45 protein-coding genes and 1 pseudogene (2 of these 46 cut by a window edge) are annotated in these 57671 nt (G+C 67.1%); 22 read left to right on the forward strand and 24 right to left on the reverse strand.

All coding sequences use genetic code 11. The features are described from left to right. Window positions 1-313, reverse strand: the start of a protein-coding gene (locus tag EV641_RS20200; protein WP_054715210.1) for a YbhN family protein. It extends 830 nt beyond the left edge of the window; 313 of the gene's 1143 nt are visible here — the first part of the coding sequence; the start codon lies at window positions 311-313; the stop codon falls past the left edge of the window. A gap of 39 nt (window positions 314-352) precedes the next feature. Next, window positions 353-1828: an adenylate/guanylate cyclase domain-containing protein gene (locus tag EV641_RS20205; RefSeq protein WP_054715212.1), complete on the reverse strand. Its 1476-nt coding sequence runs from the start codon at window positions 1826-1828 to the stop codon at window positions 353-355. Between the two features lie 185 nt (window positions 1829-2013). Between EV641_RS20205 and EV641_RS20210 the strand changes: the two genes are divergently transcribed. From EV641_RS20210 to EV641_RS20220, 3 genes are all read left to right on the forward strand, one after another. Continuing rightward, window positions 2014-3183, forward strand: a complete 1170-nt coding sequence (locus EV641_RS20210) for a DUF5931 domain-containing protein (RefSeq protein WP_054715214.1) — start codon at window positions 2014-2016, stop codon at window positions 3181-3183. Then, the gene (locus tag EV641_RS20215; protein ID WP_054715221.1) at window positions 3176-3817 is read left to right on the forward strand and encodes a response regulator transcription factor; all 642 of its coding nucleotides are present in this window, start codon (window positions 3176-3178) and stop codon (window positions 3815-3817) included. Before EV641_RS20210 ends, EV641_RS20215 begins: the two co-directional genes overlap by 8 nt. Before the next feature lie 63 nt (window positions 3818-3880). Further along, the gene (locus tag EV641_RS20220) at window positions 3881-4534 is read left to right on the forward strand and encodes a DUF1707 domain-containing protein (RefSeq protein WP_054715229.1); all 654 of its coding nucleotides are present in this window, start codon (window positions 3881-3883) and stop codon (window positions 4532-4534) included. Between the two features lie 21 nt (window positions 4535-4555). Here EV641_RS20220 and EV641_RS20225 read toward each other — a convergent pair whose 3' ends face one another. The 3 genes from EV641_RS20225 to trmB are packed head-to-tail and all read right to left on the reverse strand — an operon-like array spanning window position 4556 to window position 9222. Then, window positions 4556-7741, reverse strand: coding sequence for an MMPL family transporter (locus EV641_RS20225; RefSeq protein ID WP_132474096.1), 3186 nt, complete (start codon window positions 7739-7741; stop codon window positions 4556-4558). A 9-nt stretch (window positions 7742-7750) separates the two neighbouring features. Beyond that, entirely contained in the window at window positions 7751-8443 is a 693-nt protein-coding gene (locus EV641_RS20230; protein ID WP_054718760.1) for an NYN domain-containing protein, read from the reverse strand. Further along, on the reverse strand, window positions 8440-9222 hold the full coding sequence (gene trmB / locus EV641_RS20235) for a tRNA (guanosine(46)-N7)-methyltransferase TrmB (protein ID WP_199233336.1): 783 nt from the start codon (window positions 9220-9222) through the stop codon (window positions 8440-8442). Before trmB ends, EV641_RS20230 begins: the two co-directional genes overlap by 4 nt. 114 nt (window positions 9223-9336) lie before the next feature. Here trmB and EV641_RS20240 point away from each other — a divergent pair, with 114 nt between their 5' ends. The 4 genes from EV641_RS20240 (at window position 9337) to EV641_RS20255 (ending at window position 13911) form a co-directional block, all read left to right on the forward strand. Next, the gene (locus EV641_RS20240) at window positions 9337-10023 is read left to right on the forward strand and encodes a hypothetical protein (RefSeq protein WP_199233330.1); all 687 of its coding nucleotides are present in this window, start codon (window positions 9337-9339) and stop codon (window positions 10021-10023) included. Further along, the gene (locus EV641_RS20245; protein WP_132474100.1) at window positions 10020-11369 is read left to right on the forward strand and encodes a hypothetical protein; all 1350 of its coding nucleotides are present in this window, start codon (window positions 10020-10022) and stop codon (window positions 11367-11369) included. Before EV641_RS20240 ends, EV641_RS20245 begins: the two co-directional genes overlap by 4 nt. A gap of 82 nt (window positions 11370-11451) precedes the next feature. Next, window positions 11452-11802, forward strand: coding sequence for a DUF6802 family protein (locus tag EV641_RS20250; protein ID WP_054715945.1), 351 nt, complete (start codon window positions 11452-11454; stop codon window positions 11800-11802). A 276-nt stretch (window positions 11803-12078) separates the two neighbouring features. Continuing rightward, window positions 12079-13911 carry a phosphoenolpyruvate carboxykinase (GTP) gene (locus tag EV641_RS20255; RefSeq protein WP_054715947.1) on the forward strand — a complete coding sequence of 611 codons (1833 nt, stop codon included), beginning with the start codon at window positions 12079-12081 and terminating at the stop codon, window positions 13909-13911. A gap of 94 nt (window positions 13912-14005) precedes the next feature. On the opposite strand, the gene EV641_RS20260 is transcribed toward EV641_RS20255, so the two are convergent. Next, a complete protein-coding gene (locus EV641_RS20260; RefSeq protein ID WP_054715950.1) occupies window positions 14006-14482 on the reverse strand; it encodes a VOC family protein in 477 nt (158 codons plus the stop codon). A gap of 130 nt (window positions 14483-14612) precedes the next feature. On the opposite strand from EV641_RS20260, the gene cysK reads away from it, so the two are divergent. Both cysK and epsC read left to right on the forward strand, forming a co-directional pair. Further along, window positions 14613-15548, forward strand: coding sequence for a cysteine synthase A (gene cysK / locus EV641_RS20265; protein ID WP_054715953.1), 936 nt, complete (start codon window positions 14613-14615; stop codon window positions 15546-15548). An 8-nt stretch (window positions 15549-15556) separates the two neighbouring features. Continuing rightward, entirely contained in the window at window positions 15557-16135 is a 579-nt protein-coding gene (epsC, locus tag EV641_RS20270) for a serine O-acetyltransferase EpsC (RefSeq protein WP_054715957.1), read from the forward strand. 111 nt (window positions 16136-16246) lie between these two features. Here the strand turns inward: epsC and EV641_RS20275 are convergent, their stop codons facing one another. From EV641_RS20275 to EV641_RS20285, 3 genes are read right to left on the reverse strand one after another with little or no spacing between them, the layout of a single operon-like run. Next, complete coding sequence (locus EV641_RS20275) at window positions 16247-17695, reverse strand: aldehyde dehydrogenase (RefSeq protein WP_054715960.1); 1449 nt, start codon at window positions 17693-17695, stop codon at window positions 16247-16249. Window positions 17696-17732: 37 nt separating this feature from the next. Beyond that, window positions 17733-18893 (reverse strand): hypothetical protein, encoded by a 1161-nt coding sequence (locus EV641_RS20280; protein WP_132474102.1) that lies wholly within the window; start codon window positions 18891-18893, stop codon window positions 17733-17735. After that, window positions 18890-20032: a phosphotransferase family protein gene (locus EV641_RS20285; RefSeq protein WP_241997373.1), complete on the reverse strand. Its 1143-nt coding sequence runs from the start codon at window positions 20030-20032 to the stop codon at window positions 18890-18892. The genes EV641_RS20280 and EV641_RS20285 overlap by 4 nt, the downstream gene beginning before the upstream one ends. Before the next feature lie 156 nt (window positions 20033-20188). On the opposite strand from EV641_RS20285, the gene EV641_RS20290 reads away from it, so the two are divergent. Further along, a complete protein-coding gene (locus tag EV641_RS20290; RefSeq protein WP_054720711.1) occupies window positions 20189-20554 on the forward strand; it encodes a hypothetical protein in 366 nt (121 codons plus the stop codon). A 56-nt stretch (window positions 20555-20610) separates the two neighbouring features. Here EV641_RS20290 and EV641_RS20295 read toward each other — a convergent pair whose 3' ends face one another. From EV641_RS20295 to EV641_RS20305, 3 genes are all read right to left on the reverse strand, one after another. Beyond that, the gene (locus EV641_RS20295) at window positions 20611-21039 is read right to left on the reverse strand and encodes a CBS domain-containing protein (RefSeq protein WP_054720713.1); all 429 of its coding nucleotides are present in this window, start codon (window positions 21037-21039) and stop codon (window positions 20611-20613) included. A gap of 102 nt (window positions 21040-21141) precedes the next feature. After that, window positions 21142-22029, reverse strand: coding sequence for an ROK family protein (locus EV641_RS20300; RefSeq protein ID WP_132474106.1), 888 nt, complete (start codon window positions 22027-22029; stop codon window positions 21142-21144). 18 nt (window positions 22030-22047) lie between these two features. After that, window positions 22048-22803, reverse strand: coding sequence for a class I SAM-dependent methyltransferase (locus EV641_RS20305; protein ID WP_132474184.1), 756 nt, complete (start codon window positions 22801-22803; stop codon window positions 22048-22050). Window positions 22804-22988: 185 nt separating this feature from the next. Here EV641_RS20305 and EV641_RS20310 point away from each other — a divergent pair, with 185 nt between their 5' ends. Then, window positions 22989-24203 (forward strand): glycosyltransferase family 4 protein, encoded by a 1215-nt coding sequence (locus EV641_RS20310; RefSeq protein ID WP_132474108.1) that lies wholly within the window; start codon window positions 22989-22991, stop codon window positions 24201-24203. Here the strand turns inward: EV641_RS20310 and EV641_RS20315 are convergent. Beyond that, window positions 24129-25832, reverse strand: a complete 1704-nt coding sequence (locus EV641_RS20315) for a hypothetical protein (protein ID WP_241997381.1) — start codon at window positions 25830-25832, stop codon at window positions 24129-24131. The two genes, EV641_RS20310 and EV641_RS20315, sit on opposite strands and share 75 nt — an antisense overlap. Window positions 25833-25986: 154 nt before the next feature. On the opposite strand from EV641_RS20315, the gene EV641_RS20320 reads away from it, so the two are divergent. Next, the gene (locus EV641_RS20320; protein WP_132474110.1) at window positions 25987-27273 is read left to right on the forward strand and encodes a polysaccharide biosynthesis protein; all 1287 of its coding nucleotides are present in this window, start codon (window positions 25987-25989) and stop codon (window positions 27271-27273) included. 22 nt (window positions 27274-27295) lie between these two features. Here the strand turns inward: EV641_RS20320 and EV641_RS20325 are convergent, their stop codons facing one another. Next, window positions 27296-28543 (reverse strand): DUF3068 domain-containing protein, encoded by a 1248-nt coding sequence (locus EV641_RS20325; protein WP_158289198.1) that lies wholly within the window; start codon window positions 28541-28543, stop codon window positions 27296-27298. A 251-nt stretch (window positions 28544-28794) separates the two neighbouring features. Here EV641_RS20325 and EV641_RS20330 point away from each other — a divergent pair. Next, window positions 28795-29775 (forward strand): annotated as a pseudogene (locus EV641_RS20330) (acyltransferase); the annotation flags it as partial. Between the two features lie 20 nt (window positions 29776-29795). Here EV641_RS20330 and EV641_RS20335 read toward each other — a convergent pair. From EV641_RS20335 to EV641_RS20350, 4 genes are all read right to left on the reverse strand, one after another. After that, window positions 29796-34121, reverse strand: coding sequence for an alpha-(1->3)-arabinofuranosyltransferase (locus EV641_RS20335; protein ID WP_132474112.1), 4326 nt, complete (start codon window positions 34119-34121; stop codon window positions 29796-29798). After that, entirely contained in the window at window positions 34102-34275 is a 174-nt protein-coding gene (locus EV641_RS20340) for a DUF2613 domain-containing protein (protein ID WP_132474114.1), read from the reverse strand. The genes EV641_RS20335 and EV641_RS20340 overlap by 20 nt, the downstream gene beginning before the upstream one ends. A 98-nt stretch (window positions 34276-34373) precedes the next feature. Beyond that, a complete protein-coding gene (locus tag EV641_RS20345; RefSeq protein WP_132474116.1) occupies window positions 34374-35456 on the reverse strand; it encodes an isochorismate synthase in 1083 nt (360 codons plus the stop codon). A gap of 67 nt (window positions 35457-35523) precedes the next feature. Next, complete coding sequence (locus tag EV641_RS20350) at window positions 35524-35991, reverse strand: universal stress protein (RefSeq protein ID WP_054718659.1); 468 nt, start codon at window positions 35989-35991, stop codon at window positions 35524-35526. 120 nt (window positions 35992-36111) lie between these two features. Here EV641_RS20350 and EV641_RS20355 point away from each other — a divergent pair, with 120 nt between their 5' ends. Further along, a complete protein-coding gene (locus EV641_RS20355) occupies window positions 36112-37305 on the forward strand; it encodes a glycoside hydrolase family 3 N-terminal domain-containing protein (RefSeq protein ID WP_054718656.1) in 1194 nt (397 codons plus the stop codon). 80 nt (window positions 37306-37385) lie between these two features. Continuing rightward, window positions 37386-37994: a TetR/AcrR family transcriptional regulator gene (locus EV641_RS20360; RefSeq protein WP_054718653.1), complete on the forward strand. Its 609-nt coding sequence runs from the start codon at window positions 37386-37388 to the stop codon at window positions 37992-37994. Window positions 37995-38055: 61 nt separating this feature from the next. Here the strand turns inward: EV641_RS20360 and EV641_RS20365 are convergent, their stop codons facing one another. Both EV641_RS20365 and EV641_RS20370 read right to left on the reverse strand, forming a co-directional pair. Next, on the reverse strand, window positions 38056-38931 hold the full coding sequence (locus EV641_RS20365; protein ID WP_132474118.1) for a MaoC/PaaZ C-terminal domain-containing protein: 876 nt from the start codon (window positions 38929-38931) through the stop codon (window positions 38056-38058). Further along, a complete protein-coding gene (locus EV641_RS20370; protein ID WP_132474120.1) occupies window positions 38931-40277 on the reverse strand; it encodes a 3-oxoacyl-ACP reductase in 1347 nt (448 codons plus the stop codon). Before EV641_RS20370 ends, EV641_RS20365 begins: the two co-directional genes overlap by 1 nt. A 103-nt stretch (window positions 40278-40380) precedes the next feature. Between EV641_RS20370 and EV641_RS20375 the strand changes: the two genes are divergently transcribed. The 4 genes from EV641_RS20375 to EV641_RS20390 all read left to right on the forward strand — a co-directional run bounded on the left by EV641_RS20375 (window position 40381) and on the right by EV641_RS20390 (window position 47120). Next, window positions 40381-41700 (forward strand): acetyl-CoA C-acetyltransferase, encoded by a 1320-nt coding sequence (locus EV641_RS20375; RefSeq protein ID WP_132474190.1) that lies wholly within the window; start codon window positions 40381-40383, stop codon window positions 41698-41700. Between the two features lie 517 nt (window positions 41701-42217). Then, window positions 42218-44500: a VanW family protein gene (locus tag EV641_RS20380; RefSeq protein ID WP_347238244.1), complete on the forward strand. Its 2283-nt coding sequence runs from the start codon at window positions 42218-42220 to the stop codon at window positions 44498-44500. Between the two features lie 74 nt (window positions 44501-44574). Then, window positions 44575-46005 carry an aldehyde dehydrogenase family protein gene (locus EV641_RS20385; RefSeq protein WP_132474122.1) on the forward strand — a complete coding sequence of 477 codons (1431 nt, stop codon included), beginning with the start codon at window positions 44575-44577 and terminating at the stop codon, window positions 46003-46005. Beyond that, window positions 46005-47120 (forward strand): NDMA-dependent alcohol dehydrogenase, encoded by a 1116-nt coding sequence (locus tag EV641_RS20390; protein WP_132474194.1) that lies wholly within the window; start codon window positions 46005-46007, stop codon window positions 47118-47120. The genes EV641_RS20385 and EV641_RS20390 overlap by 1 nt, the downstream gene beginning before the upstream one ends. A 103-nt stretch (window positions 47121-47223) precedes the next feature. Here EV641_RS20390 and EV641_RS20395 read toward each other — a convergent pair whose 3' ends face one another. Together EV641_RS20395 and EV641_RS20400 are read right to left on the reverse strand one after the other, a co-directional pair. Beyond that, a complete protein-coding gene (locus EV641_RS20395; RefSeq protein WP_132474124.1) occupies window positions 47224-49059 on the reverse strand; it encodes an acyl-CoA dehydrogenase in 1836 nt (611 codons plus the stop codon). A 96-nt stretch (window positions 49060-49155) separates the two neighbouring features. Next, window positions 49156-49764 carry a class I SAM-dependent methyltransferase gene (locus EV641_RS20400; protein WP_132474126.1) on the reverse strand — a complete coding sequence of 203 codons (609 nt, stop codon included), beginning with the start codon at window positions 49762-49764 and terminating at the stop codon, window positions 49156-49158. Between the two features lie 152 nt (window positions 49765-49916). Here EV641_RS20400 and EV641_RS20405 point away from each other — a divergent pair, with 152 nt between their 5' ends. From EV641_RS20405 to EV641_RS20415, 3 genes are all read left to right on the forward strand, one after another. Next, the gene (locus tag EV641_RS20405) at window positions 49917-50939 is read left to right on the forward strand and encodes a beta-ketoacyl-ACP synthase III (RefSeq protein ID WP_054712736.1); all 1023 of its coding nucleotides are present in this window, start codon (window positions 49917-49919) and stop codon (window positions 50937-50939) included. A gap of 3 nt (window positions 50940-50942) precedes the next feature. Further along, window positions 50943-51668, forward strand: coding sequence for an HNH endonuclease family protein (locus tag EV641_RS20410; RefSeq protein WP_054712739.1), 726 nt, complete (start codon window positions 50943-50945; stop codon window positions 51666-51668). 158 nt (window positions 51669-51826) lie between these two features. Beyond that, complete coding sequence (locus EV641_RS20415; protein WP_054712742.1) at window positions 51827-54064, forward strand: NADP-dependent isocitrate dehydrogenase; 2238 nt, start codon at window positions 51827-51829, stop codon at window positions 54062-54064. 135 nt (window positions 54065-54199) lie between these two features. On the opposite strand, the gene EV641_RS20420 is transcribed toward EV641_RS20415, so the two are convergent. Beyond that, window positions 54200-56308 (reverse strand): thiamine pyrophosphate-dependent enzyme, encoded by a 2109-nt coding sequence (locus tag EV641_RS20420; RefSeq protein WP_132474128.1) that lies wholly within the window; start codon window positions 56306-56308, stop codon window positions 54200-54202. A gap of 20 nt (window positions 56309-56328) precedes the next feature. Continuing rightward, window positions 56329-57671: the 3' portion of a cytochrome P450 gene (locus EV641_RS20425; RefSeq protein ID WP_054712774.1), read on the reverse strand. Its footprint extends 4 nt past the window's final position; the window shows 1343 of its 1347 coding nt (coding positions 5-1347); the start codon falls outside the window, past its right edge; its stop codon occupies window positions 56329-56331.

Consider the following 57671-nt stretch of genomic DNA (forward strand, 5'->3'; position numbering starts at 1 on the left):
TCGCAGTACTTCCATAGACCACTGAGGTCGACCGAGGCAGACTCACCTGAACTCCGCCCGCACGCAGCACCTTGCGGAGGAGTCCTGCGAACGCGCTCAGCGACAGGAGTTGCGCGACCACCGCAGCCGCGACCCAGCCCCAGTGCATCTCCGTCAGAGCTCGCCACGATTCGCTCATCGAGGGCCACAGGTAGATCCCCTCGACGACGAGGAGTGCGATCAGCGCAACCGCAAATACCCACTTGATCCACCGAAAGCGACCCCGTCGCGGTGTAGCGTCGGGGCCATGTCGGTCTTCATGCGGCTGCGCCACTCGGCCAGCGTATCGAACGCCGTCGACACGGCCGTATGGTTACCCGGTGGTAGACGCCGGTTCGGGAGACCGAGCAGGCCACGCCAGCTGCGTCATGCGCCCGCGCCCACGCAGCTGGACCTCGTCGCCCAGCTCCCAGTGGCCGCGCTCCTCGTCGTCCGCGAAATACAGAGCACTCGACGATGCGAGCACGCGGCTGGGTCGCAGTTTCGCGAGTTCGGTCAGTCGGGATGCCTCGTTCACCGGGTCGCCGATCACCGTGTATTCGAAGCGCTCCGCGGCACCGATGTTCCCGGCCACCGCCAGGCCTGCAGAGACCCCGATGCCGATGTCCAGCCCGGTGATCTCGTCGAGCGCGAATCGCAGCTCGCGCGCCGCAGCCAACGCGGCGGTAGGGGCGTCGGGGCGGTCCAGCGGTGCACCGAAGATCACCAGTGCGGCGTCACCCATGAACTTGTTCACGAACCCGTGGTGCTTGTCGACGACGTCGACGACCACCCGGAAGAACTCGTTGAGCAACTCCACGACCTCGTTCGGGGGTCGTTCGGCCGCGGTGGCGGTCGAGCCCACCATGTCGACGAACAACACGGCGACGTAGCGCGTCTCGCCACCGAGCTCGGTGCCGTACTGCAGGGCCCGGCGCGCGACGTCCTCGCCGACATGCTGACCGAACAGTTCCCGTAACCGCCGCCGCTCGTCCGACTCCGACATCATCCGGTTGAAGCCCACCTGCAGCCGCCCGATCTCACTGCCGTCGAACACCTCGACCTGGACCCCGGACGCGCCGCGCTGGACACGTTCGATGGCCCAGCGCAGCTGCTTGATGGGGTCGGAGATCTGCGACGACGTCAGCAAGGACAGGACGAGCGCGAGCCCGATCGACATCACGGCCAATGCCAGCACCGACCATGCGAGCGCGTCGGAGCCGAATTCGTTGTCGGTGGTCAGCTGCGTGACGCACAGCAGCACGATCCCGGCGACCGGCATCAAGGTGCCCAGACCCCACGTCATCGCCAGACGGGTACCGACACCGGGCGCCATGGTCCGATCGAAACGGCCTTCGCTCAGAGCGCGTGCCGCCACCGGCCGCAGGATGCGTTCGCCGAGCATGTAGGTGAAACCGAACGTGCTCGTCGCGGCCATCGCGACGGTGATCGCGACGGTCACCGCGAGCGACGGCATCTCTTCTGCTGTGAGGAACACGAACAACACCCCGCCGAGCAACCACAGCGCGAGGTGCACGATCGCCTGCCGCAGAGGTGCGTGCAGGGCAGCCATCTGCTCCGACCGCGTCGGCGGGCCGCCGCGCAATTGCCACCGCACCACGGACCGCAGCATCAACGCCGCCGCGCTCAGGCTCACGACTCCGGCGAACCCCAGGTAGACGGCGAAGACGGCGAAATTGCGGACCCGGTCCGCGATGATGTTCTCCGACTCCTCGATCGGCAGGCCGTACCGGACGAACGCGAACACCAGCATGGCGCCGAACAGATTCGAGGCACCCATCGAGACCATGTAGAGAGGCCAGCGACTTCGCAAAGTCGCCGCGACTGCTCGATATGACCTCAACACGACTTCAAATCAAACCACTGTGCGGACGGTCACATGACCCTGTGGTCGCACTTGGGGGTGACCGAGTGGTTGGATTCACCGAAAAAGCGACGACGAAGACTGCAACGACGAAAGCGAGGAGCGCGGAGATGGTGGACTCCATACCCGGGCTCTCGCGGACAGCAGACCCGGACGCTCCGCTGTGGCGCGCCGCGCAGGTCTTCCGGTTGGTCACCGTCGTCTACGCGGTCAGCTCACATTTCTCGACCGTCCCGTACTACACCGACAGGACGTTGAGCTGGTTCCTCATCGGCGTCCTCGTGGCGTGGTCGCTGACCTCGGCGCTGCTCCTCTCTCGCGGGCCGCGGGGACGCCCGGTGGTGGTTGCCGTCGACCAGATCACGGCGATCGCACTCATGGCGTCGACCCGGCTGATCTCCGATCACGACTGGTACAGCCACCACCAGACGATGCCGACCACACTGTGGGTCGCGAATGCTGTCATCTCGGCCGCGCTGTTCGCCGGCCCGCTCGCCGGAATCGCCTCGGCGATCGTGATGGCTGCGGTCAGCGCGGTGGTGCGCGACCAGGTCAACCTCGACCTGTGGGCCGACGCGACCGCGCCCGTTCTCGTTGCCTGCGGTGTCGCGATGGGATTCGCGATGAGGACGGCCCGGGCCGCGCACCGTCAGCTCGAGGAAGCAGTGCGGATCGCGGCGGCCACGGAGGAACGCGACAGGCTCGCCCGGCAGGTCCACGACGGTGTCCTGCAGGTGCTCGCGCTCGTGCAGCGTCGTGCCGACGAGGACTCAGGACGCGGTATCGACCGGGCCGAACTCGCACGGCTGGCCGGTGAACAGGAGGAAGCTTTGCGTCGCCTGATCTCCGAACAGGACACCGAGGTCGATCGAGGAGGACAACACGTCGACCTGACCGCGATGCTGCGCATGCGGGTCGACGGCGATGTCACCGTCGCGGCGCCCGCGGACCCCATCGTGATGGACCGGCCGCGCGCAGGTGAACTCGTGGCGCTCGCAACCACCGCCCTCGACAACGTCGAGCACCATGCCGGGCGCGACGCCAAGGCGTTCGTGCTGCTCGAGGACCTCGGGGACGAGATAATCCTCTCCATTCGTGACGACGGCGTCGGCATCGAATCAGGACGCCTGGCCGAAGCATCTGCGCAGGGGCGTCTCGGCGTGTCGAAATCGATCGTCGGCCGGGCCCGGTGGCTCGGCGGCGTGGCGGAAGTCGAGACCGCGCCAGGGGAAGGCACCGAGTGGGAGATACGTGTCCCCAAGGAGGAACCGCATGGCTGAGATCACCGTGATGGTGGTCGACGACCATCCCATCTGGCGCACCGCAGTGTCCCGCGACCTCACGGATTCCGGCTTCCGTGTAGTGGCAGAGGCCGACAGCGTGAGGACGGCCCGAGCACGGGCCGTGGTCGAACCCGCCGTGGTGCTCATGGACATGTCGTTGTCCGACGGCAGCGGGACGGATGCGACCCGCGCCGTGCTCGACGTGTCGCCGCGGTCGCGGGTGCTGGTGTTGTCGGCGTCGTCCGAACGCGCCGATGTGCTCGGCGCGGTGAAGGCAGGGGCGTCCGGGTATCTGGTGAAGAGCGCGTCGGCCGCGGAACTCGTCGAAGCCGTCGTCAAGACCGCAGCAGGGCAGGCCGTATTCACGCCCGGCCTGGCGGGGCTCGTGCTCGGCGAGTACCGGAAGCTGTCGGTTTCGAAGGTGCGTCAGTCGTCGGCACCGACCCTCACCGACCGCGAAACCGAAGTCCTGCGACTCGTCGCGAAGGGGATGTCGGCGAAACAGATCGCGTCGCGCCTGGTGCTGAGCCACCGCACCGTCGAGAACCATGTGCAGGCGACGCTGCGCAAACTTCAGCTGGCCAATCGGGTGGAACTGACCAGATACGCGATCGAACAGGGCCTGGACTGACGTTCTGGGTCATCTCGGGTTCTGAACACTGCATCGTGCGCGGACGACTCTAAAGTGGTCGGCATGGACCCGAAAGATCTGAGAGTTTCGGACGCGGAACGTGAACACGTGGGTGAACTGCTGCAGCGCGCAGTCGGCCAGGGCATGCTGTCGCTCGGTGAATTCACCGAACGAATGGACACTGTGCTCGCCGCGAAGACCCGCGGAGACCTGAACCAGGTGCTCGTCGACCTGCCCGGAATTCAGATGCGCCCGGAGTTCCAGCAGCAGCAGCCGCAGTCTCCGCCCGCGCGGGCATACGAGCCGCACGTCGCGACGGCCACTCCGCCGATGTATCCGGCGGGCACCGGGACCGTGCTCAAGGGCCGGATGTCGACGATCGCGCGCAAGGGCCGCTGGGAGGTACCGCCGGTGTTGCAGGTCGACACTGTGGCGTCGTCGGTGTCGCTCGACTTCACCGAGGCGGTGATGCAGACGCAGGTCGTGCGGATCGAGGTCAGCGACTACCTCAGCTCGATCAGCATCGTGGTGCCGATGGAGGCGACCGCCGACATCAACGGCCTCGAAGCCATCGCCTCGTCCGCCACCTCGAAGGTGGGTACGGGCGCCCCGTACGGCCCGTTGCATCTGGTGGTGACGGGCAAGATGCGCGCCGGGAGCCTGACAGTCGCGCACCCGATGGGTGCGCGACTGCGCAAGTTCCTCCGGGGAACCTGACCGCGCTGAGAACGCCCCTTCTTACGGACGGCGCTGCCGGGCGATCAGCTCGCTGACGCTGATCGTCTGCGCGTCGTCATCGTCGCCGCGGTGGCGCCGGCCCTGGGTGTCCGGCCCGCGTGAATCCCGGCTCGGAGGTGGCCGACGGTGGTCACCGCGCTGAGGCAGCTCCGGTCTGTCCTCGGGGCCGTCCGCGACAGGATAGTTGGGGTCGTGCCCCTCGGATTGCTGTGGTGCATCGGGATTTCGGCCGGAAGCCGACGGTGCCCGCCGCATCTGCGAAAGCCAGCTCTCGATGGCCTGCGGATCACGACCCCCCGGTCGAGGAGCCTGAGGTTGAGGAGCCTGAGGTCGAGGAGCATCCCCCTGCCCAGGGCCGGGACGTCCTGCGCCCGTCTGAGGGCTTTCGCCGGTGTTGGTCGTCGGAGCCTGAGGACGCACGTCCGTGCGCGGCAGCGGCGGAGGTACCGATCCGCGCTGTCGACGCGGCAGCGGCGGCATCGCCGCGGTCGGCGGCTGTTCGCGCGGGGTCTGGGCCTGCTGTGCAGGACCCTGCTGGGGCGACTGTGCCGGACCCTGCTGGGGCGGTGGAACCGGCTGCGGCGGGCCCGCCGCCCCGCGGCGGGGGAGCGCACCGCTCGCGTTGCCGGGCGCCGGCATTCCGCGGGTAGGCAGCGGAGGCTGTGCCGGACCCTGTTGGGGTGGAACGGGTGGTTGGCCCGGCCGCCCCCGACGTATCGGTGCGGAAACCTGGTCGCCGCGGCGAGGCGGAAGTCCAGCGCCGCCGCGCGGTGCCGGTCCACCCGGCTGACTCGGTTGACGAGGTGCGGGCGGACGCCCCTGCGACCGCCGCGGAGGCGGAAGATCGCGTGTCCGTCGCTGCTCGGAGGCCGGGCGCGGTGCAGCGATCGTGGGCATCGGCTGCGTCATCATGTCGTTCGCACCGTCGGCATCGCCGAACGCGCCCTTCGGGAACCGGTGCGATCCCGTTGCCGTGATCGTCGACGGTCCGAACATGCCGACGGTGATGAGCTCGGGGACGTCCTCGGGCATGAGCTCGTCGGCGAGGATGGGCTCGGCGAGACCTGCCTTCGCCTGTATCCGCTTCATCCATGCGGGCGCCCACCAGCAATCGTCTCCGAGCAGTTTCATCACGGCCGGGACGAGGAACATGCGGATCACGGTCGCGTCGATGATCAGCGCCGCGATCATGCCGTACGAGATGTACTTCATCATCACGAGCTCGGAGAACGCGAACGCTCCGGTGACGACGATGAGGATCAGCGCTGCGGCGGTGATGATACGCCCGGTGTGGGAAGTGCCGATACGGATGGATTCGGTGGTGCTCGCTCCCTGCGATCTGGCCTCGACCATGCGTGAGAGCAGGAACACCTCGTAGTCGGTCGACAGGCCGTAGATGATCGCGATGATGAGTACGAGCACCGGCGACATGATGGGACCGGGCGTGAAGTTCAGCAGGCTCGCGCCATGTCCGTCGATGAATATCCACGTGAGGATACCGAGGGTCGAACCGAGCCCGAGCGCACTCATCAACGCGGCCTTGATCGGTAGTACCAGCGATCCGAATGCCAGGAACATCAGCAGGGTCGTGAGTGCCACGACGAACACGACCATCAGTGGCAACGTGTCGAGCAGCGCCGCGATCGAGTCCTGCTCGATCGCCGGCGTGCCACCCACATAGACCTCGACACCGTCGGGCCACGACGCGGAATGCAGGTAGTCGATCGTGTCGGCGGTCATGTTGCGATCGACGAGACCGGCCTTGAGGACGCGGACACCGTCCTTCGCGGGACCTTCGATGGAGAATTTCTCGACCAGCCCGGGTGCAGCACTACCGGTCTCGATGATCTTGTTGAGGTCGCCACCCTCGGCGCCCTGGACAACGAGCTTGACAGGCTCGGTCCGCTGGCCGGGGAACAGTTCGTCGAACTGCGCTTGCGCGGCGCGGGTCGCGTGATCCGGCGGAAGGTAGGTCTCGTTGATGCCGCCGAACTTGATGCCGGTAAGCGGAGTGATGAGAAGCAGCAGACCGATGACCGTCGGGATGGTCACCTTCATCGGGTTGAGCATCACCCAGCGGGTCAGGCGGCCGAGGAAGCTGTTCTCGATCTGCTCGTTCGACTGGATCTGGCCGAACTTCTTCATGCCGAACTTGTCGATGCGCTTACCGAGGATCGCGAGGATTGCGGGAAGCACCGTCACCGACGTCAGCGCAGCCAGCGACACGGTCGCGATCGCACCGTAGGCCACCGACTTGAGGAACCCCTGCGGGAACAGCAAGAGACCGCCGAGGCTGGTGATCACCATGGTCGCCGAGAACACGACGGTGCGCCCGGACGTGATCACGGTGCGGCGCACCGCGGCGGCCGTTTCGTAGCCTTCGGCAAGTTCTTCTCGGAACCGCGACACCATGAACAGGCCGTAGTCGATCGCCAGACCGAGCCCGATCAGCGACACCACGGGGGCGACGAATGAGTTGACCTCGGTGAAGTTGGTGATCAGACGGACGATGCCGTTGGCGGCGACGACCGTCAGGCCACCGGTGATCAAGGGGAGTGCCGCGGCGATGACACCACCGAACACGAAGAACAACAGGACGCCGACCGCGGGGATCGCGAGGATCTCCATGCGCTTGATGTCGTTGGCCATCGTGTCGTTGAGCGCGTTGGTGACCGGCTGGAGGCCTGCGAGCTGGACGTCGACACCGTCGATGTAGAACACGTCTTTCACATCGCGGAAGTTGTTCGCGATCTCGGTGTCGTTGTCGCCGGCGATCGCGATCGACGCGACACCATGCTGCTTGGTTTCGTCGGCGAGAGCGGGTAGCGCCGGGGCGGAGTCGGTGGGCCAATACGCGCCGTTGATCTTGAGGATCTTGTCCGAATGCTCGGCGAAGATCGTGTTCAGGCTGTCCACGACGGTCGCCGTGAACTCCGGGTCGTCGATCGTCGTGCCCTCGGGTGCGGTGTAGAGAACCAGGACGTCACCGTTGGTGTCGCGGCCGAACGTGCCATCGGCCAGCTTCGCGGCCGTGACGGACTCCGAGCCGGGGTCGTCCCAGCCGCTCTGACTGAGGTGGTCGTTCAGGCTCAGGCCGTACCCGGCGAGCCCGAGCAACGCCGCGACCATCACCGCAATGACGGTGAAGCGCGCGCGGACGACGAGCTCTCCCCAACGGTCGAACACGTAGATCTCCTATTCGGCGACGCTCTTGCGCCCCGCAAGAAGGGCTGAAAGCGGTCGGAACGGCTGCAGCCACGCACCCTCGTCGGGCAGCGTTTCGAGGCTGACTCGCGGCAGCGGCTCACGGAACACACCGGGGATGTCCTCGAGATCGACGAAGTCGAGGATCTCGGAGGTCACCGCCCAGCTTGCATGCTCGCGGAATCCGAGCACCTGCACTGCGACGCCGGCTGCGGCAAGTTCCTCGAGTGGTTCCCGGAACGCCTGCCCGTCCGCGGACGCAACCATCACACCGGCAAGGCCCTCGCTGCGCCGCAGCTCGATGTGCTCGAGCATATCGGAGTCGACGTCGCTGTCCTCGTCGATCTTGGGCTTGGCGAACACCGCGAAGCCCACGTTACGCAGAGCTTCCACCCAGGGGCGCACGACGTCGGCGCTGCCCGGTGCGATGTTCGTGAAGACCGTCGCTTCGGCCTCGAGGGGAGAGGTGCGGTGACGCGACAGGTCGGCCGTGCGGCCGAGGAGCCAACGGCCCAGCGCATCGAACCGCGGCCGGTATGCAGCAGTCGGGCGCCCACCGAGGATCGCGCCGAGGCCCATGTCGAGGTTCGGTGCGTCCCACACGAGCAGCACGCGCCCGGGTCGTTCGGTGCTCTCGATCAGGGCGGTGTCGGTCGCACCGGACACTTCTTCATGGACGCTCATGCTCCGATCTTCCCCCAGACCATCTCGGCGATGTGGCTGCCCACCTGGTGAGCTTTGTCCTCGAACTTGGTGACGGGACGTTCGTGACTCATGGGGGACTCCCACGTCACATCTGTGAGCTGGGGTTCGGCGTTACCGGCTTCCAGGATCCACTCCGCGTATTCGGCGTGGTCGGTCGCGACATGCAACACGCCGCCCAGCTTCAGCCGGCTCGCGATGAGTGCGAACGTCTTGGGTTGCAACAGCCGGCGTTTGTGGTGTCGTGCTTTCGGCCACGGGTCGGGGAAGAAGACCCGGACGCCGGTCAGTGATTCGGGCGCGACCATGTGCTCGAGGACCTCGACGGCGTCGCCGCGCAGGATCCGCAGATTGGACACGGGCGCGTCGGTCTCCGAGGTGCGTTCGATCCGCTGCAGAGTCTGCGCGATGCCCGGGCGGTAGACCTCGATGGCGATCAGGTTGATGTGCGGCTCGGCCTGCGCCATCGCGACAGCAGCGGTGCCGGTGCCGGAACCGATCTCGAGCACGAGAGGAGCCGAGCGGCCGAACCACGTGTCGGCGTCGAGCAGATCATCGCCGACATCGCGACCGAGTTCGGGCCAGCGGCGGTCCCATGCGTCCTGCTGCGGATCGGTGAGAGATCCGCGGCGAGAGCGGAAACTCGTCACCCGCGGGTACAGGCGGTTCCCCCTGGACGGCTGCTCGTCGAGCGTGTCGGTCGTGTCCTGATCGGAGTGGTTCACCCGACCATTGTCACGTATCGCCAGAGTGCGTGGCAGGAGTGACCGGTGTGACCACAGGGTTTTCTCAGGTTGCAGGCCTCGGAGACCACGCTCGGGGCGTGTCGGGGCGTGGTCTCTGACACAATTCCGTCGAAACGGCCGGGGGGCGTCATGACAGGGAAGTCGAGCGAGCAGTATTCGGAGGCGCCGTATTCAAGGGCGCAGCATTCGGAGATGAGGGCGTGGCGCCGGATCGCGGATGAGGTGGATCGGCTGGATCCGGACGCCGGCCGCATGCTGCACTCTGCGCTCGCCCGGCACAGCGCGCCGTTGCGGATCCAGGTCGCGGGACGTGCAGGTGTCGGGCGAGAACACGTGCAGCGTGCACTGACCCGGCTTTGCGGGCTGCCCGGTGCGTGGGAGCCCGTCGTGGTCGATGCCCCTGGGGTCCCCGATCCCGTTCTCGACGCCGACGTGATGGTCTACGTGCTGCCCGCCCGGCTCGATCCGACCTCGGTGCATCCCGCCGACCGGCGGTTCCTCGAAACGCTCGATTCCCGTCGCGTCGTGGTGGTGGTCACCGTCGACAGGGCAGTCCCCGGCCTCACGATGCCCGTGTTCGTGCAGGACGATCCGAATCTGGAGACAACGATCACCGACCGTGTCGCCGGTGCGTACTGCAGGCGGTTCGAGGATTTCGTGCGCACGGTCGCGGGGATCGCGGCGTCGCCGCAGGCACGGGACGTGATCGAGGCGGCGCTCGAGGACGTTGCCGCCTCCGGTCTTTCGGTGTCCGAGCCTCCTGTGTCCGAGCCTCCTGTGTCCGAGTGTCCACTGCGCGGGACGGCGGTCCGGTGAGCGACACCGACGACGTCTTGCGTCGCTGGAACCCGCGCGGCTGGGTACGGCTGCACCGATCGTCGGTCCCGGAACCCGGCGGGGCAGTGGTGAGGGTCGCGGGGGTGGCGGGGTCCGGCCGCACCACGCTCACGGCCGAACTCACAGAACTCGGCGACGTCGTATATATCGAGGACGGGGACGCTCCGGTGGTGCTCATGGTGCTCGATGCCTCGTCGGTTCTCGGTCGTACCGAACTGGCCGTACTCGACGCGGCGGCGCGCGGCGCGGCCGAGGTGGTGTTCGCGTTCACCGGCATCGATCGGTATCCGAGATGGCGGTCGATCAGCGACCGGGACATCGAACTTCTGCATCGGCATGCGCTATGGCTCACACGCGTCGTGGTGATCCCGGTGTCGGCCGTCGCTGCGGCCCGGGCACGTGAACTCGGTGGTGATGCCGGTCGGGTGCTCGCGCTCGAATCGGGGATCGTCGGCGTGCACGAGGCGCTCCTCGCCGCGGTGGCTGCATCCGCGCCGGGCCGCGCGATGCGCGCCGCGGTGGTCGCGCAGACCCGCAGCATGATCGTCGACGAGATCGCTGTGCTCGCGGCCGCCGACGACACCGCGGAGCTCCGGGCCGAGCGCGAACGTCTCGCGACGCGACCGGTCGGCGCCGAACCTCGTCCGGACTTCCATCGAGCCCGGGTGGAGCTGATGCAGGAGCTCGCTGTGCGAGTGCGGGAGGCGTCGGTGGTGTTGCGCGACGTACTGGACGAGGGCTCGGCCGATCCCGGCAGCGTGGAGATTCTGCTGACCGCACATTCGCAACGCCTCAGGGACGAGGTCGCGGCAGCCGTCGAGCGCAGGCTCGGGGCTGTGGCACAGCCGCCGAGTGCGGAACCGGCTCCCGTCCCCCAGGTGCCCGGTCGTCGCCTCGATGATCGCCTTGCGCTCCTGCTGGGGGCATCTGCCGGTGCGGGTCTCGGTCGCATGGCGGCCACCATGCTCGGTGCGATCCCGGTTGCGGTGTCGGTGCTGGTGACGGTCGTGTGTGGGGCGGTGGCCGCGTGGTGGCTCGTTCGTCTGCGCAGACAGCTGGCGCGTCGCGAGCTGATGCGGCGGTGGGTCGTCGACGAGTTGACCTCCCTTCGCGCGGACCTCGAGGCATGGGTCCGCACGATGGCGTTCGACGCCGAATCGAAGCTCGGCCACGACGCTGTCGCGCGGGAGCGCGCACGCGCCACCGATCTGCACGAGCGGGTGGCAGCGATCGACGAGCGGATCCGTCGACGCATCGGAGAACAGCGGGCCCGTATCGCGGCGTGTGAACGAGACCTGGCGAGGTTGAATCCGGTGGAACGTTGAATCCGGTGGAACCGATCGCGGATCCGGTGCGTCCAATCAGGTGAGGGAACGAACACCGCAGAACCGGATCTCAGGAGCAGGCATGGCGGACACATTCCTCGGGCCCGACGGGCTCGGTGACCAGCACCTCGGTGGCGTCGACGCGTTCGATCCTGCGAGCACCGCTGCATGGGCGGATTCGGTGGACGCGACGACCGACCTCGACGGTGACGGGTTCCGCGACACCGTCGCCTTCGACAACGGGTTCGGTGCGCTGGTCGTGGCCACCGACACCGATCTCGACGGTCTCACCGATCGGCTCACTGCTGTCGCCGACGACGGAGAATTCGGTGTATGGGAGTTCCACCGCGAGCTCGACGGAACACCTAGGTGGGACAGGATCGACGAAGGTACGATCGGAATAGACGAAAGTCATTCGACCGAGCACAAGTGAGGCGTATCGCCTGTACGAGTACGGAAGAGGGATGTATTCTGCGCGCCTCTGAATCGTTTCTGTGACATTTCCGACCGGCCCCGAGTGTTCCCGGCTGGTAGTCCAGCGTTAACCTCTATGAATAGGACATCCGGCGCCCGCGTCCTCCGTTCGGCCACGGACGAAGCGGGTGGTACCCCTGCCGAGAGGGGAAAAGCCCGGGTTCGCCGCTGTCACTGCATTACAGATGCAGGTCGGGGGAGGGATCCGGTTCCGGGCACACCCCAGGAGAGTTTGATGACCTCAGCGACCATTCCCGGTTTGAACGGTACCGACGACAAGCTCCCGACCCAGCATGCCGAGCTGCTTGCGTGGGTCCAGGAGGTTGCCGAGCTCACCCAGCCCGATCGCGTCGTGTGGGCCGACGGATCCGACGAGGAATGGGATCGGCTGACTGCTCAGCTCGTCGAAGCCGGCACCTTCACTCGCCTCAACGACGAGAAGAAGCCCAACTCGTTCCTCGCGAACTCCGACCCGTCGGATGTCGCGCGTGTCGAGTCCCGCACATACATCTGCAGCGAGAACGAGATCGACGCGGGCCCGACCAACAACTGGATGGCGCCCGACGAGATGCGCGCCACGATGACCGAGCTGTACCGCGGCAGCATGCGCGGACGCACTCTCTACGTCGTGCCGTTTTGCATGGGTCCGCTCGGCGCCGCCGACCCCAAGCTGGGTGTCGAGCTCACCGACTCGGAGTACGTCGTCGTCTCCATGCGCATCATGACCCGCATGGGTGCCGCTGCACTCGAGAAGATGGGCGTCGACCGCCCGTTCGTCAAAGCCCTGCACTCGGTGGGTGCGCCTCTCGAGGCGGGCCAGCAGGACGTGGTGTGGCCGTGCAACGACACGAAGTACATCACCCACTTCCCCGAATCCCGCGAGATCTGGAGCTACGGTTCCGGCTACGGCGGCAACGCACTGCTCGGCAAGAAGTGCTACTCGCTGCGTATCGCGTCGGCGATGGCCCACGACGAGGGCTGGCTCGCCGAGCACATGCTGATCCTGAAGCTGATCTCGCCCGAGAACAAGCCGTACTACATCGCTGCGGCCTTCCCGTCGGCGTGTGGCAAGACCAACCTTGCGATGATCCAGCCGACCATCCCCGGCTGGCGCGCCGAGACCCTCGGCGACGACATCGCATGGATGCGTTTCGGTGACGACGGCCGCCTCTACGCCGTCAACCCGGAGTTCGGTTTCTTCGGTGTCGCGCCCGGCACCAGCGCTGATTCGAACCCGAACGCGATGCACACCATCGAGGCCGGCAACACGATCTACACCAACGTTGCGAAGACCGACGACGGCGACGTCTGGTGGGAGGGCATCGGAGGCGAGGTTCCCGCCCACCTGACCGACTGGCTCGGCAACGACTGGACCCCGGAGTCCGATACCAAGGCCGCACACCCGAACTCGCGCTACTGCACCCCGATGTCGCAGTGCCCGATCCTCGCCCCCGAGTGGGACGATCCGCAGGGTGTGCCGATCTCGGCGATCCTGTTCGGTGGCCGCCGCAAGACGACGGTTCCGCTCGTCAGCGAGTCGTTCGACTGGCAGCACGGCACCTTCCTCGGCTCGACTCTGTCGTCCGAGCAGACCGCCGCTGCCGAGGGCAAGGTCGGTAACGTTCGCCGCGACCCGATGGCGATGCTGCCGTTCCTCGGCTACAACGCAGGCGACTACCTGAACCACTGGATCAACCTCGGCAAGAGCGCCGACGAAACCAAGCTGCCGAAGATCTTCTACGTCAACTGGTTCCGTCGCGGCGAGGACGGCCGCTTCCTGTGGCCCGGTTTCGGCGAGAACTCTCGCGTGCTGAAGTGGATCGTCGATCGCATCGAGCACAAGGCCGACGCCCAGTCCACGGCCATCGGTTACGTGCCGACCGCAGCCGACCTGACCCTCGACGGACTCGATGTCGACGCTGCCGACGTCGACGAGGCCCTGAAGGTCGACGTCGACGAGTGGAAGGCCGAGATCGACGGCATCGCCGAATGGTTCGAGTTCCTCGGTGAGAAGGTGCCCTCGGGCATCCGCGACGAGTTCGAGGCCCTGAAGCAGCGCCTCGGCTGAGGCCGCCCACCGCTTGTAGCCGAATGCCCCGTGCAGTGATCTGCACGGGGCATTCGGCGTCTGTGGAGATCAGTGCCCGCAGAGATCAGGGGACCTACGCGTTCTGTGTCGCCACCCACTCGTCGAGCCGACGCTTCGCCTCCTCCGGCGGGACATCCTCGACGCGCGTCATGACGGCCCAGCGGTGCCCGAACGGGTCCAGGAGGGACGCGAAGCGGTCGCCCGTCACGAACGTCGACGGTTCCTCGAACACCTGCGCACCCAGCGACACGGCGCGAGCGAATGTGGCGTCGACATCCGCGCAGTACAGCACGTACGAATGGTTGACGGTGTTCGTACCGTCTGGGGCGTGCAGCCCCATCGACGGGTGCGGGTCGCTCAGCTGCATGCGGCCGTGCCCGAAGTCGAGTTCGGCGTGCATCACGGCTCCGTCGGGGCCGTCCTGGCGGTCGACGAGCTTCGCGCCGAACGCATCGGTGTAGAACTCGATCGCTTTCCCCCCGCCGTCGACGACGAGGAACGGCGTCAATGCGGTGTAGCCGTCGGGAATGGGATTCACGGAATTCGTCATGCTCCCCAGTGTTGGACCTGAGGGTCGCACCTGTATTGAAGGAACCCGACATGGTGCGTCGTGGACAACATGATGCAATAGGTATATCGCACACCACAGCCGGTCCCTGGTGGCCGGGAGAGGATCAGCTATGAGCGGGATCTACAACAATGTCACCGAGCTCGTCGGTCGTACCCCGATCGTCAAGCTCAACCGGCTGACCGAGGGCCTCGGCGCAACCGTCGCTGCCAAGCTCGAGTTCTACAACCCGGCCAACAGCGTCAAGGACCGAATCGGCGTAGCGATCATCGACGCCGCCGAGAAGTCCGGCGCACTGAAGCCCGGTGGCACGATCGTCGAGGGCACCTCCGGCAACACCGGTATCGCGCTCGCCATGGTCGGCGCAGCTCGCGGCTACAAGGTGATCCTCACGATGCCGGAAACGATGTCGACCGAGCGTCGTGTCATGCTCCGCGCCTACGGCGCCGAGATCGTCCTCACTCCGGGTTCCGAGGGCATGGCCGGTGCGGTCGCGAAGGCCAAGGAAATCGTCGAGTCGACCGAGAATGCGGTGTCGGCGAGCCAGTTCGCGAACCCCGCCAACCCGCAGATCCACCAGGACACCACCGGCGAAGAGGTCTGGAACGACACCGCCGGCGAGATCGACATCTTCGTCGCGGGTATCGGCACGGGTGGCACGCTCACCGGTGTCGGCCGCAACCTCAAGGCCCGCAAGCCCGGTGTGCAGATCATCGGTGTCGAGCCTGCCGATTCGCCGATCCTCACGGGCGGCAACCCCGGCCCGCACAAGATCCAGGGCCTCGGCGCCAACTTCGTTCCCGAGGTACTCGACCGGGAGATCTACGACGAGATCATCGATGTCCAGTTCGACGACGCCGTCAAGACGGGTCGCGCTCTCGGCACCGACGAAGGCATCCTCGGCGGCGTGTCTGCCGGCGCGAACGTGTGGGCTGCGCTCGAGGTCGCCAAGCGCCCCGAGAACGCGGGCAAGCTGATCGTCGTGGTCGTGCCCGACTTCGGCGAGCGCTACATCTCGACGCCGCTGTTCGAGCACATCCGGGACTGATCGTCGCTGTGAGCATTCTTCGTACTCTCCGCGAGGACCTGCAGGCTGCGCGCGGCAACGACCCCGCTGCGCGCAGCAATGTGGAGAACGCGGTCGTGTACTCCGGTCTGCACGCGATCTGGTCGCACCGCGTCGCACACCGGATGTGGGCGGTGCCCGCATTGAAGGGACCGGCGCGGATCCTTTCGCAGTTCACCCGGTTCCTCACCGGAATCGAGATCCATCCCGGTGCGACGATCGGCCGGCGTTTCTTCATCGACCACGGCATGGGCGTGGTCATCGGTGAAACAGCGGAGGTCGGAGACGACGTCATGCTGTACCACGGTGTGACGCTCGGCGGCCGGTCGCTCGCGAAGGAGAAGCGGCACCCGACGCTCGGCGATCGCGTCACCGTCGGTGCGGGAGCAAAGGTTCTCGGACCTGTCGTGATCGGCGCCGACAGCGCAATCGGCGCCAACGCGGTCGTCACACACGACGTGCCGGCCGACTCGATCGCCACGGGTATCCCCGCGACGGTCCGGTCGCGGAAGAAGCATGAGCCGCTGGTGGATCCGACCACCTACATCGATCCGGCGATGTACATCTGATACGGCCGCCGAAGATGATCGAGCGGGAGGTTGTGTGCGGATTCCCGTAATGCGGTGCACACAACCTCCCGCTCGACGGGCCGGATGAGGGCCGAACAGGGGGCTGGGCGATCAGCCTTGGTAACCGGGTGGGTACAGCACCGACTTCGTCTCGCAGAATGCTTCGAGCCCCTCGGGCCCGTTCTCCCGGCCGATGCCGGAATTCTTGAAGCCGCCGAACGGTGATCCCGGATCGAACGCGTACCAGTTGATTCCGTAGGTGCCCGTGCGGACCCGCGAGGCGACGTCGAGGCCCTTCTCCACATCGGTGGTGTACACCGACCCGGCCAGGCCGTAGTCGGAATCGTTTGCGATCTTGATGGCGTCGTCGACGCTGTCGTACGGCAGTATCGACAGCACCGGCCCGAAGATCTCTTCGCGGGCGATGGTCATCGAGTTGTCTACGTCGGCGAAGACCGTGGGTTCGACGAAGTAGCCCGTGTCGAGACCAGCGGGGCGGCCACCACCCAGTACGAGGCGTGCACCCTCTTCGAGGCCCTTCTTGATGTAATCCTCGACGCGGTCGCGCTGCTTCGCGGAGATCAGGGGGCCGAGCTGGGCGGCCTCGTCCGACGGCAGGCCGACGGGGAAGAAGGCGGCGGTGGCGACGATCTTCTCGACTACCTCGTCGTACCGTGAACGCGGCGCGAGGATGCGGGTCTGGCCGACGCAGGCCTGCCCGGTGTTCATCAGACCGGACATGACGAGCATCGCGATGGTGGAGTCGAGATCGGCGTCCTCGAGGATGATCGCGGCGGACTTGCCGCCGAGTTCGAGCGAGCAGCGCTTGAGGTTGCGTGCGGCGATCTCGCCGATGTGCTTGCCGACTGCAGTGGAGCCCGTGAAGGTGATCTTGTCGAGGTCCGGGTGTGAGACGAGGTGTTCTCCGGTCTCGGCGCCACCGGGCACCACCGACAGCACACCTTCGGGGAGGCCGGCCTCGGCGAAGATCTCGGCGATCACGTTGACAGCCAGCGGGGACTCGGGTGCGGGCTTGAGGACCACGGTGCAACCGGCGAGCAGTGCGGGGCCGAGTTTGTTGGCGCACAGGAACAGCGGCACATTCCACGCGATGACCGCGCCGACCACTCCGACGGGTTCACGGGTCACTCGCGTCCGCCCGAACGAGCCGTTGCGTTCGTCGACCCAGGGGAATGAATCAGCCAGTCCTGCATAAAAATTCAGTGTCGCCAACGACGGAGTCATCTGCATCATCTGCACGGACGCGGCGGGCTGCCCCATCTCGGACGAGACGATCTCGGCGATCTCGGCGCCGCGCTCCTCGATGATCTTCGCGGCTTTGCCGATGACCTCTGCGCGCTCGGCCGGCGACATACGCGGCCACGGTCCGTCGTCGAACGCGGTGCGTGCTGCGGCTACCGCTGCGTCGACGTCCTTCGGTCCGGCGACGGGCACCGAACCGACCCGTTCCTCCGTGGCCGGGGAGAACACCTCGAGCCTCTCGTCGGTCGACGGCGCCGTCCACGTGCCGCCGATGAACAGCTTGTCGTAATCCGTCATTGCCTCATCCTTCTCAATTGCGGTGTGCTCGTACTCGTCACGGTGATCGGGTCTCGTCGGCGTCGGCGAACCCGGTGAATCCGTACTGCCGGTGCGGTCCGATCACCGCGACCTCGAACAGTCCGGTGCCGACGACTGCGCTGCCGTCGTCGCCGGTGATGTGGAACCGGGCCAGGTGGTCGGTGGGGCAGAACATCAGCATCGCCGGGTCGATCTCGCGGGTGTCGCGGCGCAGCGACTGCACGACGAGGTCGCCCTGCCACATGCCGTGTCGCCAGTCGGGTTCGAGTCCGTATCCCGTGCCGATCGCCAACAGGTTCGCGACCAGCAGTTCACATTCGACGACCAGTGGATCGCGGCCGGGGCGGTGGAATGTGAGGGTCGCACCCGTGACCGTGCGGGTACCCGGCGCGAACCGCAGGGCGTGTTCGGGTCTTCCCAGCCATTCGGGTTCGGTGTCGGGCCGGATGCGGATGGCTTCCTCGAGCAGGCGGCGGCCGGTGTCGTCCTCCTGCACGATGACGACGATCGTGTCGCTGCCGAACTGCATCACCGAGTAGATCCAGAAGAATCCGGGCGTGCCGTCAGCTGCCTTGCGGCCGGGTGGTTCGGCCTCGCCGACCGGCCGTACACCCCACGATCTGTCGCGGTTGCCCCGCCACACTGCCGGGTCGACCTTGCGGCTGTGCCCGTCGACGGTCAGGGTGCCCGACCACGTGCCCGATTGCACGAACCGGGACGTGTCCATCACGACACGTTCGAGTTGCCGTAGCTTCTGCGGGTCTTCCTCCGTCGCGGGAACGTCGCCTTCGAAGGTGAGATCGAAGGACAGGTCCGCGGTCTCGGGATGCCCCGCTTCGAGCACCACGCGCAGTCGTTGCAGACCTTCGAGCACCTCCACGCGCAGCGGTCCCACCGCGGTGTCGGTTCGGTCGGTGCCGAGGGCCTTCGAGGCGCGGACGACGATGTGGTCGTTGCCGCGGCGTAGCACCGCGAATCCGTCGCACACACCGAGATTCGGATACTGGCCGAGACCGACGACGAGGAACATGTCGGCATCGTCGGACGGATAGCAGTTGAAGTAGTAGCGGTCGTAGAAGTTGCGGTCGGAGGTCGCTACCCGGCGCATCGGTTCGGCGGTCTGGTGTACCGGGTAGTCGTCGAGCGGCGACAGTGAGCCGCGCGGGTCCGCTGTCACGTCAGTGCCTCCCAGTAGGTTCCGTCGAGCATCGATTCGAGGGTCGTGCGATGCATGATCATGGCGTCGGGGTCGTCCTGCCGTCCGGAGGCCGAGTCGACGACGGACTGCCCGAAGTGCACAGCACGGGTGGCGATGCGCAGCATGATGATCGCGTGTTGCACCGCGGCGTAGCAGGTGTGGAAGTCGAGGTGCTGCGGGACGTGCCCGGTGCGCTGCGCGTAGGTGTCGGCGACGTCGTCGCGTCGCAGGAAGCCGGGCAACCCAGGGAATCCGGCGAGACCGGCGATATCCTCGAAGAACCTGTGCAGGAATATCATCCATGCCAGATCCATTTCGCGGGCGCCCGTCGCAGCGAGTTCCCAGTCGAGTACTCCGGCGGGTTCGAAGTCGTCGAACATGATGTTGCCGATGCGTGCGTCGCCCCAGCACAGCACCGCGGGTGCAGGGTCGTCGGGGACATGTGTGTCGAGCCATGTGAAGGCACGTTCGATCAGTGGGGATCGCGGCCCGGTCCGGGTGGTCCACTCGTAGTAGGCGCGTTGTGCCGCGACATGGGCACGGATCGCGTCGCCGGCGCAGCGGTGTGAGGCGAGGCCCGCGGTCGCGGGGTCGACAGTGTGGATCTGCGCGAGGACGTCCACCGTGCGGTCCTGCAGTGTGGCGCGCTGGCCGTCGGTGGCCTCGGTGACCCACGAACCGAAGTTGTAGGGCATCACATCGGGCGGCACGATGCCGTCGATGCGCGACATGACGAGGAACGGTGCGCCGAGCACGGCGGTATCGGATTCGGTCCAGTGCACCTGTGGCACGGGGATGGCGGTGGCGGCGGCCACGGCGCGCATGACGCGGGCTTGAGCGTCGAGGTCGTAGTGCGGGAACACCGGTACCGCGCTGTCGGCGGGGGCGACGCGGGCGACGAGCCGGTGGTCGGTGCCGTCCCAGCGGGCATCGAACAGCAGGGTCTCGCTGGACATGCCGTTGGATTCCGGGATGTGCACGTCGCCGACGACCGGATCGGTGACACGCTCGGCGAGCCAGGTTTGCAGGCCGGTGCGCACGACGTCGGGATCGCGGCGGGACTCGCGTGGGCGGGCGGCCTCGCCGTGGTGGGCTGTGTCGTGCGGGTCGATCGCCACGGAGGCCCCTCCCTTGCAGGTTGCAGGTTCGTGTGCCGTGTCACATCGGCACGCCAACACTAGAACACGTTCCATCTTTTTGAAAGGGAGCGTCGGGTCGTGGCGAAGACCGGCCGGGGCCGCCACACTGGAGAGTGCCGACCGTCAGGAGCAAACATGGCAGAGAACAATCCGTTCGGATTCGACCCCGAAGACATCGACCGGGTCGTCCGTGAGGCCGGAGAAGAACTGCGCGAGCTCAAGGGCCGGATCTTCGCTTTCCTCGACCAACCCGCCGCGGCGCCGCCACGGCCGCAGCCGAAGCCGCGACCCGAGACCACCGGCGACGCGGGTGACGGCGTGTGGGTCGTCTACACGGCGGATGCGGACGGCGTCGCCCGCATCGACCAGGTCTATCCCTCGGAGCTCGAAGCGCTCCGCAGTCTCAAGGGCAACACCGACCCGGCCCGGTCGGCGCGGTTCCTGCCGTTCGGAATGAGTGTGAGCGTGCTCGACCGCCAGGCCGACTCGCCGACCGAATGACCAGGACGACCTGATGACCAGGGCGGAGTAGGGCCAGGGAGGAGAACCGGGCGTGGTCAGCCGTTGTGGATGTACGACCGGAGCTGGTCGCGTTCGGCCTGTAGTTCGTCGATCCGGCTCTTGACCACGTCGCCGATACTGACGATCCCCAGCAGCTGTCCGTCGACGACGACGGGCAGGTGCCGGATGCGTCGGTCGGTCATGGTCTCGGCCAGGCTGTCCACGCTGTCGGTGGGCAGGCACATCGCCACATCGGCCGTCATGACCTCGGAAGCGGTAGCGACGAGTATCGACGGGCCCCGCTCGTGGAGCTGTCGGACGACGTCGCGCTCGGTGACGATTCCGACGACGTCGGTGCCGTCGACGACGACCATCGCCCCGATATTGTGGCGCGCGAAATCCCCGATCAGCTCACAGACCGTGGTTCCCGGGGGAACCGTCTGCACCGCTGAACCCTTGTTCCTCAAAATTTCGGCAATCCTCATCGGATACCACCGATCCGTCCCGCCGGGCCCGTTGGGCTTGTCGAGGTAGCGCTGGTCCAGTCAGGGTAGGTCCTCGGGACCCGTGCGCCGCCGAATGGTTACCTACTCGTGACCATGCGTGAGGGCAGCGGCACCCACGAGTGTTCCCAGCACACCCAACGACGCCGGCACGATCTGCAGGTCCCGGATGAACTCGAGCCGGGCCTGCCGCGCGGCGGACGCCAGCATCGGGCGCCACAGCGGTGTTCCCGATTCCGCGAAACCGCCGCCGACGACGATGAGCGAGACGTCGGTCAACGCCGCTGCAGATGCGATGACCTGGCCCAACGCAGTTCCTGCGCGCTCGAGCGCCGCTGCCGCGATACCGATCCCGTCCTGCGCCGCTGCCGCGAGCGCAGCGCCGTCCTCTCCCTCCCAGCCGCGTGCCCGCGCCCACTTCACCGCGGCGGTCCCGCTGGCCACCGTCTCGATGCAGCCCGCGCCGCCGCACGTGCACTTCTCGGATCCGTACGCCGAGACGATGTGGCCGATGTGACCGGCATTCCCGGTGCGGCCGGACACGAGGCGACCGCCGAGCACGATGCCACCGCCGATCCCGGTACCGAGCACCACCCCGAGCAGATCGTTCGTTCCACGACCGGCACCGAATCGCTGCTCGGCCAACGTTGCGGCTGCGCCGTCCATCGCCAACGCGACGTGCGCGCCGGGAAACAGGCTGCGCACAGCCTCCACCAGGGGAAATCCTGACGACCACTCGGGGATGTTGATGGAGGAGACGGTGCCGCTCCGTGTGTCGACGGGCCCGGCCGCCGCGATCCCCACTGCAGTGATCGGTTCGGCATCGGCGACCTCGCGCAGCAACGCGGCGCAGGTGTCCCACACGCCGGTCCCGGGTACGGGCACGGTCTTCGGTTCGACGGGTGTCCCGTCGTCCGCGACGAATGCCGCGGCGAACTTCGTGCCACCCACGTCGAGAGCCAATGCGGTCATGCCCGCGAGGTTAGGCGATCAGCGGCGCCGCAGCACGAGCACCAGGTTGCTCACCAGGAACTCGCGCACCCCTGGCACCTGAACGAGCGACCACGCCCACCGCGGGTGGTAACGGGGGAACGCGGCGAGCAGCTCGCCGTCGGGCGTCGACCGAGCCCAGTGGAGGCCGTCGGTGCACCCCACCTCGAACAGCGACACACCGTATCGGTTCTTCGGTTCCTTCCCGTGCTTCCGGGCATAGCGACGCGCTGCGTATTCGCCACCGAATGCGTGCCACGGACCGGTCTCGTGTCCACCGAACGGCCCCCACCACAGTGTGTATGAGAGCACCATCAGCCCGCCGGGTCGCGTCACCCGCAGCATCTCGTCGGCCATCACCCACGGCTGCGAAACATGTTCGGCGACATTCGACGACAGGCACACATCCACCGACCCGGTGCGCAGCGGCAGTGCGAGGCCCGACCCACGGATCGCGCCCCCCACCTGCAGACCGGCTGCGTGCATCTCGGACGGATCGGGCTCGATCGGCACGTAGCGCGCTTCCACCTCGGCGAATGCGTCGGCGAAGTATCCGGGTCCACCTCCGACGTCGACGACGGTGGTGCCCGCGAGGCTGTTCCCGGTCAGGCCTGTGTAGAGGTCGCCGACGAGATCGACGGTGTCGTGGGCGAGACCACCGTAGAATTTGTCGGGTGCGGTCTGTTCGAAACGGAAACTGCCGAGCAGGCCGATGGAGCGCCGCAGGGTGGCGCGGCGTTCGAACAGCCGGGTCACACGGGGAGCGGACGTGGTCTTCGATGGCACGTCGAACCACAGTAGTGCCCGCACGGCTGTGCACACCGCGGCCCTCGCCGACTCCGAAGGCCGTCGTGCACCTGCACCACGAGCACACCCGCTAGTGTGTCCGTGACATCCACCGCGTCCATACGGGCGTGCGCAATCACCGGGGGGTAATCCGCGTGCGGGAGGTTCTTCTGCTCTGCTGGCGTGACAGCGGGCACCCGCAGGGAGGCGGCAGTGAGCGCTATCTCGAGCAGGTCGGCGCGCAACTCGCTGCCCGCGGCATCAAGGTCACCCTGCGGACCGCGTCGTATCCGGGTGCGAGCAAGCGCGACACCATCGACGGTATCGTCGTCAGCCGCGGTGGCGGCCGCCTCGGGGTGTACCCGCGCGCCCTCGCTGCCATCGCCGCCGGACGCCTCGGCTTCGGCCCGCTGAAGGGCATCTGCCCCGACGTCGTCATCGACACCCAGAACGGCATCCCGTTCTTCTCCCGATTCGTCGCCGGCGCACCCGTCACCGTGCTCGTGCACCACTGCCACCGCGAGCAGTGGCCCGTCGCAGGACGCGCGATGGCGAAGCTGGGCTGGTGGATCGAATCCACGTTGTCGCCGCGAGTGCACCGCCGCAACCAGTACCTGACGGTGTCGCTGCCGTCGTCCGACGAACTGCGGATGCTCGGCGTCGACCACGACCGCATCGCGGTGGTCCGCAACGGTGCCGACGCCATCCCGGCAGAGGTCATCCCGGGCGGCGAAGACACGCGCACCGCACACCCGAGCGTGTGCGTGCTGTCACGGCTCGTGCCGCACAAGCAGATCGAGGACGCGCTCACTGCGGTCGCTGCGCTGCGCACGCGCATCCCCGGCTTGCACCTCGACGTCGTCGGAGGTGGCTGGTGGGAACAGAACCTGCGTGACGTCGCCGCCGAGCTGGGCATCGAGGATGCCGTGACCTTCCACGGCCACGTCTCCGAGGACCGCAAGCACGAGGTGCTGGCACGGTCCTGGCTGCACGTGATGCCGTCCCGCAAGGAAGGGTGGGGGCTCGCGGTGATCGAGGCCGCACAGCACGGCGTTCCCACGGTCGGATACCGCAGTTCGAAGGGCCTCACGGATTCGATCGTCGACGGCGTCACAGGTGTCCTCGTCGATTCCGCCGGCGATCTCACCGACGCGGTCGCAGAACTGCTCGGTGACGCCGAGCGCCGCACCGAGCTGGGCGACAAGGCCCGGATCAGGGCGGGTGAATTCTCGTGGGAAGCCACCGGGTCCGGTGTGCTCGAGGTGCTGGCGAACGTCGCGTCGGGGCAGCGGGCGTCAGGCCTGTTTCCTCGAATCGCGCCGGAGAAGGCCGGCAAGAGCACGGAAAAGCTCCGATACGCGGGTATGTAGACGGGTCGCGAGCATGCCGGCGGCCCCGGCGGCCACCACCAGCATCAGCAGCAGGTGCGCAAGGATCGCCACGTTCCGGCCGGTCGTCTCCCGTGCCCACGCGCCGTCGACCTGATAGAGAGCAAGGTCGTCGTCGCTGTAGACCTGGGTGAGCATGTCGAGGGTCTCCTCCGACCGGCCGTGATCGCCGGGGGTGCCGTGCTCGACCACGACCCAGCCGACACCCCGCGCCGCCAGTTCGGACGGATCCGAACCATCGAGCAGGAGACGTTCGACGTCGACGGCACGTGCGCCCTCTCCCTCCACCGCGCCGCCTTCGACGATGAGGGTTCCGGTCTGCAACACGTCGGCGCGCAGCATGCGGGGCGCCGGGTCGAGGACCGCCACCGGGCCGGAGTAGTCGAACCGGCGGAACATCCCAGTGGGCAGCACCGCGGCGTCACCCTCGCCCGCGGTGACGATGCTTGCGACCTGCTGCCATCCTTCCGGATATCGGACGGGTCGCACCTGTCCGCCGACACCCCACGCGAGGTCGGGGAGCGCACCCACTACGGCGACGACCGACAGCGCCGCCCACGCGATGTCGCTGCGGGCGCGGTCGGGAGTGAAATGCTGGCGCAACGCCCCCACCCCGGCGGCAGCGGCCACCACGTAGAGCGGCATCAGCAGCGCCACCCACTTCTGGGTGTCGCGCAGCAACCCGGCCCCGGGGACGTGCATCATCGCCCATTCCCCGAATCGCAGACCCGGTGTGGTGGCGCCGAGAGTCGTGCCGAGCACCGCGACGACCGCGACGACCGCCAGCGCGACGATCACCGGGTTGCGGCGTCGGCGCCACAGTGCCGGCAGTCCGCACGCGACCACCAAGAGCAGTAACACGGTCCCGACGAGCGCCCACGGCGTCGTGCGTGAGCCCGGAACCGCATCGGCATTCCAGATGCCGCCGAGGCCGGCGACCGACCCGATCGTGCCCAGCAGCGGCTCGGCGCGGGCAGCGAACGCACTCACACCTGCCGGGTCGGCCTCGGTGCCGCCACCGGACAGAGCTGTTGCGACGAGCCACGGCGCCGACACCGCCACGATCAGGGTGACGGCACCCACGAGCCGCCCCACCCGCGACACGCGGCCCCCGGGCATCGCGAGCACCACGACCGCGGTCACCCCGGCGAGGAGTACCCCGGTCGGGGTCAGTCCCGCGACCCCGAGCCAGAACGCAAGCGCCCACCATCCGCCCCTTGCACGTCGACGCACCGCGACCGCCGCGCAGACCGCCCACGGCAGCGCGGCGTAGCCCGCGAGGAGACTCCAGTGCCCCTGCAGCAATCGCTCGCCGACGTACGGGTTCCAGATCGCGACGGTCACCGCCGTCACCTGCGCAGGCACGCCGGAACCGGGAAGTAGGGTCGAAACGAGCTGAGCTGCACCGAATCCCGCCGCCCATAGTGTCGCGGTGAGAAGGGCGATCACTGCGACACCGCCGTCGACGACGGTCGTCACCCACGCGAGCAGCGCATCCTGAGGGACCGCGCGGGCCGCGGCGTCGGACAGCCCCAGCGCTGAATCGGTGAGATACGAGCGGGGCGTGCTCACCGCGTCGCGCAGCAGCAGATAGCCGTGTGAGGTGAACATCGGACCGAGCACGACGACGGTCAGGACAAGCGACCACAGCGCCGGAACGAACGTCGGCGGCAGTGCCGGCGCGCGTGGCGTCGCGCGATGACGGTGCAACCCCTGCGTGGACATGGCCGCAGACTACGGTGCGCACGGGTGCGAGGATGGGCGGATGCCGCCAGAGAACACGACGCGCCGCTCCGGGACCGGAACTGCGGTGGCCGGGATGACGATGGTGACCCTGGGTGCGATGACCGCCAACATTGCGTCCTACCTGCTGCATCTTCCCGCGGGACGGTGGCTCGGCCCGGCCGGGTACGGGGAATTCGCGAGCCTGCTCGCGGCGCAGCTGGTTCTCGCGGTCCCGGCACTGGCATTGCAGACCGTCATCGCGCGTGAAGCTGTGCACGGTGCCGGCACCGCGGTGCTGCGTCACCTCGGCCATCGATGCGCACTGATCGCCGCCGTCGCCGCAGTGGCCCTCGTGCCGGTGGTGTCATGGGCACTGGACACGAGCATTGCGGGTGCGTTCGGGTCGTTGGTGACGGCGCCTCTGCTGGTGCTTCTGGCGACCGAACAAGGCCTGCTGCAGGGACGTGCCCGGTTCGCTGCGCTGAGTGTCGTCCTCGCCGCTGCCGGGATCGCGAAGGTCGTCCCTGCCGTCGCGGTGCTCGCCGCGGGCGGCGGCCCGGGTGCTGCGTTGCTGGCCGGTGCGCTGGGAACGGGCGTGGTGGCGGTGGCCGCCGCGCTGTTCGTCGGTCGCGGCGAGCCCGAACACCGCGGCGAGCCCGAACACCCCGGAGACGCGGAGGCTACGCCCCGCATACCGGGAGCTGCGGCGGTGATGCGCGCGTCGCAGGTCCAGCTCGCGCTGATCGCGTTGACGTCGCTCGATCTGATGCTCGCGCGCATGCTGCTCGATGCAGACTCCGCCGGTCTCTACGCGCTCGGAGCGGTCGCGACGAAGGTCGCGTTCTGGTTGCCGCAGGCCGTGGGCGTGGTGTTGTACCCGCGGATGGCGAACCCGGCGGAGTCGGCCTCTGCGGTGCGTTCGGCCCTCGCGGTCCTCGTCGGTCTCGGCGCGGCGCTCGTCGCGGCAGCAGCGATCTGCGCGCCCCTCGTGCCCATTCTCGTCGGCGACGCCTACGAGCCCGTCCAGTCCCTACTGTGGTTGTTCGCGCTGCAGGGTGCGTGCCTCGCGGTGCTGCAGGGCGCGTTGCTGTCCGCGATTGCCGGGGATCGCACCGCGCTGGCCGGTGTTGCGTGGGTGGGCCTTGCGGTCGAAGCCGTGCTGATGGCGACGATCGCGTCGACCGTGGAGCAGTTCGTCGCGGTGGCCGTCGGTGTCGCAGGCGTTACGGCAGCGGTGGTGTCGGTGCTCGCTGTCCGCGGGGCATCCGCGGCGACGAAGTCGTCTCGGCTCGAACATGCGAACGCCGCCCCGCACCGTGAGGCGTGAGGCGGCGTTCGTTCGGCCTTGATCAGTCCTGAGTGGGGGGCTTGTTCAGGTCTGTGCGGGGAATTTCCTGCGTCTGGTCGGTGGTCCAGTCGCGCTGCTCCGGCTCCTGAGGGAGATCGGAGCGCGGAATGACCTCGGTGCGGTCGTCCGTGAAGTCGCGCTGGGTGTCGGCGGCATGCGCACCACCTGCACCGGCAGCTGCGGCCGAGGCCGGACCTGCGGGAGCCGGACGCCCCGTCGCTGCGGCACGGCGACCACCGCCGCCACCGCGGAGACCGAGGACGAAACCGACGATCAACAGGATCACGCCGAGGATTCCGGCGATGATCGGCAGGGTCTTACCGAAGAGCGACAACTGGTCCTGGCCGTCGCGGGCCTGCTCGAGCTGGAACTCGATGGTCGGTTCGTCGAACGGCAGCGTCACGTCGAGGACGGTCACCTCGGGGGTGTTCGCCTCGCGTGCGTAGTACTGGTCCTGCTGTTCCTGACCCTTGACGACGACACCGGTGATCGGGTCGACCCACAGGTCTCGGACGTTGTTGTACCAGCGGGTCATCTCGACAGGCTCGTCGCCTTCACCGACGCCCCACGTCGAGGCGGGAAGCTCCAGCTTGTAGGTCGGAGAGCTCGGGTCGGCCTCCGACATGTCGACCGGGCCGATCTCGTGCTTGAAGTGGTAGACAGGCATGCCGTTGATCTCTTCCTCACCGATGAAGTCGATGGGGAAGGTCTCACGTGCATTGATGTCGTAGTACGGGTACGACTCCTGCTTGACGTCGAAGGGGAACTTGTACTGAAGGCCTTCGCGGTTGTCGATCTCCTCGCCCGGTGAATCCGCAGACGTCTGGATCGTGCTCACCCGATCGGGGTACTCCTCCTTCGACACCGGCATCGACGACACCCGGTCGATCGTGAGGCGGTCGACGGTCGCGGACACGAGTCCGGTATCGCCCTGCATATCGAGGCGGCGCACCGTCTGACCGGCCTGGAGCGTCATGATCTCGCTGTCGGCCGGATCCTCGACGGTCACGAAGCGCTGGGCGACGATCGGGACGTCGGTATCGACCTGAGCGTTACCGGCGAGCAGCGCACGCGAATTCAGAATGTCGCCGGTGCCTTCGGCGACCGTCGTCACCTCGAGGTCGAGCGGCGTCTTCTTCAGTTTCCCGACTGTGTACGTCGGGATCAGAATTGCGACGGCCAGGAGGAATGCTCCCAGGCCCACCAGAATCATCGCCAGTATCCGGCCCGAGCTGGAACGCTCAGCCATGCTGTATCTCCTCACTCAACGGTTTCATCGAGTACCCCCACCGGCAGCAGGGCTGCACGGATCGCCTGGCATCCGACCCGCGAACACCACGTGAGCCCAGACACTAACAGTCCGGGGTTCGGTGATGCGCGCCCGCACGCCGGGGTGCCCACACTTCTCGTATCGGGCACTACACGGCACACTGGTCGCCGATGACCGCTCTCAACATTCCGTCCCGCTCCGCGTCGGGTTTTCTCCCCGCGCTGGAAGGTATGCGAGGTATTGCCGCCGTAGGCGTGCTCATCACTCATGTCGCATTCCAGACCGGAGCGGTTCACGACCCCTGGCTCGGCAGGGTGTGGGGCCGATTGGATCTCGCGGTGGCCTTGTTCTTCGCACTGTCGGGTTTCCTGTTGTGGCGCCCGCATGCAGCTGCGGCACGCGAGGAAACCGATCCTCCGTCGACTCGCCGGTACTTCTTCTCGCGCGCGGCCCGGATCCTTCCGGCCTACTGGGTGGCGGTGATCCTCATCCTGTGGCTGCTGCCCGGCGCGGGGGGTGGGCCGACGGTGTGGTGGGCCAATCTCGCGCTGGTGCAGGTGTTCGTTCCGCTGACCCTCACCGAAGGACTGACCCAGATGTGGAGTCTGTCGGTGGAGGTGGCCTTCTATCTCGTGTTGCCGCTGCTCGCGTGGTCGGTCAGTGGTCTGCGCAGTCACGCTGCTCGCTTCCGGATTCCGGTCCTGCTCGGCGCGGCCGTGTTGTCGCTGGCGTGGGTATGGGTACCCGTGTCCACGCAGGACCACATCAACCACGACAACTGGCTGCCCGGTTACCTGCCGTGGTTCGCAGCAGGCATGATCCTCGCCGAACTTGCCGCGCACCCCCCGACGTGGATGCATCGCCTCGCCGCGAAGCGGCACATCATGGCGATCGCGGCACTCGTTGCGTTCGGTCTCGCGACGACACCGCTCGCAGGCCCGGCAACCCTCACCACCCTCGAACCGTGGGAGTACAACGGCAAGATCGTGCTGGGCGCTCTCGTGAGTTTCGCGTTGCTGGCTCCGCTCGTGCTCGCGCCGCGCACCGAACACCGCATCCTCGCGAGTCCCCTCGCGCTGACGATCGGTCGCTGGTCCTACGGAATCTTCATCTGGCATCTCGCCGTGCTTGCGGTCGTCCTGCCGGTGTTCGGCATTCCCGCGTTCCAGGGTCGCTTCTGGTTCGTGCTGACCGTGACGGTCGTGCTGAGTGTCGCGGTGGCGTCCGTGAGCTACGCGTTCGTCGAAGAACCTGCGCGACGGACGTTCCGTCGCTGGGAACGCCGCCGCCAGAACTCGGGTACCTCCACAGCGCGGGCCGCCGCGACACCGACTGCGACCAATCCGACCAGCGCCGCGAACTGAATCAGGTACGAATGTCCGACGTAGCCGTCGGGTGAGCGCCACGGCCCCGTCGACAGCAAGGCCATCGCGAGCATCGTCGACCCACCTGCGATGCCGACGAGCATCCGCGACGCGGTCGTCGAACCCCGACGCGCGGCCACGGCGATGGCACCTACCGTGCCGACGGCCGTCACTGCGACCCCCGCAGCGCCGGCTACGACGAAGGAGGCGAGTGCGACCCCGATGAGCGCAGCGGTCGTCGAATGCCACGTCCGCGGTGCGGGACCGGGGTCGGGTACAGCGCGGCGGCGGGGCAGGAACGCGAGTGCGAACAACGGAATCAGCAGCAGAAGACCCCCGAAGATCCCCAGGCGATACCAGCGGTCGGTCGCGAATTCGAGGGTGACGGTGCCTTCCGTTCCCGCAGGCACGATCCAGCCCTGCTGCCATCCGTCCGCGACGACCGGCGTCAGCTCGGTGCCGTCCGGCGCGGAGGCGACCCATCCGACGTTCGTGCTCTCCGGCACCACGATCAGCTGATCGGAGTCGGACGCGGGTACCTGCAGTTCACGCAGGTTCTCGGTCCACGCGCCCATCTCGAGTTCCACGGGATCGGTGCGTGGCGGTTCCGCACCTACGAGCGGCAACTGCAGGCTCGACGCCACGAACGCGGTGCCCGGCTCGACGTCCACATCGATCCGGCCCGCCGACATCCCGACCGCGTCGGTGTCGCACAGGGTGGCCGGCACCTCCGCACCTTCCGCGAGGTCGCGGACCGACCCGGTGACCGAGGTGCGGTAGCTGCGGCCCTCGATCGTGATCACGGGTCCGGCCTCGCACCCGACGGTGACGACGCGGTCGTAGATCGAATCCTGTGCGCCGATCGGTCCGTCCTCACCGAGGACGGTGATCTCGGCGAGACCCGGCGGCGTCTCCTTCGAGAACCCGAGGATCGTGCGATCGATCATGTCGTCGTGATCGACGAGGGTGAATTGCACTCGGTCGGTGAGGTGCGGCGTCAGCTCGATCTCGGTGGAGTCCTCGTCGAGTTCCCGGACCTGCGGGCCGTTCCCGAGGTTCACCGCGACCCGGGTGGGTGTGGCGGGAAGCGCTCCCAGCGACGTCGCGAGATCGAGACCCGTCACCACCTGCGGTGACGGCAGTTCGAGCGTCAGCGTGGGGTGCGGTGCGCCGGGTTCGAGGGATTTCTCCTCCGCGGTCCACGACGTGCGCGGATCTCCGTCGGTGGCGGCGAACGCCGAGCCCTGCAGATCCACCACGTCGGCGGCGCCGCGCGCGACGACCCGATCGGACCGGTCGATCACCTCGTCGAGTGCCGGTCCGGGGCGGGCCCGCACCCACAATTGCGGGGCCACCCACGACTCGGTCGGAACGTTCAGGGTGCGGGTGAACAGGTTCGGTTCCTCCGGCGCGGTCGCCAACCCGAACGCGCACCGCACTCGGTCGGGGGTGTCGACGCAACTACCGCGACCCGGAAACTCCTGCCGAAGATCCCAGCCGCGCACCGAGGCACCGTCAGCGGGGCCGGGCACGACGATGTGTCGCCGGATGTCGAGGAACTGTGGGTCGGCGCGGTTCGTGTGGTCTTCGAGCGCGACCTCGGACAACCCGAACTGGTTGCCGCGTCGGCCTCCCTCGGCATACGTCGCGGTGATCCGGATCCACGTCGTCGTGCCCAGCGGCAGCGCCACGGTCTGCGGGGTGCCCGGCTTCTCGACGCGTACGGCGGTACTTCCCCGGTCGGTGGTCACCTCGAGCCACTTCACCGGCGCACCCAACGCGCCCGAACTCGTCGTCAGGTGCAGGATGCCCGCGTCGATGGGGGTGTCGAGGTCGAGTTGCAGCCATTGCCCGATCGCGGATTCGAGGCCGTTGCTGTGCCAGCCGGTGGTGGGGTCGCCGTCGATCGCGGCGGCCGGGCTGCTGCCGACCGATGTCCCGCCGAGTTGCGTGGCATCCGACGCCGCGCTCGACACACTGATCCGTGCGCCGTCCCATTCGGCCTGCACGAGTTCGGTGTCGGGCACGGGATAGTCGGGCACCAGATTGTGTGTGCGTCGGTCGTCGCCCTCGGCGCGGATAGTCGACGAATGGTGATCGACCTGCCCGTAGTCGGTTTCCCGATCGGTGGGGGTGTCGGTCACGGTCAGCGTGTCCGGTTCCCGTCCCGCGCGTGCGCTGTCCGCCGCGAACAACCTCGGACCCACATGCGTGGGATCGGTGGTGTTCAGGCTCAGCAGCGCCTCGGGTCCGCCCTGCACGATGGGCACCGACGCGGCGTCCACCGCATAGGGCCCGACAGGCGCGTCCGCAGGTTCGTCGACCCGGTAGATCTCGACCGCCCGATACACCGGGCGCAGATCGGCGTCGGCGACGACATCGCCGGGCTGGACGCGTTCGATCTCCGAGCCGAACTCGGCGACCCTCTCGATGCCCGGTGATCCCTCGACGGCCCGGTGCACCAGCGCCGGACGTGCCGCAGGGGACGTTTCGGGATCGAGATCGTTGCGCACCACCAGGTACCCGATTCCCATGCTGCGCAGTGTCGCCGCGAGCCCGGGCGACGGACGACCGTCGGCGATGAGCCGCTGCACGGAGTCGAGGGCCCGGATCGCGCCCGGCGGCACCAACGGCACCGCGTCGCGTGAGGCCCACGGCGTGGACGCGAGAGCCTGGATCGGCTCGTCGCGGGTCAATCCCCAGATCTGGCTGCCGAACGGCGCCCCGGGCAGGAGCAGGGCGCGTTCACCGCGCTCGTCGGTGTGCTCGTCGAGCCACTGCGCTGTCTCGCTCCAGTACCCGGGCACCTCGTCGTATGCGCCGCGAGGCGCGAGCTTGCCCGTCCACGCGAGCGACGTCGCGAGGGTCGCGGCGACGAGGACCAGGGTGGAGAAGGCGACCATCGGGTTGCGTTCGGGATGCGCGAACGCGGTGCGGGCGCGGCGCCACGGCACCGAACCGGGCAGCGGCACCCACCGCAGCAGATGCGCCAGTCCGAGGGCGAGCGGGAGCCGCACGAGGGGCTCGAGTTTGTGTACGTTGCGCAGCGGTGCGCCGGTGGAATCGAGGAACAGGCGCACCTGGTCGGCCAGCGGGGAACTCAGCTCACCGACGTATCCGGCGCCGAGACCCGCGACACCGACGAACAGGATCAGCGTCCACCGGCCGCGCGCCGGCATCGTCCGCATCGCCAGGCCCGCGAGACCTGCGGCGGCGAGCAGACCGGTGACGAGCACCGCGGCGGGCTGGGTGACGAGCACGGCACCGGCGATGCGTTCCGGCGACACGAACGGTGTCCAGCTGCTGGTGCCGCGCAGCACCTCGGCCAGCGACGTCCATTCGGTCGTCACCCCGGACGACTCGATGAAGTCGAGGAACGGGGGACTGACCCTGCCGAGCAGCAGCAGCGGCACCATCCACCACGTCACCGCGACCACGCACAACGGCAGCCACCACACGGTGAAACGCCACCAGCGTCGGTTCGGTCGGTGCGCGATCCACCACAGGCCCGCGACGAGGCACGCCGCAGCGGTGGCGACGGCGTTGATCGCACCCATCAGCGCGACGGCGGCGGCGGACTGTGCGGCGAGAACACGGTGCGACACCGCATCCCGCCCGTTCAGATATCGCACCAGCGGCAGCAGCACCCACGGCGCGAGCATCAGCGGATGCGCTTCCGACGAGATGGATCCGAGGGTCGTCAGGACACGCGGCGACAACACGAACACGGTCGCCGCGATCACCCGCGAGCCACGGCTGCCGACACCGAGTGCTTCCGCGAGCCGGACAAGACCCCAGAAACCCGCGACGAGCAGCAGCGCCCACCACAGACGCTGCGTGATCCACGGGGGAATGTGCAGGAGCTGCCCGAGAGCGAAGAACGAACCGTGCGGGAAGAAGTACCCGTACGCCTGGTTCTGCACCTGCCCGAGCGGCGCCAGGCTGCTCCACTGGTGAGCGGCGCGCGTGAGGAAACCGATCGGGTTCTGCGTCAGGTCGTACTTGGTGTCAGCAACAATCAGGCCGGGGACCTGCGCGAAAGACAGAACGAGCGCGGCGGCGGCGACAACATACAGCCACCGCCGCGACAGTGGTTCCGCGTTCGGTGAAGACTCGGCGCCGGAAGGTTCCGCAGCGCCGTGCGTACGTGAACTCGAAGCGTTGCCGGCGCCGTCAGCGGCTGCCGTACTCAACCTGGTTCAGGAGGGACGAGTCGGCGTTGCCGGTGCGATCGATCTCGGGACGAGAGTTCTCGGATACCGCAGCCGTGACTCCGAATACGGCGACAGCACCGACCACGACGCCGGCCACCGCGCTGATCAAGCCTGGCCCCAGGAACTTCCCCATACCCAACTCCCCATCATCGATCGACTGACGTCGTTTGGTTCCGCGTCAAGGTATCACTCCGGAAAGCCGAGGCGGTGCCAGCGCACCGGCCGAACCGCTCAGAGTCCGATGGTGCCCAGCAATGTGCGCAGCTTCGCGGTGGTCTCGGCGAGTTCGTCGTCCGGATCGGACTCCGCGACGATGCCGCCGCCGGCCCACGCGACGGCCCGCAACCCGTCGGAGCTGATCTCGGCGCAGCGGAGCGCTACGAGCCAGTCGCCGTCGCCGTTCGAATCGCACCAGCCGACCGCACCGCCGTAGAAGCGGCGGTCGCCTTCCGTTGCGCGGATCGCCGCGAGAGCCGACTCGGTAGGCGTTCCGGCGACGGCGGGTGTGGGGTGGAGGGCCGCGGCCACGGTGAGCGCATCGGTGCCCGGATCGCGCAGTGTCCCGGTGATCGGGGTCGCGAGGTGCCACACGTCCGGCGTCGACGTCAGCTCGGGTCCGGCGGGAATGTCGAGGTCGCTGCACAGCGGGGCCAGCCGCGCTCGGATCCAGTCGATGACGAATGCGTGCTCGGCCCGGTTCTTCGTCGACCTCAGCAGCTCTTCACCGGCCTTGCGGTCGGCATCCGGATCGGCCTGGCGGGCGGCGGTGCCGGCGAGCGGACGGCACGTCACTCTCTCACCGCGCACACTGACCAGCAGCTCCGGACTCGCGCCGACCAGGGTGTGACCCCAGTACCGATCTTCCGAGGCGCTGAGATCGAGCGCATAGGTCGTCGCCTCGGGGTGGCGTTCGATCATGCGTGCGGCCAGTGACAACGGGTCGATCGGTTCGTCGGCCTCGAGCGCCACGCGCCGGGCGGCAACCACCTTGTCGAACTCGCCGAGCTCGAGCCGTTCGATGAGCGAACGCACCCGCGCGACGTGAATGCGGGGGAGGGGGATCTGCGCGGTCATCCGCACCGAAGGCAGATCGGGAAGGTCGGCGGGGGCGTCCCACGGTCCGTCGGTGATGTCGACGGTCTCGGGTTCGGTCAGCGCGACTGCCCGGTCCGGGTTGAACGGCAGAGCTCCGGCAATCAGATCGGCCTTGCCGCGGCGCAGAGCCGTCGACGCCGTGGTGACATCGGAGAACAGGCGCCGCGTTCCGATGGCGTGAACAGAGCGATCGGCGCGCGAGAGCAGGAATCCGTCCATGGTGTGACGACGATATCGTCCGCACGCCATTTCTCTTGTAGTGCGGGCGGATTCTGTGAGGTGGTCGTCAGCGGCCGGGCGGCACGATCAGGACGGGTCGGTGGCTGTGGCGGAGCACGTGGTCGGCGACCGAGGACTGCAGCAGCGAACGTAGCCCCGTGGTGCCGCGGGTGCCGGTGACGATGATGTCGACGTCCAGTTCGTCGGCGGCCTCGATGATCGCCGCCCACACCGCGTTGACGACCTCGACGGTGCGGCCCTCGGCATGCAGGCCGAGAGAGTTGGCCAGTTCGAGGCCCTCCCGGTTGGTCACCTTCGCGTCGGAGAGCGCTACGTCCTCGTTCTCTTCGTCCGGTACCCACTCGGGTTGCATGACGCCCGAAAGCCCGGACATCCGCGCGGCCTGGCGGACCATCGGCTCCCAGGCGGTGACGACGATGGCACGGCACGATTCGAGGAAGCGACCCGCGTATTGCACGGCGCGCTTGGAATTCTCGGATCCGTCGTAAGCGATGAGGATCAGGTCTGCGGCCAACGTGCACTCCTCCAGGTCGTGTACGTGAAAGCTCTCGTATCGGCGGTGGTTGCGTGCACGATACCTCGCTCAGCGGGTGGTGGGGAGGCCCCTCACCCGAGTCGGCTACCGTCGACGACCATGCGGATCCGACACAGCTTCGCCGTCGTCCTCGCCTCGGCACTCGCGGTCACGGCCTGCGGTACCGGCGACACCGCCGACGCCCCGGCGTCGGAGTCGTCCGCGACCCTCGAATCGACGGCAGGTCAGTCGTCGACGGTGGCACAGTCGTCGAGCGACACCTCGGCGTCGGCCGCGTCCCGGCCTACGGTGTGCGGCGACGAACTGCTCGCGTCGCTGTCACTGCGTCAGAAGCTCGCGCAGCTGCTCAATGTCGGTGTCACCGGTGCCGACGACGCGCTCGCGATGATCCAGGCGGAACAGATCGGCGGCATCTTCGTCGGTAGCTGGACCGACCCGGCGATGCTCGCGGAACGTCAGATCCCCGGGGTCGCGGCGCAGAGCCCGCTGCCGCTGATGGTGACGATCGACGAAGAGGGCGGCCGCGTGTCGCGGGTGGGTGAACTCCTCGGTCCCGACCCGTCGGCCCGTGCCACGGCGCAGAGCATGACCGTCGACGAGACCTACCAGATGGCTCTCGAGCGGGGCCACGAGTTGCGTGAGCTCGGCATCACCGTCGACTACGCACCCGATGTCGACGTGAGCAGCCAGCCCGACAACTCCGTGATCGGCGACCGTTCCTACTCCGACGACCCGGCAGTCGTCACCGACTATGCCGGGGCGTACGCGCGTGGTCTGCAGGATGCCGGTGTGATGCCGGTGCTGAAGCACTTTCCCGGCCACGGCTCGGCGTCGGGGGACTCGCACACCGGAGCCGTGACCACGCCGCCGCTCGACGAACTCGTCGCGAAGGATCTCGTGCCCTACCGGGACCTCGTCTCGTCCGACGTCGGGGTGATGCTCGGGCACCTGGACGTTCCCGGCCTGACCGACGGCCTGCCCGCGAGTATCAGCCCCGCCGCGGTGGATCTGCTGCGCACGGGCACGGGTTACGGCGGTCGTCCGTTCGACGGAATGATCTTCACCGACGATCTGTCGGGGATGCAGGCGATCACCGACTCCTACCCGATCACCGAGGCAGTCGAGGCCGCATTGGTCGCGGGCGTCGACCAGGCGTTGTGGCTGACCACCGATCAGGTTCCGGCGGTCCTCGATCACCTCGAGCAATCGGTGGCCTCGGGCGAGCTACCCGCAGCGCAGGTCGACGAGTCCGTGCGCACCGTCGCGCGTGCCAAGGGTGCGCTCGACTGCTGAGAACGCGTCGATCCCGCGGTGGACTCCGGTTCCCTACCGTAGAGTAAGAACTTGTTCGTCACGTAGGTGTTGGAGGGGTCATGGCCGGCGGTACCAAGCGACTGCCCCGCGCGGTGCGGGAGCAACAGATGCTCGACGCCGCTGTGGATGTGTTCTCCGAAAACGGGTTTCACGACACGTCGATGGATGCGATCGCAGCGCGCGCATCGATCTCGAAGCCGATGCTCTATCTCTACTACGGATCGAAGGACGAACTGTTCGCCGCGTGCATCAGCCGAGAAGGGCAGGCGTTCGTCGAAGCACTGAAGCCCGCCGGCGACCTGTCGCTGTCGCCGCGGGAACAGCTGCGCGTGGCTTTGGAGTCGTTCCTCGGTTTCGTCGACGCCCACCGAAACTCGTGGATGGTGCTCTACCGCCAGGCATTCGGGCAGCAGGCGTTCGCCGGACAGGTGCAGAACAGCCGCGACCAGTTGATCGAACTGACCGCCCATCTCCTCGAATCCAGCACGCGCGACCCGGAACCCGGTACCGATTTCCAGATCATGGCCGTCGCGCTCGTCGGGGCGGGCGAAGCGGTCGCCGACCGTATCGCAGGCGGCGAGATCGACGTCGAGAAGGCCGCCGATCTTCTCGAGAACCTCGCGTGGCGCGGTCTTGCGGGCAGGAAGAAGTCCGACCAGCAGGGCTGATCGGACTTCTTCCTCGGAGTGTGCGCCGGGACGCCCCCATCGCGCCCCGGCACACCGGAACTCAGCGCAGGGTTGCGGTGAGGTGCGGGTACTGCTTCTTCGGGTGCCGCACCGCGAGATCCCAGCCGCCGGCCTTTCCGTCCTGGTCGCCGTCACGCTGCGCGTAGAGGCTCAGCGACGACGGCAGGAGTACCGGCTTGCCGAACCGCACCGAATAGGTGACCTTCTCGGGGATCCGTCCCTCCACCAGCGACAGGGTGGCTGCGGCTGTCCACATACCGTGCGCGATGGACTTCGGGAACCCGAAGGCCTTGGCGCCCAGCGACGACACGTGGATCGGATTGCGATCGCCCGAGACCGCCGCGTACTTGTCGATCGTCTTCTGATCGACACGCAGCGTGGCGGTGGGTACGGCCGGGATCTCCTCGGTCTTCGGTTCCGGCTTCGGCTCATCCGACAGCGACGTGCGCTGCTGATGCAGGAACGTCGAGGTCTGACGCCATACCGTCTCACGTCCCACATTGACGACGGTGACGAGATCGACCAGCAGACCCTTGCGGTGTTCACGCATGTTCTCGGCGTGCACGCGCAGGTCGAGCGGCTCGGTGACGGAGATCGGCCGCACTTGCTCGATCACGTTCTCGGCATGCACCGAACCGATCGCCGCGAACGGAAATCCCTTGGACACCATCAGTTTCATCACGAGCGGGAACGTGAGGATGAACGGGTACGTCAGCGGCAACGTGTCGCCGAAACGCAGGCCGCACACCTTTGCGTACTCGGCGAGGTTGTCGGGATCGACCCGCAGCCCTCGGAGCACCAGCGTGTCGTCGGGCAGCGAATCGCCGGATGCCCCCACGACCGGCAGCGCCGACAGCACGGCGCGACCGTAGACGTCGAGGATCGACGGGCTCTCCGACAGTTCGATCTCGCTCATCAAGCCCCCAGCATGGACTGGCCGCAGACACGCACGACCTGCCCGGTGACGGCGCTCGACGCGGGGCTTGCAAACCACGCCACGGTCTCGGCGACATCGACGGTCTCGCCGCCCTGGCTCAGCGAGCTCATCAGTCGGCCACCCTCGCGGGTCGCGAGCGGGATCGCGGCGGTCATCGCGGTCTCGATGAAGCCCGGCGCAACGGCGTTGATGGTGATGTTCTTCGTCGCGAGCACGGGCGCGGTGGCCTGCACGAGGCCGATGACGCCGGCCTTGGATGCGCCGTAGTTGGTCTGCCCGCGGTTGCCCGCGATGCCTGCGATCGACGACACGTCGATCACGCGGCCACCCTCCTTCAGAGCGCCCTTCTCGACGAGGACCTCGGTGATCTTCTGCGGGGCAATGAGGTTCACTGCCATCACGGAGTTCCACTTGCCGCCGTCCATGTTGGCGAGCAGCTTGTCGCGGGTGATGCCGGCGTTGTGGACGATGATGTCGGCGCCGCCGTGGCGCTCGAGCAGATGTGCGGCGAGCTTGTCGCCGGCATCGGCAGCGGTGACGTCGACGGGGAAGGACGTGCCACCCACCCGGTTGGCGGTCTGCGACAGAGCTTCACCGGCAGCCGGGACGTCTGCTGCGATGACGGTCGCGCCGTCGCGGGCGAGGACCTCGGCGATCGTCGCGCCGATGCCGCGCGCGGCACCGGTGACCACCGCGACCTTGCCTGCGAGCGGTCTGTCCCACGACTCGGGGGCGGTGGCGTCGCCGTCGCCGACACGGACGACCTGGCCGTCGACGAACGCCGACTTGGCGGACAGCAGGAATCGCAGCGTCGACTCGACGCCGGACAGAGCGGTCGAGGCCTTCGGTGAGACGTAGACGAGCTGGGCGGTGCCGCCGCGACGCAGCTCCTTGCCGAGGCTGCGCGTGAAGCCTTCGAGTGCGCGCTGCGCGATCTGCTCGTCGACGGACGCAGCTTCCTCGGGCGTGGTGCCGAGGACGACGACGCGGCCGCTGGGGGCGAGACTGCGGATTACCGGCTGGAAGAACGTGAAGAGCTGTTCGAGGCCCGCGGCGTCGCTGATACCGGTAGCGTCGAACACGAGAGCGCCGAACTCGGTGTCGGCCGGGTCGGCGAACGTGTAGTCGCGCAGCAGTGTGCGGATCGGTTCCACGAGGCGACCGTTGCCGCCGAGGAGGACGGGGCCGGGGAGCGCGGGCTCACCGGGCTGGTAGCGGCGAAGCTTCTCGGGCTGTGGCAGACCGAACTGCTTCGCGAGGAAAGAGCCGGGTGCGGACGAGATGAGCTGGGAATAGAGCTTGGGGGCGCCCTTGGCGTCAGCCACGTTTCCACCTTCTTCGAATTCGGTCGTCGATGCTGTAGTCGACAACTAACTTACTCCTGAGTAAGAATAGTAGCCACAGTTCGAGTCCATCTGAATGCGGGAGATGCCAGTGACCACCAATGCCCGATCCACGCAGCTGCGTCGCGTCGCCGTCCTCGGTGGCAACCGGATCCCGTTCGCGCGTTCGGACCGCAGGTACGCACGGGCGTCCAACCAGGACATGTTCACCGCAACCCTCGACGGTCTCGTCAGCCGCTTCAACCTGCAGGGCGAGCGCCTCGGAGCCGTCGTCGGCGGGGCAGTGCTCAAGCACAGCCGCGATTTCAATCTCGTGCGCGAGAGTGTCCTCGGCAGCGCCCTGAGCCCCTACACCCCAGCGTGGGATCTGCAGCAGGCATGCGGCACGGGTCTGCAGTCGATCATCTCGGTGGGCGACGCGATCGCCGCGGGGCGAATCGAGGCCGGCGTCGGCGGCGGCGTCGACACCACCTCCGATGCCCCGATCGCGGTGAGCAACCCGCTGCGCGAGTTCCTGCTCTCGCTCAACCGCGCCCGCACGACAGCCGATCGCGTCAAACTGCTCGGCAACGTGCGTCCGTCCATGCTCGGCATCGAGATCCCGCGCAACGGCGAGCCGCGCACCGGTCTGTCGATGGGCGACCACGCCGCGATCACCGCGAAGGAATTCGGGATCCGCCGCGAAGGCCAGGACGAACTCGCCGCCGCGAGCCACCACAACATGGCCGCCGCGTACGACCGCGGATTCTTCGACGACCTCGTCACCCCGTTCCTCGGGCTGACCCGCGACGACAACCTGCGCCCCGATTCGTCGGTCGAGAAGCTGTCGACGTTGAAGCCGGTGTTCGGCACCAAGCTCGGCGACGCCACGATGACAGCGGGGAACTCCACCCCGCTCACCGACGGCGCGTCCGCGGCACTGCTGTCCACCGAGGAATGGGCCGCAGAGCGGAACCTGCCGGTTCTCGCATACTTCGTCGATTCCGAGACTGCCGCCGTCGACTACGTCCACGGCGGCGACGGGCTGCTCATGGCACCCACCTACGCCATTCCGCGTCTGCTGCAGCGCAACGGCCTCACCCTGCAGGACTTCGACTTCTACGAGATCCACGAGGCGTTCGCGTCGGTGGTCCTCGCCACACTGCAGGCGTTCGAGTCGGAGGAGTACTGCAAGCAGCGCCTCGGCCTCGACGCTCCGCTCGGATCGATCGACCGCAGCAAGCTCAACGTCAACGGATCCTCGCTCGCCGCGGGCCACCCGTTCGCCGCGACCGGCGGCCGCATCGTCGCTGCTCTCGCAAAGATGCTGTACGAGAAGAAGCAGGAGACCGGCAAGCCCGCTCGCGGCCTCATCTCGATCTGCGCTGCAGGTGGCCAGGGTGTGACGGCAATTCTCGAAGCGTGATCTCTCGGCGACGTCGGACGCATTCGGGAAATTCGTTCCGAATGCGTGTAACACCTCCGTCGACACGGCGATAGAACAGACGACCCTGCTGGGCTACCTGACCCCCGACCTGGTAGCCCAGCAGGGTCTTTGCGTGTTCCGCCCGTAGACCGTTCAAGTCCGGGCGTTACCCTGGAGAACCGGTATCCGGCGCGCAGCATACGACGAGCGTGCCCCGTCTGAAGGGACATCGGTGAGCGGCAACAACGGGACGAACGAGCCCGAGGCTACACACGACGACGTTCTCCCGACCCAGCCACATTCGCAGGCGGCGCCCTCTGCCGATGCTGCGGCGGAGGTCGATGCTGTCGCAGAGCAGGAAGGTGCCGCTGCGACACCGGAGGTGAGCGATTCGGATGGGTCCGAGGCGGCCACGACACCCGTTCGTCGTGCAGCACCCACGGAACCGGCAGCGCCCACCGAACCGGCTGAGCCCACCGAGACGACCGGGTCCCCTGAAGCGACTGAGGCTCCTGGGGTGACTGAGACCCCTGGGCCGGACGAGTCATCTGCGCCCACAGTGTCTCTCGCAGCGACCGAGACTGCCGCAGCGGAAACCGAGTCCCTGAACGCGCCTGCCTCACCGGAGACTCCCGACACAATCCAGAGCGCCGACAAATCGAACGACATCGCGTCGTCGGACGCCCCCACCGCTGTCATCCCGGTAGTGAAGGTGCCGTCGGAGCAGAATCCGCCCGCGTCGGACGCTCCCACCGAACAGATGCCGCAGATCACGGTGCCGCCTGCGCAGGCCGCCACCACCGCGATGCCACCCGCATCACCTCCGTCCGCCACCCCGCCGCCGGCCGGACCGCCGCCGGTCGCGCCTCCTCCCGGGGATGGCCCGGGAGGTCCGTCGGGTCCGGACAAGCCGTGGTCGAACATCCCGAAGCGGACGATTGCGCTCGTCCTCGGTGGTGTCGCTGCCGTCCTCGTAGTCCTCTATGCCGCGGATCTCGCAATGAGTTCGGGTGAGGTGCCGCGTGGCGTCACCATCGCCGGTATCGAGATCGGCGGCGAGTCGCGGGGCGACGCCGAAGCGATCCTTCGCGAGGAACTGGGGCCGCGACTCGACTCTCCCGTAACGGTGACCGCCGGAGATACCAGCGGCGAGATCGTGCCGTCGGAGGCCGGGCTGGGCATCGACTGGGATGCCACCCTCGACCGCGTCGGGTCGCAGCCGCTCAATCCGTTCAGCCGGCTCGCGTCGTTCTTCGGCAACGACGAGGTCGGCGTGGTGTCCACTCGTGACGATGCCGCACTCGCGGCGTCGATCGATCTGGTGACCGCCGCCGCGGCCCACGAGCCGCGTGAAGGCAACATCGTGTTCGAGGACGGCGTCCCCGTCCCCGTCACCCCGCAGCCCGGTCAGCGTCTCGACGCGGAGGCAGCGTCGGATGTCTTCGCCGATCGCTGGCCCTTCGGCGATGTGTCGCTGCCGGTCGAGAGTGTGGAAGTCACCGTCACCCGCGAGGGCCTCGATCGTGCACTTGCGGAGATCGCGGTGCCTGCCGTGGCGTCGGACCTCGTGATCACCGGTCACGACGGCACGGTCGCGATGCTGCCGCGCCAGGACATCGGCGCAGTGCTCTCGTTTGCACCCGACGGCTCGGGTGGACTCGATCCGCAGTACCACCCCGAAGCCGCCATCGGGATCCTCGCGCCGCAACTCGAGGCCACGGAGACGGAACCGAAGGACGCGCAGATCGTTCTCGACGGCGGCCGTCCCGCGGTAGTTCCGGGCACGAAGGGCAATCTCGTCGATTGGGACAAGACCCTCGAGTCGCTGCCGCAATTGCTTGCGACCGAGGACGGACGGTCCATCGAGGCCGTCTACGAGACGGCCGATCCGGAACTGACGACGGAGGCCGCGGAGAAGCTCGGGATCAACGAGGTGATCGGTGAGTTCAGCTCCGGTGGATTCGAATACGCCTCCGGTGTGAACATCCGGCTCGCGGCCTCCGAGATCAACGGTGCACTCGTGAAGCCGGGAGAGACGTTCTCGCTCAACGGATACACGGGTCCGCGTGGTGCAGCACAGGGCTACGTCGAGTCCGGCATCATCGAGGCAGGCCGCCCGGGCAAGGCTGTCGGCGGCGGTATCAGCCAGCTCGCGACCACCCTGTACAACGCGTCGTACTTCGCGGGTATGGAGGATGTCGACCACACCGAGCACAGCTACTACATCTCCCGCTACCCGGCGGCGCGCGAGGCAACGGTCTACGAGGGCGCGATCGATCTGGCGTTCCGCAATCCGTCGGAGACGACCGGTGTGCTGATCCAGACGATCGGGACGGACTCCGACATCACGGTGCGCCTGTGGGGCACCAAGACGGTCAACGTGCAGTCCATCACCGGCGACCGCACCAACTACACTTCGCCGAACACCATCACGCTGCCCGCGGGCGACTCCTGCATCGCATCCAGTGGTGCGCAGGGCTTCACCGTCACCGACACTCGCATCGTCACCGACGTGAACACAGGCGCGCAGATCTCGAACAAGACCCGCACCGTCCGCTACGACCCGGTGCCCGTCGTCAAGTGTGTGAGCCCCGAACGGGAGCCCAGCGACGACGAGCCGGCCGCAGGCGGGTCTCGGTCGGAAGGTGGAGCAGCACCCGAGCCGGGCGGCGGACCGGCACCGGCACCGGCGGAAACGGAGTCCGAAGCACCGGCGGCACCGGAAACCGAGGAGCCCGCCGCGGCCCGTCCGTCACCGGGTGACTTCGTGCCGGACTTCCCCGGCATCGAGGACGAGTAACCGGACGCACCGCCGGATCCCGCTGAACGGGAATGCGCTTCGGGCTCTGTGACGGAGCTCATAACATCCGCGCAATGACCACATCTACCAGCGCGGGTCCCGCCGTGAGCGAGTTGCTCGGGAATCAGCAGCAGAAGAACCGGGCGCGACGGACGAGTTCTGCCGCCGAACGGCGCGCGCGTATCCAGCGGGTGATCGACATGCTCGTCGCACGCTGCGACGTGATCGTCGACGCGATCGATTCCGACTTCGGCGGACGGCATCCTGGATATTCGACCGTCAACGACGTGCTCGGCTCGTTGACTGCGCTGAAAGACGCGCGCGACCACCTCGAGGAGTGGATGCGGCCCGAGCAGCGTTCGGTGTTCTCGCCGTACGACCAGCTGGGCGCCACCGCATCGGTGCAGTACCAGCCCAAGGGATCCGTGCTGATCCTGGGAACCTGGAATGCCCCGGTGTACACACTCCTGAGTCCCTTGGCGGGTGTGCTTGCGGCGGGTAACCGGGCGGTGCTGAAACCGTCCGAGATCGCGTCGCGCACCGCGCAGGTGTTGGCGGATGCGGCTGCGGAGTTCCTCGATCCTGCCGACGTCGCGGTGGTCACCGGGGGACCGGACATCGCGCAGGCCCTGACGTCGTTGCCGTTCGACCACATCGTGTTCACCGGTGGTCAGGCTGCAGGCCGGTCGGTGCTGGCGAACGCGGCACGCAATCTTGTGCCGGTCACGCTGGAACTCGGCGGCAAGTCGCCGGTGATCGTCGGGCGCTCGGCCGATCTCGCGACCGCCGCGTTCCGTATCGCGGTCGGCAAGGCCACCAACGGCGGTCAGCTCTGTGTCAACGCCGACACCCTCTACGTTCCGGCAGAATCCCTCGACACGTTCGTCGCCGAGATCCGCGAGGCCTACGGTGAGCTGTTCCCCACGGCCGCAGGAAACCCGGACGTCACGGCCGTCGTCGACGATCGACACGCCGCGCGGATCGACGACTACATCCGCGAGGCAGCGGAATCGGGCGCAAGAGTCGAGACGATTCCCGACGAGCCGATCAGCGCATCCGACCGGCGTCGCCCGTTGCGTCTGGTGGTCGACCCGCCGCTGTCGGCGGCGATCTCGCAGGAGGAGATCTTCGGACCCGCCATGGTGCTGCGGACGTACGACGTTCTCGGGCAAGTGCTCGACGAGATCAATTCCGGTCCGAAACCTTTGGCGCTGTACTACTTCGGTCAGGACCCGGAGGAACAGCGAATCGTCGTCGAATCCACCACGTCCGGTGGGGTCACGATCAACGAGGTGCTGATGCACGCCGGCTTGCTCGACGCACCGTTCGGTGGCGTCGGTGCGTCCGGCATGGGCCACTACAACGGTCGCGAGGGATTCCTCGAGTTCAGCCATGCTCGGACGGTGTTCGTTGCATCCGAACAGGATCCGCGTCGTGAATGGGGAATGTTGCCACCACATGCAGACGGATATCGCGCTGCGATGGTTGCGCAGGTGACCGCGTGATGCGAACTCGTGGTGCAATCATTCGTCAGGCGCCCGGAACCTACGAGATCGCCGACCTCGACCTCGACGATCCGCGGCGCGGCGAGATCATGGTCCAAATGGTCGCGGCCGGGTTGTGCCATTCCGACGATCACATCTCCTCCGGAGACCATGCGGTGGGGAGCTATCCCATCTGTGGTGGCCACGAAGGCGCGGGCATCGTCGTGCAGGTCGGGCCCGAAACGCATGGCTGGAGTGAGGGCGACCATGCGGTGTTCTCGTTCCTGGCTGCATGTGGACGGTGCCGGTGGTGTGCGAAAGGCCTGCAGAACCTCTGCGACCGCGGTGCAGCCATCATGACCGGAACCCGCCCCGACGATCCGTCGAGCTTCCGCCTGAGTCTCGATGGCGTGCCCGTCGCGCAGACGTGCGGGTTGTCGACCTTCAGCGAATTCACCACCGTCAGTGTCGACTCGGCCATCAAGGTCGACAAGGAGCTACCACTCGAGAAGCTGTGCCTACTCGGGTGTGGTGTAGGTACCGGATGGGGTGCGGCCGTCAATTCCGCGGAGGTGTATCCCGGTCAGACGATCATCGTGCAGGGTGTCGGTGGGATCGGAATCAATGCCGTGCAGGGTGCCGCGCACGCCGGCGCGGCACAGATCATCGCGGTCGATCCGGTGCCGTTCAAGCGCGAGAGTGCTCTGAAGTTCGGTGCGACCCACGCTGTCTCGGGCATGGCGGAGGCGACCGAGATCGCGCGGTCGTTCACCAACGGGCAGGGCGCCGACGCCGCGATCGTCACTGTGGGCGTCACGACCGGGGAGCACATCGCGGAGGCCTTTTCGTCGATCCGCAAGGCCGGCACCTGTGTGGTCACCGGGCTCGGGTCGATGACCGACGTCGGGATCCCTATCAGCCCGATGGAATTGGTGTTGTATCAGAAACGGCTCCAGGGTTCACTGTTCGGCGCATCCGCGCCTACGGCCGACATTCCGTGGCTGATCGACCTGTACATCTCGGGAGCGTTGAAGCTCGACGAATTGATCACGTCCACCTACAAGCTCGACGACATCGCTCAGGGATTCACCGACATGCACGAGGGGCGGAACCTGCGCGGAGTCGTCCTGTTCTGATGCTTCTGCGACACTGATCCCTATACGACGACAGTGGCTCCCGCCGATCTCGGCGGGAGCCACTGTCGTGTTCTACGAGGCCTTCGGGTCATCTACACGGTCATCAGAACGCGGCTTCGTCGAGCTCCATGATGTCGAGGTCGACATCCGTGATGATGTTGCGCGATGTGGTCAGGGTCGGCAGCACGTTCTTCGCGAAGAAGGACGCCGCTGCGACCTTGCCCTCGTAGAACGCCTTGTCCTTCGCATCCGGGTTCGCGTCGAGCGCGGCCAGTGCGATCTCGGCGTGCTCGAGAAGCAGCCAGCCGATGAGCAGGTCGCCGAACGACTCGAGGAAGCGGACGGAACCGAGACCGACCTTGTACAGCTCGGTGGGCTGTTCCTGAGCACCCATGAGGAACTGGGTGAGGGTCGCGACCATGGTCTGGGCGTCCTCGAGGGCCGTGGCCAGCAGGGCGCGCTCCGGCTTGAGGCGCTGGTCGGCGGTGTCGGATTCGAGGAACTTCTTGACCTGGCCTGCGACGTGTGCGAGAGCGACTCCGCGGTCGCGGGCGATCTTGCGGAAGAAGAAGTCCTGCGCCTGGATCGCGGTGGTGCCCTCGTACAGGGAGTCGATCTTCGCGTCGCGGATGTACTGCTCGATCGGGTAGTCCTGCAGGAAGCCCGAACCACCGAAGGTCTGCAGCGAATCGGTCAGGTACTGGTAGGCACGCTCGGAGCCGCAGCCCTTGACGACCGGCAGGAGCAGGTCGTTGATGCGGTGCGCGAGCTCGGCGTCGGCGCCCGAGACCTGTTCGGCGACGACGTCGTCCTGGTGCGCGGCGGTGTAGAGGTACACGGCGCGCAGGCCCTCGGAGTAGGCCTTCTGCATTGCGAGCGACCGGCGGACGTCCGGGTGGTGCATGATCGACACGCGCGGGGCGGCCTTGTCGGACATCTTGGTCAGGTCGGCGCCCTGGATGCGTTCCTTGGCGTAGTCGAGGGCGTTGAGGTAGCCCGTGGACAGGGTCGCGATTGCCTTGGTGCCCACCATCATGCGAGCGTGCTCGATGACGTCGAACATCTGCGCGATGCCGTTGTGGACCTCGCCGACGAGCCAGCCCTGGGCCGGAATGCCGTGGCCGCCGAAGGTGACCTCGCAGGTTGCGGAGGCCTTGATGCCCATCTTGTGCTCGACATTGGTGACGAACACGCCGTTGCGCTCGCCCATCTCGTTCTTCTCGAAATCGAAGTGGGTCTTCGGGACGAAGAACAGCGACAGGCCCTTGGTGCCCGGTCCGGCGCCTTCGGGGCGCGCGAGCACGAGGTGGAAGATGTTCTCGAACAGATCGTCGGAGTCGGCGGAGGTGATGAACCGCTTCACGCCCTCGATGTGCCAGGAGCCGTCGTCCTGCTTGATCGCCTTGGTGCGGCCCGCGCCCACGTCGGAGCCGGCATCGGGCTCGGTGAGGACCATGGTGGCGCCCCAGCCGCGCTCGACGCAGGTGGTGGCCCACTTCTTCTGCTCGTCGGTGCCGTTCTCGAAGAGCACGCCGGCGAAAGCCGGGCCTGCGGCATACATGAAGGCTGCGGGCTGCGCGCCGAGCATCATCTCGTTGACTGCCCACAGGAGGCTGCGCGGCGACTCGGTGCCGCCGATCTCCTCGGGGATGCCCATGGACCAGTATCCGGCGTCCCACCAGGCACGGAAGGACTTCTTGAACGGCTCCGGGAGGGTCACGGAGTGGGTCTCGGGATCGAATACCGGGGGGTTGCGGTCGGCGTCGGCGAAGCCCTCGGCTGCCGGGCCCTCTGCGAGGGCCTTGACCTCGGAGAGGATGCCGCGCGCGGTCTCTTCGTCGAGGTCGCCGAACTTGCCGGCTTCGAGGACCTTCTGAATCTTCAGGAACTCGAAGAGGTTGAACTCGAGGTCGCGGAGGTTGCTCTTGTAATGGCCCATGTCTGTGCTCTGTCTCCCAGTGCGGTCCGGTGTCTTTCCTAGTACCGCCCAAGTTTATTACTCGTCGGTAACATCTCCATGTTACTCGTCAGGCAACTAACTGCCAAGGCCGATTTTACGGGCAACGACGAGCGCATCGATGGCAGTTCCGGAAACTGTTTCTCGGTATCTCCGCTCGGCCACCTGGATTTCCAGCCTACCGTCGATTTCTTCGACGATATCTGTTGGTGTGTAAAGGATTTCACCGTTCTGTGGCCCTCCGGCACCCTCTTCGATATTTGTTCTGTCGTGCCCCAGAAATATGAGGATTCCTTCAGGTTCGAGCGAATTGATCGCATTGTCGATCAGTGCTGCGCGCTGTGCCGGAGGGAAGTGCAGGAATACGGAGAGGATCAGATCATAAGGGCCGCCGAATGCGCCCTGTGTCACATCCGACCGCAGGTACTGCAAGCGGTCACGCGACCGCTTCGGCGCCTGCGCCGCGACCTGCCGGGCCTTGTCGAGGGCCACTTCGGAGAAGTCCGTACCTACTACTTCCCAACCTCGGGTTGCGAGCCACAGGGAATGCCGCCCCTCGCCGCACCCGAGGTCGAGTGCACGACCGTGGGGGAGGGCGGTGGCGAACTCGACGACGACGGGGTTTGGTGGCGCCCCCCACACGAGTTCTTCGGCCTGATACTTCTCGTCCCAGTCATGTGCGTCCATGACGGAAAGGTAGCCCGTCGGCTTCCTCCGCTACCCTGCCCTGGAACGAGTTCTACTAGGGGTGTCGCGGATGGCGCTTCCGACCCGCGATACCGTGTCCCGACGGCGATGCTAGGACAGTAGCGCCACGATGATGTAGAGGAGTTTTCCGGATGGGTGCACAGATCGCCGCTCCTGCGCCGTTGCGGAACAGCGTGCTGCTCGGGCTGGGTGTTCACCGCCCCGAGCGCGTCGTCACGAACGAGGAGATCTGCCTGCAGATCGACTCGAGCGACGAGTGGATCCAGTCGCGTTCCGGCATCAAGGAGCGCCGATTCGCGAAAGCTCACCCTGAGGAATCGATCGTCGAGATGTCGATCAGTGCCTCCGAGAAAGCCCTCGAAGCGGCGAAGCTGACCGGCGCGCAGATCGACACCGTGATCGTCGCGTGCTCCACCTACGGCTTCCAGACCCCGCAGGCTGCGGCGCTCGTCGCCGACAAGATCGGTACCAACGGAGCCGCTGCGCTCGATATCCAAGCCGGTTGTGCAGGCTTCTGTTACGCGCTGGGTGTCGCATCCGACCTGGTCCGCGCCGGATCCGCGACCAACGTGCTCGTTGTCGGCGTCGAGCGCATGAGCGACGCCACCAACCCCACCGACCGCTCCGTGCGATTCATCTTCGGTGACGGTGCCGGCGCCGTGGTCGTGGGCGCGTCCGACGAAGTGGGCATCGGCCCCACCGTGTGGGGATCCGACGGCTCCCAGGGCAACGCGATCCGGCAGGAACCCGACTGGGTCGACTTTGCGCAGAACCCCACCCAGCCGCGTCCGTGGATCATCATGGAGGGCACCGCGGTGTTCCGCTGGGCGGCCTTCGAGATGAGCAAGTACGTGCGCCAGGTTGCCGACAAGGCCGGTGTCGCGCTCGAAGATCTCGATGCGTTCGTGCCGCACCAGGCGAATCTGCGGATCAACGACGTCATCGTCCGTCAGCTCGAGCTGCCCGACTCCGTCGCGGTCGCCGACGACATCATCGAGACCGGCAACACTTCCGCGGCGTCCATCCCGCTCGCCATGGAGAAGATGCTGCGCACCGGTCAGGTCGAGCCGGGCGCCACCGCGCTGCTGCTCGCCTTCGGCGCCGGCCTGTCCTTTGCAGGCCAGGTCGTCAAGATGCCGCCGCTGGCCCAGTAGTTCATGGCCGGTAAGAAGAAGTCATCGATCCCTCGATGGCTCTGGTTGCTGTGTTTCGTCGTGGTCTCCGTGGCCATGGTTCTACTCGAACCGTACGACTCCGACTCGTCCGATGCCGCCACCTCGTCGGGTGGCACCGGGCCGTCGTCGACCTACAGCGGGTCGGCTGCACTACAGGCGCTCGCGGCGCTTCCCGTGCGCGACGCCGCATCGCAGAGCGGCTACGAACGTGAGGAGTTCGGCTCCGCGTGGACCGACAGCGTCACCGTCGAGTTCGGCAAGAACGGCTGCGATACGCGCAACGACATCCTCAAACGCGACCTCGTGCACATCTCCCTCGAACCTGCCACCAAGGACTGCACCGTGCGTACGGGCACGCTCCACGACCCGTACACCGGTAACGAGATCTTCTTCCGGCGTGGCACGGCCACGTCGTCGCAGGTGCAGATCGACCACGTCGTCGCTCTGTCCAACGCGTGGAAGACCGGCGCGCAGCAACTCGACGAGCAGCAGCGCAAGAATCTGGCGAACGATCCTCGCAACCTGATCGCCGTCGACGGGCCCACCAACCAGTCGAAGGGCGACTCCGACGCCGCGCAGTGGCTTCCGCCCAACGCCGCGTACCACTGCGACTACGTGGCGCAGCAGGTCGAGGTCAAAACCGTCTACCAGTTGTGGGTGACGCCCGCCGAGCACGAGGCGATGTCCCGGGTCCTCGCTTCCTGCTGATCCGGCGCCCGGTGCACGGGAGCACAGACGGCCTTCACCCACGCACACGGCACTTGAATATCATCGTTGTGTCGCACGTAACCTGAGACGCGACGCGATTCCGGTGGCCACACCCGGTGCTGTTCGGAATCGGACCGATACGACGTGGGAGAACCGCCATGAGCGCCGATAAACCGAAAATCATCTACACGTTGACAGACGAGGCGCCGCTACTCGCGACGCACGCCTTCCTGCCCATCGTGCGTACCTTCGCCGGCGCCGCGGGCATCGAGGTCGAGTCGACCGACATTTCGGTGTCGGCGCGGATTCTGGCCGCGTTCCCCGACCGCCTCACCGAGGAGCAGCGCGTTCCGGACACCCTGGCCGAGCTGGGGCGTCTGACGCAACTGCCCGAAACCAACATCATCAAACTGCCCAACATCAGCGCATCCGTGCCGCAGCTCCTCGCCGCGATCAAGGAATTGCAGGGCAAGGGCTACGCGATTCCGGATTTCCCGGACGACCCCAAGACCGACGAAGAGCGTGACATCCGCGAGCGTTACGGCAAGATCCTCGGCAGTGCCGTCAACCCGGTCCTGCGTGAAGGAAACTCCGACCGGCGTGCACCCCGCGCGGTGAAGGAATACGCCCGCAAGCACCCGCACAGCATGGGTGAGTGGTCGATGGCGTCGCGCAGCCACGTCGCGCATATGCAGCACGGCGATTTCTACCACGGCGAGAAGTCGATGACGCTCGACAAGGCGCGCAACATCCGCATGGAACTCGTGACCGAGAACGGCGAGACGATCGTTCTCAAGCCCGAGGTGTCGCTGGGCGAGGGCGACATCGTGGACAGCATGTTCATGAGCAAGAAGGCCCTGCTCGAGTTCTACGAAGAGCAGATGGAGGATGCGCGCAAGACCGGCGTGATGTTCTCCTTGCACGTCAAGGCGACGATGATGAAGGTCTCGCACCCCATCGTCTTCGGCCACGCAGTGAAGGTCTTCTACAAGGACGCCTTCGCCAAGCATCAGGCGCTGTTCGACGAACTCGGCGTCAATGTCAACAACGGCCTCGTCGACCTCTACGACAAGATCGAGACGCTGCCCAGCACGCAGCGCGAAGAGATCATCAAGGACCTGCACGAGTGCCACGAGCATCGTCCCGAGCTGGCGATGGTCGACTCGGCCAACGGCATCTCGAACTTCCATTCGCCCAGTGATGTCATCGTCGATGCCTCGATGCCGGCGATGATCCGCATGGGCGGAAAAATGTACGGCGCCGACGGGCGACCCAAGGACGCCAAGGCAGTGATGCCGGAGTCCACCTTCGCGCGCATCTACCAGGAGATCATCAACTTCTGTAAGACCAACGGTGCGTTCGACCCCACCACCATGGGCACCGTCCCCAACGTCGGGCTCATGGCGCAGAAGGCCGAGGAATACGGCTCGCACGACAAGACCTTCGAGATTCCGGAGGAGGGCGAAGCCAACTTCGTGGACGCCGACACCGGTGAAGTGCTGCTCAGCCAGCACGTCGAGGCAGGCGACATCTGGCGCATGTGCACCGTCAAGGACGCGCCGATCCGCGACTGGGTCAAGCTCGCGGTCACCCGCGCACGCAACTCCGGAATGCCGGTCCTGTTCTGGCTCGACCCGTACCGCCCGCACGAGAACGAGCTGATCAAGAAGGTCGAGCTGTACCTGCAGGATCACGACACCGAGGGCCTCGACATCCAGATCATGTCGCAGGTGCGCTCGATGCGGTACACGCTGGAGCGGGTGATCCGCGGATTGGACACCATCGCGGCGACCGGCAACATCCTGCGCGACTATCTCACCGACCTGTTCCCGATCCTGGAACTCGGCACCAGCGCCAAGATGCTGTCCGTCGTCCCGCTGATGGCCGGCGGCGGCATGTACGAGACGGGCGCAGGCGGTTCGGCTCCCAAGCACGTCAAGCAGCTCGTCGAAGAGAATCACCTGCGCTGGGATTCGCTCGGTGAGTTCCTGGCGTTGGCCGTCAGCCTCGAGGACCTCGGCATCAAGAACGACAACGGACACGCCAAGATCCTGGCCGACGCTCTCGATGCCGCGACCGGCAAGCTGCTGGACGAGAACAAGAACCCGTCCCGCAAGACCGGCGAGCTCGACAACCGCGGCAGCCAGTACTACCTCGCCCTGTACTGGGCGCAGGAACTCGCCGCGCAGACCGAGGACAAGGAGCTGGCGGAGCGCTTCGCCCCGCTCGCCCAGACCTTGGCCGAGAACGAGGACACCATCGTGCGCGAGCTCATCGAGGTGCAGGGCTCCCCGGTCGACATCGGTGGTTACTACCAGCTGGACCGCGAGAAGGCAGACTCTGTGATGCGGCCGAGCAAGACCCTCAACGACGCACTGGCGTCTGTGCAGGTCTGATCTCCGACCGCCGAATGATCTGACACCGAATAAATCTCTGACACCCATTACGGACCATCGACGTCCGTGATGGGTGTCACTGCCGGTGCATCCACGGCGCACTCATCACCGATGAATGAGTCCAGGGAGCCCCGATCAATCGAGCAGTGCGTCGACGATCTCGGCCTCCGACAGAAGCACATGCGCCGCGGCCGGACCCAGTGGCACGAAACTGTCGCGGCTCGTGACGCGGGCGATCCGTCCAGGATAGTTCGCATCGACGAGCGCCGCGATCACCGACTCCGCGACCGATCCACTGCGCCGTGTTTCGTCGACCACCAGAACCCGGGGGAACCGCATCGCGTGCTCGACGAGCGCGGACAGCGGCAGCGGCGCGAGCCACTGGAGATCGAGCACCGTCGCCGCGACCCGTGAGGCGCTGCGGATGGCACGCAGACTCATCCGCACACCGTTGCCGAACGTCACCACCAGCACGTCCCCACCCTCGCCGTAGGTGCGCACCGTGCCCGGCGCGATCGGTGCGGGATCGGGGAACTGCTGCCACAGTCCGTCGTCCTCGTCGTAGAGGTCGCGCTGATGGTAGAGCGCAATCGGTTCGACGAACGCACACACGCGATCCTCGGTGCGGGCCAGGGAGATGCACGCGCGCAGCAGGCCCCCCGCCGTCGCGGGATCGGACGGGACGGCGAGAACCAGGCCCGGAATGTCGCGTAGTGCCGCGACGGAATTGTCGTTGTGGAAGTGACCGCCGAATCCGCGCTGATACGGAAAACCGGCGATGCGCACCACCATCGGATTTCCGAAACAACTGTTGGAGAAGAACTTCAGGGTCGCCGCCTCGCCACGCAATTGATCCTCCGCATTGTGCAGATAGGCGAGATACTGAATCTCGGGGATCGGCAGCATCCCGGCCACCGCGAAGCCCAGCGCGGTACCCAGGATCGTCTGTTCGTCGAGCAACGTGTCGAACACCCGGACCGCGCCGAAGTGCTCCTGCATTCCGCGCGTCACCCCGTACACACCGCCCTTGGCACCCACATCCTCACCGAACACGCATGCCTGCGGGAACTCCTCGAGGATGTGTCCGAGAGTGCGGTTGACGGCCTGCGCGAGCGTGAGCGGCTCCCGTGGCAGCGGGTGCGGGTCGTCGACGGCGTGCTCCCGCCCGTGGATGTGCAGCGGACGCATCACCTGTGCTGCGGATTCGAGACGCGGGGGATGGTGCAGTGCATCGGCGACCTCGGCGACCTCGCCGCGCACCGATTCGTAGCGTTCGACGATCTCGACGGGGGTGAAGAGATCCCGGGCGACGAGTTCGGCGGCGGTCGCGAGCAGCGGGTCGCGTGCGTAGTCGGCGGTGATCTCGTCGCGGCTGCGGTAGGCGCTCTCGACGTCCGAGCCGGCATGGCCGAGGAACCGCACCGTCTTCAGATGCAGGATCGCGGGGGAGCGTGTCGCGCGGACCCGCTCGACGACTTCTCCGGTGGTGACGAGTGTGGAGACCGCGTCGGCGCCGTCGACCGCGCGGTACTCGATGCCCGGGTACCGCGAGAGCGACTGCTCGATCCAGCCCTCGGGGCTGCGCACACTGATTCCGAGCCCGTTGTCCTCGCACACCAGCAGGAGCGGCACCGGCAGACCGCGATACGTGCAGTACGCGGCGGCGTTCACTGCGCCCGTCGCGGTCGAATGATTCGCCGAGGCGTCGCCGAAACTGCACACCACCACCGAATCGACCGGCCAGGGGGCGTCGAGATCGAGCTTCTGCATGCGAGCCAGCGCCAGTGCAAGACCGACGGAACGCGGCAGATGCGACGCGATCGTCGAGGTCTGCGGCAGGATGTTCAGCGCGGGATTGCCGAACACTTTGTGCCGGCCGGCGGAGATCGGATCGAGTGTCGATGCGGCGCACCCGGCGAGCACGTCGCGGATCGGCGTCGTACCGCCTTTCAGTGACGCGCGCGCAGCATAGAAGCCGCCCGAACGGTAATGCAGCAGAGCGGGATCGGTGACGCGGGTGAGCATCCCGAGCGCGGCATTCGATTCGTGGCCCGCAGAGCCGATCGTGTAGAAACCCTCGCCGCGGCGCTGCATCTCGCGAGCCGCGAAGTCGAGGTGACGTGACTGCAGTTGCGCGTCGAAGTATTCGAGCAACAGCGCGTCGTCGATCCTGCGGTCGGAGGCTCGCGTCCGGAGGTCCCGGATCGCCGTGAGGAAGTGGTCGTCGAGCGCCTCCGCCGTCATATCTCCGTTCTACGCCGGTATCAGCGCACTCGGAGGTCGATCGGCTGACCGTCGTTCGGGAAAGGCAACGATGTGAAGTTCATCGGCGCGATGTACTCGGCGGGCACGTGCCAGCGATAACGCAGCAACAGGTGGTGGAGCACCGTCTTGACCTCGGCTCCGGAGAAATGCATGCCGAGGCAGCGGTGGGCGCCGCCGCCGAACGGTGACCACGCGTACTTGTGCACGCGGTCCTCGCGGCGTTCCGGGGAGAAACGCCCCGGGTCGAAGTGCTCGGGATCCGGCCACAGGTCGGGCATGTGGTGGGTGTAGTGCAGTCCGACGTTCATCAGCGTGCCCTTCGGAATGAAATGCCCGAGGATCTCGGTGTCGGCGACCGCGCGGCGCACGAGGCCGGGCACCGGGGTGACGAGGCGCTGGCACTCCTTGATGACGAGATCGAGTGTGGTGAGCTGATCGAGTTGCTCGAACGACGGGGTCGACGTATCGAGTGCTTCCGACTCGTCGCGGCACGCCTGCTGCCACTGCGGGAACTGTCCGAGGTACTGCATGGCGGTGGACAAAGTGATCGTCGACGTGTCGTGCGCCGCCATCATCAGGAAGATCATGTGGTTGACGACGTCGTCGTCCGAGAATCGTTCGCCGTCTTCGGATTCGACGTGGCACAACACCGAGAACAGGTCGTCGCCTTCGTGCGCACGCCGTGCGGGCAGGTAGCGGCGGAAGAACTCCTCGAGTCGTGCGCGGCCCTGGACACCTCGTCGCCATCGGGTGCCGGGCACCGGGTAGCGCACGATCGCCGTCGACGCCTGGACGCACCCGATGAATGCCTTGTTGACCTGGCCCATCTCGTGCGCCGAGGACCCTTCGGCTCCACCCATGAAGATCGAGGTGGCGAGTCCCAGGGTGAGTTCCTTGACGGCGGGGTAGGCGCGGAAGTCTTCTCGGGGTGTCCAGGTGTCGAGGGTCTTCTCGATCGCCGGGTGCATGGACTCGGTGTATCGGGTGATGCGGTCGCGGGTGAAGGCCTGCGACATGATCCGCCGGTGTGCGGTGTGTTCGTCGCCGTCGAGCAGCATCAGGCCGCGGTCGAAGAACGGTCCGATGAGCACGCGCCACCCGGCACCGTTGACGAGTGCGCGGTCGCGGTTTTGCAGCGCTGCGCCGCACGCGTCGGGCCCGAGGAGCACTACCCACGGGTTTCCTGCGAAGCGGAACCAGGACACCGGTCCGTGCTCGCGGTAGCGCTTGTCGTAGGCCTTCAGCGGATTGCGCATGTAGTCGAGGGCGTACCCGACGTACGGCAGTCCCTTGTCTCCGGGGACCGGTGTGAGCCCGGCGGGTGCGGGTGCCAGCGTCTTCG

It is taken from the genome of Rhodococcus sp. SMB37 (assembly GCF_004345605.1).
GTDB lineage: Bacteria > Actinomycetota > Actinomycetes > Mycobacteriales > Mycobacteriaceae > Rhodococcus.

Excerpts from the sequence above, each read along its gene's own strand:
- EV641_RS20205 (WP_054715212.1), bottom strand. The coding sequence starts at position 1,828 with ATGGTCTCGATGGGTGCCTCGAATCTGTTCGGCGCCATGCTGGTGTTC.
- EV641_RS20210 (WP_054715214.1), top strand. The coding sequence starts at position 2,014 with ATGGTGGACTCCATACCCGGGCTCTCGCGGACAGCAGACCCGGACGCT.
- EV641_RS20215 (WP_054715221.1), top strand. The coding sequence starts at position 3,176 with ATGGCTGAGATCACCGTGATGGTGGTCGACGACCATCCCATCTGGCGC.
- EV641_RS20220 (WP_054715229.1), top strand. The coding sequence starts at position 3,881 with ATGGACCCGAAAGATCTGAGAGTTTCGGACGCGGAACGTGAACACGTG.
- EV641_RS20230 (WP_054718760.1), bottom strand. The coding sequence starts at position 8,443 with ATGAGCGTCCATGAAGAAGTGTCCGGTGCGACCGACACCGCCCTGATC.
- EV641_RS20240 (WP_199233330.1), top strand. The coding sequence starts at position 9,337 with ATGACAGGGAAGTCGAGCGAGCAGTATTCGGAGGCGCCGTATTCAAGG.
- EV641_RS20250 (WP_054715945.1), top strand. The coding sequence starts at position 11,452 with ATGGCGGACACATTCCTCGGGCCCGACGGGCTCGGTGACCAGCACCTC.
- EV641_RS20255 (WP_054715947.1), top strand. The coding sequence starts at position 12,079 with ATGACCTCAGCGACCATTCCCGGTTTGAACGGTACCGACGACAAGCTC.
- EV641_RS20260 (WP_054715950.1), bottom strand. The coding sequence starts at position 14,482 with ATGACGAATTCCGTGAATCCCATTCCCGACGGCTACACCGCATTGACG.
- cysK (WP_054715953.1), top strand. The coding sequence starts at position 14,613 with ATGAGCGGGATCTACAACAATGTCACCGAGCTCGTCGGTCGTACCCCG.
- EV641_RS20275 (WP_054715960.1), bottom strand. The coding sequence starts at position 17,695 with ATGACGGATTACGACAAGCTGTTCATCGGCGGCACGTGGACGGCGCCG.
- EV641_RS20290 (WP_054720711.1), top strand. The coding sequence starts at position 20,189 with ATGGCAGAGAACAATCCGTTCGGATTCGACCCCGAAGACATCGACCGG.
- EV641_RS20295 (WP_054720713.1), bottom strand. The coding sequence starts at position 21,039 with ATGAGGATTGCCGAAATTTTGAGGAACAAGGGTTCAGCGGTGCAGACG.
- EV641_RS20300 (WP_132474106.1), bottom strand. The coding sequence starts at position 22,029 with ATGACCGCATTGGCTCTCGACGTGGGTGGCACGAAGTTCGCCGCGGCA.
- EV641_RS20315 (WP_241997381.1), bottom strand. The coding sequence starts at position 25,832 with ATGTTCACCTCACACGGCTATCTGCTGCTGCGCGACGCGGTGAGCACG.
- EV641_RS20320 (WP_132474110.1), top strand. The coding sequence starts at position 25,987 with ATGCCGCCAGAGAACACGACGCGCCGCTCCGGGACCGGAACTGCGGTG.
- EV641_RS20325 (WP_158289198.1), bottom strand. The coding sequence starts at position 28,543 with ATGGCTGAGCGTTCCAGCTCGGGCCGGATACTGGCGATGATTCTGGTG.
- EV641_RS20340 (WP_132474114.1), bottom strand. The coding sequence starts at position 34,275 with ATGGGGAAGTTCCTGGGGCCAGGCTTGATCAGCGCGGTGGCCGGCGTC.
- EV641_RS20345 (WP_132474116.1), bottom strand. The coding sequence starts at position 35,456 with ATGGACGGATTCCTGCTCTCGCGCGCCGATCGCTCTGTTCACGCCATC.
- EV641_RS20355 (WP_054718656.1), top strand. The coding sequence starts at position 36,112 with ATGCGGATCCGACACAGCTTCGCCGTCGTCCTCGCCTCGGCACTCGCG.
- EV641_RS20360 (WP_054718653.1), top strand. The coding sequence starts at position 37,386 with ATGGCCGGCGGTACCAAGCGACTGCCCCGCGCGGTGCGGGAGCAACAG.
- EV641_RS20365 (WP_132474118.1), bottom strand. The coding sequence starts at position 38,931 with ATGAGCGAGATCGAACTGTCGGAGAGCCCGTCGATCCTCGACGTCTAC.
- EV641_RS20375 (WP_132474190.1), top strand. The coding sequence starts at position 40,381 with ATGCCAGTGACCACCAATGCCCGATCCACGCAGCTGCGTCGCGTCGCC.
- EV641_RS20385 (WP_132474122.1), top strand. The coding sequence starts at position 44,575 with ATGACCACATCTACCAGCGCGGGTCCCGCCGTGAGCGAGTTGCTCGGG.
- EV641_RS20390 (WP_132474194.1), top strand. The coding sequence starts at position 46,005 with ATGCGAACTCGTGGTGCAATCATTCGTCAGGCGCCCGGAACCTACGAG.
- EV641_RS20395 (WP_132474124.1), bottom strand. The coding sequence starts at position 49,059 with ATGGGCCATTACAAGAGCAACCTCCGCGACCTCGAGTTCAACCTCTTC.
- EV641_RS20400 (WP_132474126.1), bottom strand. The coding sequence starts at position 49,764 with ATGGACGCACATGACTGGGACGAGAAGTATCAGGCCGAAGAACTCGTG.
- EV641_RS20405 (WP_054712736.1), top strand. The coding sequence starts at position 49,917 with ATGGGTGCACAGATCGCCGCTCCTGCGCCGTTGCGGAACAGCGTGCTG.
- EV641_RS20410 (WP_054712739.1), top strand. The coding sequence starts at position 50,943 with ATGGCCGGTAAGAAGAAGTCATCGATCCCTCGATGGCTCTGGTTGCTG.
- EV641_RS20415 (WP_054712742.1), top strand. The coding sequence starts at position 51,827 with ATGAGCGCCGATAAACCGAAAATCATCTACACGTTGACAGACGAGGCG.
- EV641_RS20420 (WP_132474128.1), bottom strand. The coding sequence starts at position 56,308 with ATGACGGCGGAGGCGCTCGACGACCACTTCCTCACGGCGATCCGGGAC.